General features: G+C 47.5%; 38 protein-coding genes and 1 tRNA gene. 17 read left to right on the plus strand and 22 right to left on the minus strand.

The window, feature by feature from the left end:
• Nucleotides 1–1,261: DEAD/DEAH box helicase (locus tag QNJ26_14675; GenBank protein MDJ0986784.1), on the plus strand; the 1,261-nt coding region annotated here is incomplete at its 5' end.
• A gap of 200 nt (nucleotides 1,262–1,461) precedes the next feature.
• Here the strand turns inward: QNJ26_14675 and QNJ26_14680 are convergent.
• The 14 genes from QNJ26_14680 to lptC all read right to left on the minus strand — a co-directional run bounded on the left by QNJ26_14680 (nucleotide 1,462) and on the right by lptC (nucleotide 11,504).
• Nucleotides 1,462–1,722, minus strand: a complete 261-nt coding sequence (locus QNJ26_14680; protein MDJ0986785.1) for a hypothetical protein — start codon at nucleotides 1,720–1,722, stop codon at nucleotides 1,462–1,464.
• A 163-nt stretch (nucleotides 1,723–1,885) separates the two neighbouring features.
• A tRNA-Leu gene (locus QNJ26_14685) sits at nucleotides 1,886–1,972 on the minus strand.
• A 33-nt stretch (nucleotides 1,973–2,005) separates the two neighbouring features.
• Entirely contained in the window at nucleotides 2,006–2,413 is a 408-nt protein-coding gene (secG, locus tag QNJ26_14690) for a preprotein translocase subunit SecG (protein MDJ0986786.1), read from the minus strand.
• A 183-nt stretch (nucleotides 2,414–2,596) separates the two neighbouring features.
• Entirely contained in the window at nucleotides 2,597–3,355 is a 759-nt protein-coding gene (gene tpiA, locus QNJ26_14695) for a triose-phosphate isomerase (protein MDJ0986787.1), read from the minus strand.
• Nucleotides 3,356–3,665: 310 nt separating this feature from the next.
• On the minus strand, nucleotides 3,666–4,670 hold the full coding sequence (gene gap / locus QNJ26_14700; GenBank protein MDJ0986788.1) for a type I glyceraldehyde-3-phosphate dehydrogenase: 1,005 nt from the start codon (nucleotides 4,668–4,670) through the stop codon (nucleotides 3,666–3,668).
• Nucleotides 4,667–5,137 (minus strand): ribosomal protein S18-alanine N-acetyltransferase, encoded by a 471-nt coding sequence (rimI, locus tag QNJ26_14705; GenBank protein ID MDJ0986789.1) that lies wholly within the window; start codon nucleotides 5,135–5,137, stop codon nucleotides 4,667–4,669. The genes gap and rimI overlap by 4 nt, the downstream gene beginning before the upstream one ends.
• 3 nt (nucleotides 5,138–5,140) lie before the next feature.
• On the minus strand, nucleotides 5,141–5,554 hold the full coding sequence (locus QNJ26_14710) for a PTS fructose transporter subunit IIA (protein ID MDJ0986790.1): 414 nt from the start codon (nucleotides 5,552–5,554) through the stop codon (nucleotides 5,141–5,143).
• A 239-nt stretch (nucleotides 5,555–5,793) separates the two neighbouring features.
• Nucleotides 5,794–6,666 (minus strand): RNase adapter RapZ, encoded by an 873-nt coding sequence (rapZ, locus tag QNJ26_14715; GenBank protein ID MDJ0986791.1) that lies wholly within the window; start codon nucleotides 6,664–6,666, stop codon nucleotides 5,794–5,796.
• Between the two features lie 127 nt (nucleotides 6,667–6,793).
• Nucleotides 6,794–7,252 (minus strand): PTS sugar transporter subunit IIA, encoded by a 459-nt coding sequence (locus tag QNJ26_14720; GenBank protein MDJ0986792.1) that lies wholly within the window; start codon nucleotides 7,250–7,252, stop codon nucleotides 6,794–6,796.
• A gap of 223 nt (nucleotides 7,253–7,475) precedes the next feature.
• On the minus strand, nucleotides 7,476–8,009 hold the full coding sequence (gene raiA, locus QNJ26_14725; protein ID MDJ0986793.1) for a ribosome-associated translation inhibitor RaiA: 534 nt from the start codon (nucleotides 8,007–8,009) through the stop codon (nucleotides 7,476–7,478).
• 12 nt (nucleotides 8,010–8,021) lie between these two features.
• Nucleotides 8,022–9,458: an RNA polymerase factor sigma-54 gene (gene rpoN / locus QNJ26_14730; GenBank protein ID MDJ0986794.1), complete on the minus strand. Its 1,437-nt coding sequence runs from the start codon at nucleotides 9,456–9,458 to the stop codon at nucleotides 8,022–8,024.
• A 1-nt stretch (nucleotide 9,459) separates the two neighbouring features.
• Nucleotides 9,460–10,182, minus strand: coding sequence for an LPS export ABC transporter ATP-binding protein (gene lptB, locus QNJ26_14735; protein ID MDJ0986795.1), 723 nt, complete (start codon nucleotides 10,180–10,182; stop codon nucleotides 9,460–9,462).
• Between the two features lie 193 nt (nucleotides 10,183–10,375).
• On the minus strand, nucleotides 10,376–10,942 hold the full coding sequence (locus QNJ26_14740) for an LptA/OstA family protein (GenBank protein ID MDJ0986796.1): 567 nt from the start codon (nucleotides 10,940–10,942) through the stop codon (nucleotides 10,376–10,378).
• Nucleotides 10,923–11,504, minus strand: coding sequence for an LPS export ABC transporter periplasmic protein LptC (gene lptC / locus QNJ26_14745; protein ID MDJ0986797.1), 582 nt, complete (start codon nucleotides 11,502–11,504; stop codon nucleotides 10,923–10,925). The genes QNJ26_14740 and lptC overlap by 20 nt, the downstream gene beginning before the upstream one ends.
• A 217-nt stretch (nucleotides 11,505–11,721) precedes the next feature.
• Between lptC and QNJ26_14750 the strand changes: the two genes are divergently transcribed.
• From QNJ26_14750 to alaS, 4 genes are all read left to right on the plus strand, one after another.
• A complete protein-coding gene (locus tag QNJ26_14750; protein MDJ0986798.1) occupies nucleotides 11,722–13,107 on the plus strand; it encodes a M23 family metallopeptidase in 1,386 nt (461 codons plus the stop codon).
• A gap of 173 nt (nucleotides 13,108–13,280) precedes the next feature.
• Entirely contained in the window at nucleotides 13,281–13,847 is a 567-nt protein-coding gene (thpR, locus tag QNJ26_14755) for an RNA 2',3'-cyclic phosphodiesterase (GenBank protein MDJ0986799.1), read from the plus strand.
• Nucleotides 13,848–14,034: 187 nt separating this feature from the next.
• Nucleotides 14,035–15,084 (plus strand): recombinase RecA, encoded by a 1,050-nt coding sequence (recA, locus tag QNJ26_14760; protein ID MDJ0986800.1) that lies wholly within the window; start codon nucleotides 14,035–14,037, stop codon nucleotides 15,082–15,084.
• Between the two features lie 21 nt (nucleotides 15,085–15,105).
• Nucleotides 15,106–17,733 carry an alanine--tRNA ligase gene (alaS, locus tag QNJ26_14765; protein ID MDJ0986801.1) on the plus strand — a complete coding sequence of 876 codons (2,628 nt, stop codon included), beginning with the start codon at nucleotides 15,106–15,108 and terminating at the stop codon, nucleotides 17,731–17,733.
• A 232-nt stretch (nucleotides 17,734–17,965) separates the two neighbouring features.
• Here the strand turns inward: alaS and QNJ26_14770 are convergent, their stop codons facing one another.
• From QNJ26_14770 to QNJ26_14785, 4 genes are all read right to left on the minus strand, one after another.
• Nucleotides 17,966–20,233 carry a hypothetical protein gene (locus QNJ26_14770; protein MDJ0986802.1) on the minus strand — a complete coding sequence of 756 codons (2,268 nt, stop codon included), beginning with the start codon at nucleotides 20,231–20,233 and terminating at the stop codon, nucleotides 17,966–17,968.
• A gap of 194 nt (nucleotides 20,234–20,427) precedes the next feature.
• Nucleotides 20,428–21,261: a dihydrodipicolinate reductase gene (gene dapB / locus QNJ26_14775; GenBank protein ID MDJ0986803.1), complete on the minus strand. Its 834-nt coding sequence runs from the start codon at nucleotides 21,259–21,261 to the stop codon at nucleotides 20,428–20,430.
• 26 nt (nucleotides 21,262–21,287) lie between these two features.
• Nucleotides 21,288–23,009 (minus strand): sugar phosphate nucleotidyltransferase, encoded by a 1,722-nt coding sequence (locus QNJ26_14780; GenBank protein MDJ0986804.1) that lies wholly within the window; start codon nucleotides 23,007–23,009, stop codon nucleotides 21,288–21,290.
• A gap of 4 nt (nucleotides 23,010–23,013) precedes the next feature.
• On the minus strand, nucleotides 23,014–25,632 hold the full coding sequence (locus QNJ26_14785) for a 1-acyl-sn-glycerol-3-phosphate acyltransferase (GenBank protein MDJ0986805.1): 2,619 nt from the start codon (nucleotides 25,630–25,632) through the stop codon (nucleotides 23,014–23,016).
• 503 nt (nucleotides 25,633–26,135) lie between these two features.
• Here QNJ26_14785 and QNJ26_14790 point away from each other — a divergent pair.
• Nucleotides 26,136–26,420 carry a hypothetical protein gene (locus tag QNJ26_14790; GenBank protein ID MDJ0986806.1) on the plus strand — a complete coding sequence of 95 codons (285 nt, stop codon included), beginning with the start codon at nucleotides 26,136–26,138 and terminating at the stop codon, nucleotides 26,418–26,420.
• Nucleotides 26,421–26,476: 56 nt separating this feature from the next.
• Here QNJ26_14790 and QNJ26_14795 read toward each other — a convergent pair whose 3' ends face one another.
• Nucleotides 26,477–27,121 (minus strand): ribonuclease H, encoded by a 645-nt coding sequence (locus QNJ26_14795; GenBank protein ID MDJ0986807.1) that lies wholly within the window; start codon nucleotides 27,119–27,121, stop codon nucleotides 26,477–26,479.
• Between the two features lie 172 nt (nucleotides 27,122–27,293).
• Nucleotides 27,294–28,463: a DUF1343 domain-containing protein gene (locus QNJ26_14800; protein MDJ0986808.1), complete on the minus strand. Its 1,170-nt coding sequence runs from the start codon at nucleotides 28,461–28,463 to the stop codon at nucleotides 27,294–27,296.
• A gap of 334 nt (nucleotides 28,464–28,797) precedes the next feature.
• Here QNJ26_14800 and QNJ26_14805 point away from each other — a divergent pair, with 334 nt between their 5' ends.
• The 8 genes from QNJ26_14805 (at nucleotide 28,798) to QNJ26_14840 (ending at nucleotide 36,551) form a co-directional block, all read left to right on the plus strand.
• Nucleotides 28,798–29,511 (plus strand): cobalamin biosynthesis protein CbiA, encoded by a 714-nt coding sequence (locus QNJ26_14805; GenBank protein ID MDJ0986809.1) that lies wholly within the window; start codon nucleotides 28,798–28,800, stop codon nucleotides 29,509–29,511.
• 94 nt (nucleotides 29,512–29,605) lie between these two features.
• On the plus strand, nucleotides 29,606–29,836 hold the full coding sequence (locus QNJ26_14810) for a 4Fe-4S binding protein (GenBank protein MDJ0986810.1): 231 nt from the start codon (nucleotides 29,606–29,608) through the stop codon (nucleotides 29,834–29,836).
• A 27-nt stretch (nucleotides 29,837–29,863) separates the two neighbouring features.
• On the plus strand, nucleotides 29,864–30,934 hold the full coding sequence (gene vorB / locus QNJ26_14815) for a 3-methyl-2-oxobutanoate dehydrogenase subunit VorB (protein ID MDJ0986811.1): 1,071 nt from the start codon (nucleotides 29,864–29,866) through the stop codon (nucleotides 30,932–30,934).
• A 111-nt stretch (nucleotides 30,935–31,045) separates the two neighbouring features.
• Nucleotides 31,046–31,798 (plus strand): thiamine pyrophosphate-dependent enzyme, encoded by a 753-nt coding sequence (locus QNJ26_14820; GenBank protein MDJ0986812.1) that lies wholly within the window; start codon nucleotides 31,046–31,048, stop codon nucleotides 31,796–31,798.
• 156 nt (nucleotides 31,799–31,954) lie between these two features.
• Entirely contained in the window at nucleotides 31,955–32,494 is a 540-nt protein-coding gene (locus tag QNJ26_14825) for a 2-oxoacid:acceptor oxidoreductase family protein (GenBank protein MDJ0986813.1), read from the plus strand.
• Nucleotides 32,495–32,659: 165 nt separating this feature from the next.
• Nucleotides 32,660–33,754: a histidinol-phosphate transaminase gene (gene hisC / locus QNJ26_14830; GenBank protein MDJ0986814.1), complete on the plus strand. Its 1,095-nt coding sequence runs from the start codon at nucleotides 32,660–32,662 to the stop codon at nucleotides 33,752–33,754.
• Between the two features lie 120 nt (nucleotides 33,755–33,874).
• Nucleotides 33,875–34,543, plus strand: a complete 669-nt coding sequence (cmk, locus tag QNJ26_14835; protein MDJ0986815.1) for a (d)CMP kinase — start codon at nucleotides 33,875–33,877, stop codon at nucleotides 34,541–34,543.
• 163 nt (nucleotides 34,544–34,706) lie between these two features.
• Entirely contained in the window at nucleotides 34,707–36,551 is a 1,845-nt protein-coding gene (locus tag QNJ26_14840) for a 30S ribosomal protein S1 (GenBank protein ID MDJ0986816.1), read from the plus strand.
• A gap of 58 nt (nucleotides 36,552–36,609) precedes the next feature.
• Here QNJ26_14840 and QNJ26_14845 read toward each other — a convergent pair whose 3' ends face one another.
• Nucleotides 36,610–37,218: an L-threonylcarbamoyladenylate synthase gene (locus tag QNJ26_14845; GenBank protein MDJ0986817.1), complete on the minus strand. Its 609-nt coding sequence runs from the start codon at nucleotides 37,216–37,218 to the stop codon at nucleotides 36,610–36,612.
• A gap of 320 nt (nucleotides 37,219–37,538) precedes the next feature.
• On the opposite strand from QNJ26_14845, the gene guaB reads away from it, so the two are divergent.
• From guaB to QNJ26_14860, 3 genes are all read left to right on the plus strand, one after another.
• Nucleotides 37,539–39,002: an IMP dehydrogenase gene (gene guaB, locus QNJ26_14850; GenBank protein ID MDJ0986818.1), complete on the plus strand. Its 1,464-nt coding sequence runs from the start codon at nucleotides 37,539–37,541 to the stop codon at nucleotides 39,000–39,002.
• Between the two features lie 426 nt (nucleotides 39,003–39,428).
• Nucleotides 39,429–42,953 (plus strand): DNA polymerase III subunit alpha, encoded by a 3,525-nt coding sequence (locus QNJ26_14855; GenBank protein MDJ0986819.1) that lies wholly within the window; start codon nucleotides 39,429–39,431, stop codon nucleotides 42,951–42,953.
• Nucleotides 42,954–43,137: 184 nt separating this feature from the next.
• Nucleotides 43,138–44,511 (plus strand): mannose-1-phosphate guanylyltransferase/mannose-6-phosphate isomerase, encoded by a 1,374-nt coding sequence (locus QNJ26_14860; GenBank protein MDJ0986820.1) that lies wholly within the window; start codon nucleotides 43,138–43,140, stop codon nucleotides 44,509–44,511.
• A gap of 3 nt (nucleotides 44,512–44,514) precedes the next feature.
• On the opposite strand, the gene QNJ26_14865 is transcribed toward QNJ26_14860, so the two are convergent.
• Nucleotides 44,515–44,926 (minus strand): hypothetical protein (locus tag QNJ26_14865; protein ID MDJ0986821.1); only part of this gene is annotated, 412 nt, incomplete at its 5' end.

Below are 44,926 nucleotides of genomic sequence, written 5' to 3' on the forward strand. Positions count from 1 at the left end.
TATTGTTCATTGTTGCGAAGATTTCCCAAAACATATTGGTCTGCCGAGGGGGTGTCTTGAAGACACGACTGCTTTGCTCGATTCTTTGGGAATCCGCCCAAAAATAGTTGACGAGAGGTTCGAAGGCGAGCGAGTAAAAGCTGAATTTAAGGGTAGGCTAAGGTCAGAACAGCAAAAAGCAGCTGGTGCTCTTCTGGAGTACGATACCGGTGTGTTGGCAGCATCGACCGCATTTGGGAAAACTGTAGTCGCAGCTTATTTAATTGCAAAGCGATATGTAAACACTTTGATCCTGGTTCATTTAAAAGAGCTTCTGCATCAGTGGATCGCACGATTGAATTCTTTTCTCGATGTCTCTGCGAGTGATATTGGGCAAATCGGCGGCGGAAAACGTAAGCCAACCGGCATAATAGATGTCGCAACAATTCAGAGCTTAGGACGAAAGGGAGTGGTAGATGATATTGTGGCTAAATACGGCTATCTAATTGTGGACGAATGCCATCATATTTCCGCCAGAAGCTTTGAAATCGTTGCCCGACAGTGCAAAGCGAAATACGTTACTGGACTTTCAGCGACAGTTACCAGAAAAGATGGTCACCATCCAATTATTTTTATGAATTGTGGACCGGTTAGGTACAAAGTAGATGATAAGAAACAGGCGTCAGAAAGACCTTTTGCCCATAAAGTTATTGTCAGAGAAACGAGCTTTAGGATGCCTGCTTCATTTGAGGCAGATCGGTATACTGCTATCCACGAAATTTATAGAGCCTTATTACAAAGCGATGAGCGCAATCAAGTCATCGTCTCCGATGTAATGAACGCCATTAAAAAAAATCGTTTCCCAGTTATCCTGACCGAACGTGTTGAGCATCTTGAAACTCTAAAAGGCCTACTTGAAAACAAAATTACAAATCTAATAGTCATGAAAGGTGGAATGGGTAAAAAGCAGCGGCAGAAAGCATTAAACGCACTTAATTCTCTTCCCGATGATGCTGAAAAAGCGGTCCTTGCTACAGGTCGGTACTTAGGGGAAGGATTCGATGACGAAAGGCTTGATACTTTATTTTTGACTCTGCCAATTTCCTGGAGAGGTACTCTAAATCAATATGCCGGTCGATTGCACAGAATCCACGACACCAAAAAAAAAGTGGTGATTTACGATTACGCGGATCTGGAAGTACCGGTCTTGGTAAGGATGTACGATAGGCGACTGAGAGGTTATCGATCAATAGGATATGAAATCGAAGACGATCTCGCTTGATGCGGGTTGCTAATCCGTGTAGGTTGTACGAAAACAAATGCCAGTTTGCATATTTTTGCATATAAAAGAGAAACAGCTCCTGTAACTTACTGAAACCGTTTCTCTTTTTTTAATGGTATGCCGAAGGCCGGACTTGAACCTGCACCAACCCGCTATTGGCGCGGGTTTGCGGTCACTGTGGACGAGTAGTGGACGAATGTTCAATTTTCTGATTTAATTCCTTTTGACTTATCTTCTTCATCAAAAATGATATCTAAAAGATACATTAAGGATTCACCGTTATCACCATCGCCACCTCGTTTCCAACAGAAATAATCGTCGTTCCAAACAAAATCAACGTTCATTATTTTCTCCATCAGAGCTTCGCTTTTAGGATGATGGTCGATTCCATTTTCCCAACGCTTCTCAATGTCATATTCAACACCTTCAACTTTTGGGTATTTTTCTTTTTCTAAAATCATCTCCTTTCTCCGAAATAGTTAACTATTTATGTGGACATAAAGTGGACGTTTTTACCTCACCAAAAAAAATCCTCTAACCACCTGAAATTTTTACCAAATAAAAACAGGCACCCACGTCATTCCTGAACCTTGACGTAAGTACCTGTTTTTGCGTGTAAAACTATGGTGCCGAAGGCCGGACTTGAACCGGCACGGGCGTAGCCCACTACCCCCTCAAGATAGCGTGTCTACCAAGTTCCACCACTTCGGCTCGTGAATCAACGAATGAAGTTTATAGCACAGTTTATTCTGATTGCGCCGGTTTGGCCGGTGCCTCGCTCTGCTGCGGAGCGGTCTGCTCTTGAGCTGCCGGTGCAGACGGGGCCGGAGTCGAACTTTCCTGGGGTGCCGTCTCGCTCGGGGCCGCTGGTGCCGTCTGCTCTACCGGAGCGGGTATTTGGGGCATGATCGAGTCGGCCGTGCGATGGCTGGACATGTATGCCAGTACCAGGGATGTCAGCATAAACACAATGGCCGCTACGGTGGTGGCCTTACTTAAAAAGGTTGAGGCCCCAGTACTGCCAAACAGGGTTTGACTTCCGCCGCCGCCAAAGGCAGCACCCATATCAGCGCCCTTTCCGGTTTGAAGCAACACAATCATAATCAGGGCAATACATACGGCTACATGAACGATGACGAGTATTATTGACATTTTTTTATTTGTCCCTACAAAAAAATCTAACGCTGAATGGCATTAGTGTATATTAACCTAAAATACATATTTTTTAAAGGTTGAGCCCTTTACCCCGTTACCGGTAGATTTATTGCAATCGGATTTTTTTTCCAATTTTAACGGGCTCAACGGGCTTAACCGGCACAACCGGCCAACCAAATATTATTTAAATTTGACAATCTGGCTGAACGATTCGGCGTCAAGACTGGCGCCGCCCACCAGGGCGCCGTCAATGTCCGGCATTTCCATCAGACCGGCAATGTTATCCGGCTTGACACTGCCGCCATACAAAATCCGCATGGATTCAGACAGCCCATTGCCGTAAAGTTTTTCCACCAATGAGCGGATGAACTGATGCACATCCTGGGCCTGGTCATCGGTTGCTGTTTTGCCGGTTCCGATGGCCCAAACCGGTTCATAGGCAATGACCAGCGTATCCAGGTCTTCTGAAACCAACCCTTCTAACCCTTTTTGAACCTGTTTGTCAAGCACGGAAAAGGTTTGTTCGGCCTCACGCTCTTTTTCGGTTTCTCCCACACAAAAGACCGGAATCAGCTCTGCCTCAATAGCCGCCCGTATTTTTTTGTTAACGGTCTGATCAGTCTCAGCGAAATACTGCCTGCGCTCGGAATGGCCGATGATACAATAGGTGCATCCCACAGCTTTTAGCATGGAAGCTGATATTTCGCCGGTATAGGCGCCCTCGGTTTCCCAGAATAGATTTTGTGCACCGAGCGCCACCGGTCCCTTGTAGGTGACAGCACTCACCGCGGCAAGGGCGGTGTAGGTTGGGGCAATCATGATGTCGACATCAGCCACTGAACCCACGCGCAGATCCAGTTCCTGCGCGGTTTCAGCGGCTTCTTTCGGCGTTTTATACATTTTCCAGTTTCCCGCTATCAGCGGTCTTCGTTTCGCCATCTTTAGTTACCTTTCTTTATTCAAACTTTCCGGCTATATCAAATGAAGTTCCATATTTTAGCATTTATCGGATTCAGGTGTCAGGTGTCAGGTTTCAGGGCACATCAGACAGCAGGCAGAACGCCGTTGCTGAGAATAGTAAATGAAACGATTTTAATCTCTGCTTTCTATGAGCCACAGAGGGCAGTCCTATTTTAGGTTGCTTCTGGTAGATTCTCATTGTCTAACAATTTTTTGCTGACACCTGACACCTGAAACCTTTAATAGCAGTTAAACCCCTTGTGTGAATTCTATGTTAGGTTTAAAAATTTTACAAATCGGTGCCTATCATAGCAGCCAGATCCACCATCCGGTGAGAGTAGCCCGCCTCATTATCATACCAGGACAGCACTTTGATCATGTTGCCGACAACATAGGTTGTGGGGGCATCGACGACAGATGAAAACGGGGAGCCGTTGTAATCAACTGAAACCAGCGGCTCTTCGCTGTATCCCAGGATTCCGGCCAAGGATCCTTCTGAAGCGCTTTTAAGGGCCGCATTTACCTCTGATTTTGTCGTATCCGGTTTTTCAACTGCGGCCACGAAATCCACCAGGGAGACATTGGGTGTTGGCACGCGGATGGCCAAACCGTTGAGTTTGCCGTCAAGTTCCGGCATCACCAGGGCGACCGCTTTGGCCGCTCCGGTGGTGGTGGGCACCATTGAAAGGGCAGCAGCCCGCGCACGGCGCAAATCCTTGTGCGGAAAATCCAGCAGTCGTTGATCACCGGTGTAAGCGTGAATGGTCGTCATCAGGCCGGATTTTAAACCAAAATTTTCCAGGATCACTTTTGCCACCGGCGCCAGACAATTGGTCGTGCATGACGCGTTTGAAATGATATGATGCCGGCGCGGATCATATTGATTTGAGTTGACACCCATAACAAGGGTGATATCCGGATCACTGGCGGGCGCGGAAATGATGACTTTACGGGCCCCGGCCGTCAGATGCCCGGACGCGCCTTCACGATCGCGAAACAACCCGGTGCATTCAGCAACGATATCAACACCCAGCTTTTCCCAGCCAATTTTGGAGGGCTCTTTGATGGATCGGATCGCAATGGATTTGTCATCTATCTGCAGGCGGTCATCCTGGGCAGTGACATCCACATCAAACCTGCCGTGAACGGAATCGTATTTTAGCAAATGGCCCATGGTGGCAGCATCTGCCAGATCATTAATGGCAACCACCTGTACTTCAGGATGGTTCCAGACGGCGCGGAGCACGAGGCGTCCGATGCGACCGAACCCATTGATACCCATTTTTACGGTCATGGTGTCACCTTTAAATGTTTTACCATTACCAGCGCATCTTCGCCGGTTTCAGGATAATAATTGGGTCTTGTGCCCAGCGACTGAAAACCTGCTCTGCGATACAGGGCAATCGCGGATGTATTGCTGGGGCGAACCTCAATATAAACTGCGTCAAGCCGTTTCTGTTGGGCAAGTGTAAAACATTGCCGTAGCATGCGGGTGGCCACCCCCTTGGTTTGAAAACTAACAGCGACTGCAATCCGCATGATATGCATTTCGTTCAAGATAACGCGTACAAACACATACGCGATGACATCACTGCTTTTTTGATTTACCTTTTTTCGGACGACATAGCCAAATGCATCTTTATGGACTAATTCAGCTACAAATGATTTTCGCTGCCAGGGCCGCTTAAATGCCGCGCGGTCGATGGTCAGAATGGTATCTAGATCCTGTGGCGTTACCGGATCCAGCTGCCAATCTGGCATATCCTAACTCCGCTTGTTTCCTTTTAATATACCGCTTGCCAGGGAAATACTTTTCTTGCCGAATTTTTCCAGTTTGACCGCCAGTTTGCCCAATTTCATTTTGTCACGGATATTGGCCGCTTGAATTAAAATTGGAAGATTAACACCGGATATCACTTCAATTTTTCCTTCTTCCAGGAAAGAATAACTCAAATTCGATGGGGTCCCGCCGAACATATCCGTTAGAATCAGGACACCATCTTTGGATTTGACCTTTTTGATGCCTTTGGCAATTTTATTCCGCAAGACCTCGGTGCTTTCGGTCAGATCAATTGATACCGACACCAGGGCTTCCGGTTTGCTGCCGATGATAAACTCGGCTGCCTCGATGAGCGCATCTCCTAATTGACTGTGCGTTACGATTACGATTCCGATCATGGTGCTCCTTCAGTAATGCATGGAATAAGCTAAAGATTCAGGCTCACGCAAACCCGCCCGCCTCGCCTTGCGGCCTCGCATGGCGGGCGTGGGTGCAAAGACGCCAAGTTTCTTATCGTTTAGATCACAAATCTTACTGGGCTTAGCTCGCTGTCGCTGCAGCTATAGCGCGGCAAGCAGTTCAGTGTGATGATACAATTTTTTTGCTTTTAGCTCATTCAATTTTAAAAAAGCTCAAACTATGATGTTTGATGAATATCGCGATGAACAATTTCTATTTGATCTTTAGTTTTTCGAATATGATCAAAAAGGGCGCCTGCGATGGTCACCGAGCGGTGGCGGCCGCCGGTGCAACCGACACCTAATGTCAGGTAGGATTTGCCCTCTTTTTCATACATGGGTATCAGATAATCAAGCAATTCCATATATTTATCTAAAAAGGCCTGGGTATCCGGATGGTTTAATACAAATTTTTTAATTTTAGAATGTGTGCCATCCAAAGGTTTTAACTCCGAATCGAAGTATGGGTTGACCAGAAAACGGACATCTACAATCAGGTCAGCATCGTAGGGGATCCCATACTTAAAACCAAAAGAGACCACTTGAATCCGCATCGCTACTTTTGCTCTGCTCTTGCGGACGATTTCCATGATACTGGCTTTGAGTTCATGGACCGTATAATTGGAAGTGTCAATGATTTTATCGGACACAGTCCTTAAATTCCCCAGTTGCTGCTTTTCTGCCCGAATACCTTCCAGCAGGCTTTTGCCTTGCTGTGATAACGGATGTTGTCTGCGGGTAGCACTGTAACGCTGTACCAGGACATCTTCTTCAGCTTCGAGAAAAAGGAATTCAAAGACGTAGCCTTCCTTTTTTAAGGACTCAAAAACAGGACCGTATTCGGAGAGAAATCCCTTTTCCCGCAGATCCATCACAAAGGCGACACCGGCGATTCCGGTATCACTTTCAATGGGTAATTCGAGAAACTTGGGAAGGAGAGCGACCGGCATGTTATCAACGCAGTAAAAGCCGGCATCCTCAAATGCTGCCATGGCCGTGCTTTTACCGGAACCCGATAGGCCGGTTATTATTATAATATTTAGCTGTTTCACATTATAAACTTAGAAGCTGCGCTTCAATCGGAATATTGAAATACTGGAATGGCCAACTCCACCGAAGTAGGTGCTGCTACGGAGGCCGGGTTGGAATTACGGGTTCAGGAAACAAGATCGATGCAGCTTAAAACTCTTCATCCTCTTGCTTGATGATGTCGAATATTTCATCCCGGTCGGCCGCATTCATCAAGCGCTCCTTGAAATGGTCATTTTTCAGAATTCTTGAAATTCGCGCCAAAAGTTTCAAGTGAAGTCCGGTAGAGTCCTCGGGCGTTATCAGGACGAAAAAGATGTGGGTCGGTTCTCCATCGATGGATTCAAAATCAATGCCCTTGCGGCTTAAACCAAACCCCAACACCAGTGACTCCAGATCTTTGATTTTACCATGCGGAATGCCTATCCCACCGCCAATGCCGGTGCTGCCAAGTCGTTCTCTTTCCATGAGGACGCGTACCAGGTCATCAGCGTTCAAACCGGTGCTGCCGGCCAGCGGAACGACCAGCTCTTCAAGAATTCCTTTTTTATTCTGCGATTTAAGGTCATCTAAAATCGCTTCTTTTGACATGACATCAAGGATTTTCATATAGCACTCGCTGTATCTATGGCAAGCAACATACCACTTACATCCGGTCCAGCGGTTTGCACGTTTTACTGCCGGATGAACCGAAAATGGTGTTCTGACAATTAAACCCGCAAGCTTGTTTTTACGCGTTATTGAATAGGATTTATCTAAAAAGAGAATCGGGTAGCGCGTTATACCACCTTTGAGCCAATGCGGCAATCAAAACCCGCTACCCGTTATGAGGTCAGTTGCTTGGTTGAATTAACCCATAATGGCCGTCTTTGCGTCGATACAGGACGTTGACCTGGTCTGAACGCGCATTGGTAAAGACCAAAAAGTTATCATCGAGCAAGTCCAGCTGCAAAGCAGCCTCTTCGACATCCATAGGTTTATATTCGATGTGTTTGATTCGGATGTGGCTTTCCGTTTCATCTTCGGAAGCACTCATTTCATCCTCTAACATTTCTTTGTTTCTAGATTTGGCGTTACTGCGACGCTCTCTTATTTTTTCTTTACTTTTCTTTATTTGTTTCTCCATTTTATCCAAGACCATATCAATGGCCGAGTACATATCAACGGTTTCTTCTTTGCCATTTATTGTTAGGCGATCTCCAATAATATTGATTTCAGCCATATGGCGAAATTTCTCAACCGAAAGCACCACATTGGCTTCGGCTGGATTATCGAGCAAGCGATCAAAACGATCGAGCTTATCCTGAACATATGATTTTAAGGTATCGGAAGAATCGAGGTTTTTAAATGTTACCGAAGTCTGCATACGAAACCCCCCCTAAATTTGTTTGCGTTTGTTGGATGGCAAAACTTTGAGCATTTCACGATATTTGGCTACGGTACGCCGTGCGATGTGAATCTCATGGTCTTGTTTTAAAAGCTGTGAAATTTTATCATCACTGTAGGGCTTTTTGGGATCTTCACTTGCGATAATTTGTCTGATTTTCTCCTGAACACTGGCGGAGGCAATGTCGCCTCCATTTGCCCGCCTGATGGAACTATTAAAAAAGTATTTTAGCTCAAAAATACCCTGCGGCGTGTAAGCGTATTTATTGGTGGTAACACGGCTGATTGTGGATTCGTGCATGCTGATATCCTGGGCCACATCTCTGAGCACCATTGGCTTCAGGTGAGCGATGCCTTTTTCAAAAAACGTTCGTTGAAATTTTAAGATGCTCTCCATAACTTTATAGATCGTTTTCTGACGCTGATGGATGCTCTTAATCAACCAGGCTGCCGACCGAATTTTGTCCTGGATGTAATCTTCGGCCTCACCAGAGATTTTTTTACCGCGACTGATGGTTTTTTTATAGAATGAATTAACGCGTAATTTGGGCATCCCGTCATCATTGAGCATAATCACAAAATCGTCATCCAGCTTATAGACGTAGATGTCCGGATTGATGTATTGAGGTGTTTCCTCGCTAAATTGGCGACCGGGTTTGGGTTCGAAGGCCTTAATAATGTTGACCGTCGAAACCACTTCATCCATGCTTATTTTGAGCGCTTTGCAAATACCTTTATAATTCTTTCTTTCCAGATCTTGCAGGTGGTTGCTGATAATATCGCACACAATGGTATTCTCGAACCCAAAATGCTTGGCCTGGATCAGCAGGCACTCTTTGAGATCCCGCGCGCACACACCAATAGGATCAAATGATTGCATCTGGACAAGGGTGCGTTCAACCGCCTCAACAGTGGTGTTGCACATAATGGCCAATTCCTCGTCAGAGCAGTCTAAAAAGCCGTCTGCGTTCAGATTGCCCACGATTTGACTGGCGATGGCCTCTTCTTCGCGGTTGGGTTTGATCATCAGAAACTGCCATAACAAATGATCGCGCAAGGATTTTTTGGGAGCAATAAAGGCTTCAAAGCGCGGCGTGTCTCTATCTTCACCTTCATAGTTTACACGGCCTGGTGTGTTGTATTCCCCTAAATAGTTGCTCCAATCAATGTCGTCATGGATTTTTTCATCAATGGTGACTTCTTCTGTTTGTGAAGATTCATCGGATGCTTTTTCAGACTGTTCGGGCAGGTTGTCATCTGCGGCACTTTCCTGAATTTCTTCGAGGGCCGGATTTTCTTCCAGTTCCTGACGGATGGTGTCGAGCAGTTCCAGACGTGACAGCTGCAGCAGTTTGATGGCCATCTGCAGCTGAGGTGTCATGATCAGCTGCTGGGTTAATTTGAGTTGTTGTCGTAATTCAAGTGCCATTTTATAATTTAAACTCGTCTCCCAAGTATACGCGGCATGCGGCTTCACTGTTTGCAATTTTCTGGGGGTCGCCGGATTCGATGACCTGCCCGTCGCATAGTATGTAAGCCCTGTCGCAGACACCCAGTGTTTCTCTGACATTATGGTCGGAGATGAGGATGCCGATACCGCGTCGTTTTAAGTGCTCGATAATACTCTTTATATCTTTGACTGCCAGGGGATCCACACCGGCAAATGGTTCGTCCAGAAGTATGAATGAAGGATTTATTGCAAGCGATCGCGTTATTTCGAGCCGCCTTTTCTCGCCACCTGACAGCAGGCTAGCCCTTTGATCGCTCAGATGTTTGATGCCCAACTCTTCAAGAAGCATATCAGCCCGTTCAGCCCGCTCAGAATTAGAAATGGGTAGAATTTCAAGAATCGCCATTACATTTTGCTTTACAGACAGCTTTCTGAAGATAGATGTTTCTTGAGGAAGATACCCGACACCCTTGCGTGATCGGATATGCATAGGGTAATCAGTTATATCTTCATCGTCAAGCAACACATTACCACCATCCGGTTTGACCAAACCCACGGTCATATAAAAAGTAGTGGTCTTGCCCGCTCCATTGGGACCTAGCAGGCCGACAACATCGCCGCTACCAATATCCATGCTGACGGAATTAACCACCTGACGCCCGCCATAGGTCTTAACCAGATTTTGAAGATACAATGTTGTCATTTTATTTGATACAAGCCCTGCATGCAGCCTTATCGCCACGAAACCTTTGTGTCAATACGCTGCCCGCGGCGCTGGATCAATTCAACTATCCCATTTTAGATGAGTTGCACGAAAATTGCAAGCATTACCACCGGTCCGAATAGTGCTGTTTTTGCGACGATTTGATTTTTGCTGGTTTTCGTTTTGTTTAGAATTATTTAGGATAAAATATTGCTTTGACCCTCTGTTCTCCCTTGCTTTCAACCTTTAGCGTGCCGTCGGAGCGCTGCAGCGTGATTTTCGATCCGGTAATGGTCTGACCGCCGCGGGTTAAACGTGATGGCTGTCCGAATAAAACGAGAACCTTTGATTTTATTGTATATTCCGCTGAATCTGCCTCTGCAGTCATATCTTCATAAACAATTTTAACACGCCCGCTGGCCAGCATTTTGCGAATGGCTGTGGTTTTGGTGGTGCTGTCTTTGTGGCCAACAGCATCCTGCTCATAGACGATCTTGAGGCGCTCTGAAGTGACCATCGCCCCAGCCTGCAGCGCTTTAACGTTTCCGATAAAATCTATTTCAGCCGCTTCAATTTTCGCAATCAGCTTATCAGCGGTAATTCGAATGCTTTTTGCTGCTGAATGTTGGACTCCTTGATCGGTGTTTTGGCTGGCCGCCGGGATTGTTGGTATCAGGATAACTGCGGCCACGATGGCCAATATCGGCAAGGCGTTCATCGAGCGGATTTTTGGACCGAAGCTAAAGCGCAAAATCTTCATCAATTTGAGTGGCAACCCGTCCTTCCAGCGTAAGTTTTTTGGTGTCAATGTCAAAGCGTAATGATTCGGCAGCCAATTTGGCCGATGCGCCGGAAATCGTTACCGGGGTTTTCGAATACAGCAGGCGTTGGTTGTGGTCATAGCTTAATTTTTCAGTCAACAGCTTGTATTCCTTGTTGTCCAACACGACGTTGCCGGTAACTTCAATGTTGCTTGAGTCGGTTTCAAGTATACCTTGATCGGCTAACAGAAGTATTTCACTCTTATCTTTGAGGAAAAAGGTAACTTTTACATCCTTGAGTATTAATTGCCGGGTTTTATCGATAAAGTGGCCTGAGCTTGCTTCCAGGCTCCATTCTTTTTTTCCGTCACGTGTTGCCGTCTGGTGTATCTTATTTACCGACAAGGTTGCTTCGGGCTCAGCGGATTCTGCTACCGGCTCCATGACGTAAGGATCTGACTGAGAGATGATATAAATGGCAATAACCGTGCCCAGGATAATCACAATGGTGGCGGCTAGTATAATCTTAATAAGTGTGGGCTTTTTATATACGGATGCCATGAGTTAACCAAACAGCCGGGTATTGGCGCGCTGCGCAATGCGCCCTGTGCACAATTGCCATCTTAACGGCCTGAAAATACCTGTAATCAAAAAAGATGGAGCCAAAATTATCTTGCACACCGACAAAAGTCAAGAAACGAAAAGAGGCCTTGATTCTACATGGTCGACCTGTTATTAAGACTAGTTCCTCTATCGTATCATAATGGAGTGTAACCTTTTGAAAGAAAAAACGAAAAACAAAAAACGCGGTATTCTGATCATTGCCGGCCTCATCATTTTGTTGCCGGTTATCTGGTTTGTGCTGGTTCTGTACGAAGGTCAACCCCCCGAAGTTGTTTTTGAGCTTGTCTCACCCTACATCGGTAAGTCTCAGGATTTTTCCATATCCGTTGCCGATTCTAAAAGCGGTTTGAGGAAAGTTTGGCTCGCCATGATTAAAGACGGCAAAGAGGTGGTTCTGGTTGACACTAAGTTTCCCTCTGCCGGAATTCTGAGCGGCGGAACGCTGAAAACCAAAACGTTGCGCGTTCCTTTTGAGCCAGCAAAACATCAATTATCCGACGGCAAAGCCATCCTGCGTTTGGCGGTATGGGATTATTCGTGGCGGGGATGGTGGAAAGGCAACCGGGTCTATACTGAAAAGAACTTGATCATTGATACGCAGCCGCCGGAAATTGAAGTCCTCAGCACAGTCCATAATTTGACCCAGGGGGGCTCCGGACTTGTGATTTTCCGCACTTCGGAAGATTCTATTCGAAGCGGTGTTCAAGTGGGGGACAATTTTTTCCCTGCGCATGCCGGTTATTATACAGATGACCGCATTCAAATGGCTTTTATTGGATTGGGCTATCAGCAGGGCCCGGAGACGCGCATCTTTGTCAAAGCCTTTGATGAGGCCGGCAATAGCGCCGAGGCCGGAATAAACACCTATATTCGCAAAAAAAAATTTAAAAAAGACAACATCCGCATCTCGGATCGTTTTCTAAACCGTAAAATGCCCGAATTCAAGACCGGCGCAGCCCTGTCACCCACCGGCTCGCCGGTGGACAAATTTATCCAAATTAATCGTGAATTGCGCCAGGCCAACTACAAGCAACTTACCGAATTGGTGCAAACGACTGCTGCGGTCAAGCACTGGCAAGGGGCGTTTAAACGCATGGCCGGATCAGCAAATCAAGCGGGGTTTGCCGACCATCGTGTCTATACGTACAATGGTAAAACGATTGACCGTCAGGTTCACCTGGGAATCGATTTGGCTTCGGTATCGCATGCACCGGTTCCGGCGGCCAATAGCGGCGTAGTCATATTTAGCGGTGATCTGGGTATTTACGGTAAAACCGTACTGATCGATCACGGCTTCGGTCTATTTAGTATGTATGCCCACCTGAATGCCAGCGATGTGCGCAAAGAGCAGCGGGTGTCCAAGGGCGATACGCTTGGCCGCACAGGCAGCACCGGGTTAGCCGGAGGAGATCATCTGCATTTCAGTATATTGGTCCACAACATATTTGTTAATCCGATCGAATGGTGGGATGGGGCCTGGATAAAAAACAATGTGATGTCCAAGATCGAGGCTGTGCCGTCGATTCCCAAAAAGCCATAATCAGCTTGGGATCGGGATTAAAAGAGCCTCACGCAAACCCGCCCGCCTCGCCTTGCGGCTTCGCATGGCGGGCGTGGGACGCAAAGGCGCAAAGAAAAAAGATTATTTTATAGCGATATTTATTTTGCAAAATTGTTGATCTTTAAATCCAGCGTTCGATATTCATTTTTGATATGCCTGAAACGTTTCGTGCATTTGTTGCGATTGATTTGCCTGAAAGCGTTCGTTCCACCCTGAGAACGGTTCAGCAAGAGCTTAAATCAGGCAAATTTCGCATTAAATGGGTACGGCCGGAAAGCATTCACCTAACACTGAAATTTTTGGGTGATATCGATGTGGCTCGGATCGATGCCATTGCTGACGCAATGACATTGGCGGTAAAGAATAGCACGCGTCTGGTTTTGGCGCCGCGCGGTTTGGGTGTGTTTCCAAATGCGCGACGACCGCGGGTTATTTGGGTTGGTCTTGGGGGACAACTGGATCTACTCAAGAACCTGCAGCAAGCGCTTGAGGCGCAATTGGCCGAATTGGGTTTGCCAAAGGAATCGCGCCCGTTTAAAGGTCATTTGACGCTGGGCCGTGTTAAAGGAAAAATTGCTGTCGCACGCTTGCAGGCAGCGCTGGCTGACTGCGAAAATTTTGAATTCGATAGTTTTGAGGTCAACCAGATCATTCTGTTCAAAAGCCAGTTGCAGTCGAGCGGAGCAGTCTATACGAAGGTCAAGCAGGTCAACTTTTAGCAATATGTGGCCAATCATTTATGCCACCAAGCCCCACATACCCATAGATCCATATAGACGGTTTTCGTTTTTTGTTCGGGTGCCTCAGTGGCAATATGATCCGGCTTGGCCGGGTTAAATATTTAGCGACATATTTTAAACCAATTGTAATTGATTGCAATTTGCATCAAGCCAGGAGGAAAGCTTTATGACGATTTCACCGGATAAGGAAAAAGCATTGGAAACAGCCATGTCCCAGGTTGAGCGGCAGTTTGGCAAGGGATCAATCATGAAACTGGGGAGCCGTCCGGTTATAGACGTGCCGGTTATCTCGACCAGTTCACTTGCCCTGGATAAAGCCCTGGGAATCGGCGGCTTGCCCCGGGGAAGGGTGATTGAAATTTATGGACCCGAAGCCTCCGGCAAAACCACTTTGGCGTTGCACGCCGTCGCAGAGGCGCAGAAAAACGACGGCATTGCCGCTTTTATCGACGCCGAACATGCGCTTGACACGGTCTATGCTAAAAAACTCGGCGTCAACTGCGATGATCTTCTTGTGGCCCAGCCGGATACTGGTGAGCAGGCACTTGAAATAGCCGATATGCTGGTCAGAAGCGGCGCCATCGATATCGTCGTGATTGACTCTGTGGCCGCTCTGGTGCCGCGCGCTGAAATCGAGGGCGAAATGGGCGACTCCCATATGGGGTTGCAGGCTCGGTTGATGTCGCAGGCAATGCGCAAGTTGACGGGGACGATCAGCAAAACCATGACATCCATTATTTTTATTAACCAGATTCGGATGAAAATAGGCGTGATGTTTGGCAATCCAGAGACCACAACCGGCGGCAACGCCCTCAAATTCTATTCCTCTGTTCGGCTGGACATTCGGCGAATTGGAGCGATCAAGGACGGACAGGAAGTGATCGGGAACCGCACGCGGGTTCGAGTGGTTAAAAATAAGATGGCGCCGCCATTTACGGATGCCGAATTTGATATTGTATACGGGGAGGGCATATCAAAATACGGTGATTTGATTGACGTCGGGGTTGAAGCCGGCATCATCGAAAAAAGCGGCTCCTGGTACTCGCATGGCGGTGAACGTATCGGGCAGGGCCGGGAAAACGTTAAACGATTTTTAAAGGAAAACCCTGATTTATTCGAGAGCATGTATTCCAAAGCCAGAGAAACGCTGGAGCTCTCAGAAGCTGAAAGTGGCGAAAAGCCAGAGGAAGAAACAAAGAAAGTCAAAAATAAGTAAAGACCACCATCGGAGATATCCATGACCGGCAACGAAATACGCGCTCAATTTTTAAGCTATTTTGAAAAGCACCATCATCGAATTGTACGCAGTTCTTCATTGGTGCCCCAGGATGATCCCACCCTGCTGTTTATCAACGCAGGGATGGTGCAATTTAAACGTGTTTTTCTGGGCGAAGACAAAAGAGATTATGTACGGGCAACCACGTCTCAAAAATGCGTTCGCGCTGGCGGAAAGCATAATGATCTGGAAAATGTCGGGTATACCGCCCGACATCACACCTTTTTTGAGATGCTGGGCAATTTTTCTTTTGGAGACTATTTTAAAGAAGGCGCCATTGACTTTGCTTGGGATCTGTTAACCAATGGCTATGGCCTGCCGGCCGATAAGCTTTATGGCTCCATTTATCTGGATGATGATGAGGCTTACGAGCTGTGGCGCAAAAACATCGGTCTGCCGGATGAACGAATTGTCAGATTTGGGGAAGAAGACAATTTTTGGTCAATGGGCGATACCGGTCCCTGCGGCCCCTGTTCTGAGATTTTGCTGGACCGCGGTGAGCAATACGGCTGCGACAAACCCGATTGTGCGGTGGGCTGTGAGTGCGATCGCTATCTTGAGATCTGGAATCTGGTGTTTATGCAATTTAATCGGGATGCGTCCGGCAAAATGACCCCGCTGCCCAAGCCCAGCATCGACACGGGAATGGGGCTTGAGCGGATCGTTTCGATTATCCAGGATGTGCCCACTAATTTTGACACCGACCTGATTCGACCCATTATTGCAGAAGCCGAACGTCTGTCTGAAAAACCATTCGGCGAATCCCGCGAAACGGATGTGGCCATGAAAGTTATCGCAGATCACAGCCGGGCGGCGGCCTTTCTGATCGGCGACGGTATTATGCCGGCCAATGAAGGACGCGGGTATGTGCTGCGACGTATTTTGCGCCGAGCCATTCGCTATGGTCGCAACATCGGTCTGAAACGACCGTTTTTGCATAAAACGGCTGGGGTGGTATTTGATGTAATGAAACCGGCCTATCCAGAGCTGGCCGACGCAGCGGCTTTTATCACCAATATTATTGAAAATGAAGAGGTTCGGTTTTTAGAAACCTTGGACACCGGTTTGAGACTGTTAAACGACACCCTTTCGGAGATCAAGGCCAAAGGCAACACTCAGGTGCCCGGTGATGTTATTTTTAAACTCTATGACACGTATGGCTTTCCGGTCGATATTGTGCGCGATGTGGTTCGCGATGAGAACATGAGCTTGGATATGGATGGGTTTGACAGCTTCATGGACGAGCAACGCGCGCGATCCCGTTCGGTCGCGACTTTTACCTCCCTCGGTGAAGCTTATAAAAATCTATCGGCCAAAGGGTTCAAACCGCAATTCCACGGTTACGATACACTTAATGCCGAATCCAAGGTCAAACTGTTGGTGCAAGACGGCCAGGATAAAAATGAAGCTGCTGCCGGCCAGGAAATTGAGTTGGTTAGTGAGGAAACGCCCTTTTACGCAGAGGCCGGCGGTCAGGTTGGCGATACCGGCACGATCAGCGCCAAAAATTTTGAAATGTCAGTGACCGATACGGTCAAGGATCCCGCCGGAATCGTGATTCACAGGGGTAAGGTGCTATCCGGAAAAATAAAAACCGGCCAAAAAATTACCTTGCAGGTTGATGGGGCCAAACGCGCGGCAACCGCTTTGAACCACACGGCCACTCACATTCTGCATGCCGTTTTGCGCGAGGTTCTCGGTGAGCATGTCAAGCAGGCCGGTTCGCTGGTGGCACCGGATCGATTGCGATTTGATTTTACCCACTTTTCCCTGGTGGATCGCACCACCCTGGCTCAAATCGAAACGCTTGTGAATCGTCGTATCCGCGAAAATGTCCCCACGCATACCGATGAAATGGAAGCTGAAGACGCTTTCAAATCCGGCGCCACCGCACTTTTTGAAGAAAAGTACGGCGATCGTGTGCGGGTGGTCTCTTTGTCAGATTTCAGCAAAGAACTTTGCGGTGGTACCCATACTACCAAAACCGGCGATATCGGACTTTTTAAAATTGTCAGCGAATCCAGCATCGCCTCTGGGGTCAGGCGCATCGAAGCGCTCACCGGAGACGGCGCGCTTGAATACGTCCAAAAGACATCCGAGCTGTTGGAAGATAGCGCGCAGCTGGTCAAAGAAAAACCAGATGCCCTGCCATCAAAACTCAAAAAGTTCCTGGCGGACCAAAAAGCGCTTGAAAAAGAGGTTGACCGGCTCAAAGCCCAAATCGCGTCTGACTCTGCTGATGTTGGCGGCGGGGCCGTTCAAAAGATCAACGATACAAATGTTTTAATTCAGCAGGTGTCTGCGGAAAATCCGGCTGCGCTCAGGGATTTAACTGACCGGCTCAAAGACAAGATTAAATCCGGTATTGTGGTGATGGGAAGCGCTAATGGTCCCAAAGCCTTTCTGATTGTGGGGGTCACGAAAGACCTTACCGATCGGTTTCATGCCGGTAACATAATCAAGCAAATTGCACCGATTGTGGGGGGTGGCGGTGGCGGGCGTCCGGATCTGGCGCAGGCGGGCGGCACGCAACCCGCAAAACTGGATCAGGCGCTTAAGGAAGCCCACAATATCATTTCAAAAAGTTAGAAGCTATCTTAATAATGCATCCAATCCGCCGGAGGCGGACCCTTGGACGTGATCTACTATTTTAAGATAGCTTCTAAATTAAGCTGAATTTATTCTTTGACAGCATGCATGGACTGAAAGGCTCGCATAGTATTATTATGCAGACCTAAAAAACTCTTGGCGTCTTTGCGGCCCACGCCCGCCATGCGAGCAAGGCGAGGCGGGCGGGTTTGCGTGAGGCCATTCATTTAATTTATTTACTTTTAACCGGACCCGCTTCTACACTATCCTTTAACTCGTCGATCAGATTCATAACATGCCTCACGAGTGCATGATAGCGCAGATCATCGTGTAACGCCCTGAACTGATCCTGTCGTATTTTGACCTCAGCCAGCAGCGGAAAATCCGATTGGTCTGCCAAACGCGCAAAGCCCCGAATGATAACGGCCAGGTGCAGCAGCAGCGGCTCTAAATGACGGGTGCTTTCTTTCAGGTGATAAATTTGTGAGGCCGGATTGCCGTATACGTTAAGGGCGTTGCGCAGAACCTCGTATGGGATTTTACCGCCGACTAGCGCCAAAAAAATATGGATCTCTCTTTCCAACGCAATCAAAAAGCGAGCGGGCAAAAGCGGCCCGGTGGCAAGATCAGGTGCCAGCGTCTCTATTAATTTTTTGCGAACGGAGATCATTTTTTCTAAGACCGCTTGTTGTTCCGCATCAATTTTCCAGACGCCATAATTAACCGCGTTCGCATCCAACCCCCCTTTGACCCGCAGCACTTCTTCCGGTGTCATTTCAATGTCCATGTCGCTATCTTTGATATAACTGCGCAGAAACTGGTTGACGAGCATGATGGCATTTCGATCTGCGTATACCACATTGGCGGGATCCTGGATAAAATGTGCCAGAAGCAATTTGATGGCCTGAATCGGTTGCCGGGTTTCTCTGATCAACAGCTGGATAGAATAAAGCAGGGGCAGACGATTGCTGCGCCGCGAGGTTTCTTTTAAAAACTCCCACAGAATTTCAAATACCTTTTTTTTGTATACGGCAAACTTTGGCACTTTGTTCTCAAAAGCGGCTCTCAGAAAGTTACCTTGGCTATCAAAGCAGCTTTTGAACAAACGGATTATGTCAGCAGTATCCTTTGGCGAGATGCTAAAATCCGAAGCGATCTTCGCAAAATCGGATTCGATATAGTCTTTTTCCGGGGCGAGTCGGATTCTGCTTTGTCTGCGTGCACCAGAGCCCCTTTTGGATTCATCGATGATTTTTAAAAGACCTTTATCGATCCGGCTAACGGTTTTTTCTGCCCCTTCAGACCAGAATTTTAATTCCTCTTTTTTAACGACAAAATCTTCCAGGATCTCGTCGGGAACCTGATCCATTCTGGCTTGAATTCTTCTCAATACCTCTGAGGTTACATTATGATTGCTCGGGGTATTTTGCATACTGTTTAGCAAATCGGTGACCAGAGTGAGCCGTCGGCCCAGCCCCTGAGAATTGATTCGCCTGTAATCCATGCCGTAGATGCTTTGCATCATCTGCGATGCGGTTTGGGGTGATTTGCCGAATTTTCCCTTCACAAAACGGGCAACGCCATCTTTCAAGGCAGATGGGTCGGCTTTTGATTGAGCAGGTTTTTTTTGGTGGTGGCCGTCGCTGGCCGCTTCATTGATCTTCGCTTGCGGCCAAAAGACCAGATCGACGTGAACCTCAAGCGGCGGCCGCGTCAAACGTTGCCGCAGGCTTTTAATTTTGAAAATAGATTCAAAGATGGTTATCGGTGTCTGTGATGATCCGGTTTTGGCAATTGCCTGATCACACAGTTTGGTCATCGCATTTTGATCTAAATCGTTAACAGCCGCCAGCATGGTTAGGTTGGGATCCGGCAGATGATGTTCATTGCATACGGGTAAGACAGAATAGGGATTATTGCTTTGCGTGATGACAATAGCTGATTTCTGTTCAACGGCGGTTTTGAATCCACAGATTGCCTCAAGCGATACGTGCAGTGCTGCCATTGCTTCGGGAGATTCACCCGGAAGTTTTACCGTCAGTTTTTTGAAACCCTGATCCGCCAAGGTTTGAAAAGACGTCTTCAGACGCCCCTCCAAATGCTTAAGACGGATTCCCATGCGGCTTATTAAGGATACCACCGTAGCTCTATCGACGATAATTTGACCAAATTGAATCATGTAACTCGCTGTTTTGGCCAATCCGAGACCGCCGTTGCCTCGGTGGCTAATATATACAAAACCATCATGAATGGTCATTTGGTCGAGTTCATCCAGGATTCGGCTCAATTGCCTGAAGGTATCCTTATACCCTTTCGCATCTTTGCCCGTAGAGTTGATTTCAAAAGCGGTATGGATCAAATAGATCAGTTCCACCAGCAGAATCCGCCAGCGATCCAGTTTGCCATCTTCATGTTTTGGTTTTGGGGTTGATTTCAGCTCCGGTGGTCGGTTGCCAATCGTTCGCAGCTCTTGCAGCAGTTTTTGGGCAGATTTATCCATTGGCATTCATAAGGTGGCAGTATGTGTTTTCTTTTTAATTTTGGTTACTTATATAAGCATAGGGTAATATCGACCAGCTGTCAATCCTGATGAATACCAGAGAGAAGAACACAAACGCAGACTGAATGCAGAAAGGCGCTTTAAGATCGTAATGGACGAGCTCAGTTTGCCGATTCGCTGTTTGAAAACATATGTTAGGATCGATTCTGCAGTACATCGATCATTGTGTAAACGATTCCGGAGGCGCCGACACTTACCCGGGCCGCCAGGTATTGGACGGCGTCCAGGGTGCCGCGGGCGTAAACATCACGGCCATTGACATTGTGTTTAAATTCAAAGCGGACGGTTTGATCGGCGGATGTCAGGCGGTAAGTATGCCAGCCATGACCGCTCAGATAATCTTGCGGAATTCCCCATTGGGATGCTTGAATTTCGGGATTTCGCTCTTTGGCAATCTGGTCCTCTGTAAAGTCCAATCCCATTTGATTGAAATAACGAACCATGGCCTTGGCAGTGCCGCTGGTGTCTGCTTTTCCTTTTTGGTGGCTTTCTTTTACTTCCAGCGTATAGCCGTCAAATAGACCTGGGAAATTTTGCGCGACATAATCCATCATGGCCTGAAACCCGATAATTTGTTTGGCCATATTTGGCGCAATCACAGCTGGGATTGCCGATGACCGCACGATTTTTTCCAGCTGCTCGCGATCGCCACCGGTAGTGCCCATGACAAACGGCAGCTGATACTGGCAATAGAATTCGGCATTGGTATTGACTGCTGATGGATGCGTGTAATCAACGCTGATGAAAGGGCCTTCGGCATCAACCATCGCCTCAATTTCGGCGGCGCGAATGTCTGGTTGCAGTAAACGAATCGAAATCGATTCAACTGTGTGCTCAGTTGCTTGGATTTCAGGGCCTGTCAGAGAAAATGGCACCAAAGCGAAGCGCTCATCCGCTAAAATATGCCGGGCCACATTGACGGCCATGTTGCCGGGGATACCGTTGACCATTACTTTAATGCGACTCATTTTATCCTCCTTTTGATGCTCTTATCTCATCTATCTTTGCTTTTTTCAATACTGGCTATCGCGTCATTGATTGAATCCATCAGATCGCACAATTTGGGCAAGGTCTTGTAGTGGTCCTTTTTAAGGTTGATTGTTAGCGACTGAACCGCTGCCGGGATGTAGGTTTCAAATTGAGGCTTTTGTTTGATGCGAGTCAAAAATCCAAATGCCCCCAACATTTGAAGGTTGCGCGTCAGGCAGCAAAACCGATAGCACTGGCGAAATTTGGCAGTCGTTACAGCCATCTTTCCGACCAGTTGGCCTTCACAGTGTGTGAGCAGCCGGGATTGAATATTCGGTGGCAGATCGACATAGGGATCGATCAGCAGCGATGCCAAATCATATTGCAGCGGCCCCAAGCGAGCGCCCTGAAAATCAATAAAATAGATGTTGGAATTTTTAATCATGATGTTTCGTGACTGGAAATCCCGATGCATCAGGCCTTGCACAGCGTGCTGCAACGCATTTTCAGCTATAAATTCAAATTCGTTTTCAAAATCAGCATAACGATATGCTAATCCCAGGTAGCTATTTAGAAATGCGTCCACGAAATAGCGACATTCAGCTTGCAGTATCAGCGATTTGTCATAGCGGGGTGTCTGGTAGCACCAGGTCGTGTCAAACTGGTCGACGCCACTTTGGGAAAATTTGACCAGCAGATCGATCACGGATTGATACAGGCGGGTAGTGCTCTGGAAATTATTGGACTGCTGTACGACCGTCTGAAGATCGATATTTCCCAGATCCTCGATAAACACGTAACCGGAAAAAGTATCCGCGTCGTAAATTTGCGGCACCGGCAGGCCCTTGTTGAAAAGGTGCCGGCCGATGTAATAAAACGCATCTGCTGCATCCAGACCATTGTTTTGCTTGATGCCGTGATCGGCCAGAATCACTGGTTTTTGATCCATCTCCAAACGAAACCATTGCCGGTCAGATCCGTCCCCTTTAAGCCGCCGCCGATGAGGCGTTTTAAACGCTGCATCCGGATAGACGCGCTGATACACCCGGGGTGCCATACGGTCATAAACGGCCGCCTTATAGCGTTCAGCAGTGCCGATATCTTTCCAATACATGTCTTGGGCGATATAGGTTTTGATTTTTTCTCCTGCAGCAATCATTTGGCTGTAGGCGTCAATACTGCTTGCCGGCATTGCATCGGATATATAGTCAAGCACATCCGGGTTTAGCACTTGAATGCCGGTAAACGTCAGGGCCTGTTTGTCCGGGTGATGGGATTTATCGGAGGTATGATGAAATCCGGTGATAAAACCGGCGGAATCGCTGGTCACGCTGTTAAATTCAGGATCGTCGGCTAATACCAGAGTTGCCGGATAGGAATGCTGACAGTGGAATTCGTAGACAATCTTAAAATCAATGCTGCAGACGATATCGGCATTCACCACCATAAAGGGCTGTTCGTTCCAAAAGTCCCTTACATTTTTGATGGCCCCGCCCGTTCCTAAGATTTGCGGTTCATAACGGGTTTGAATTGGAATGCTGTAGAATTGACGGGCGACAAACCCTTCGATGTGCTCATGCAGATGATGGGTATTGATCATTATCGCTGTGCAACCCGCTTCGATCAGGTTGGCAATGGTGATATCCAGCAGTGTTCTGCCCGCAACTGTAAAAAGCGGTTTGGGCGTGTGCTCCGTGTAAGGGCGCAGCCGAGTTCCCAGTCCTGCTGCCAGGATCAGTGCTTTCATATGCCTAATTTTGAAGTGCTTTTAAGGACTTTTGAATGATGTCGGTGTAGAATTCAATTTTTTCAGAATTGTCGGATCCCTTTATGCCTTTGCTGGTATAAAAATCGACGGCATTTTGGAAGCTGACCCTGGAGAGTGCTTCCGGAAGCGAAATTTCATGCCGTTTGTACATGCGGTTTCCATTGGTTAGAATTTTCTTGAGACGATCCTTGGCTTTAATTGATTTCTGGGAATTGTTCTGCAGAAAAGATAAAACAATCCAGTATGATTCTAAATATGTTTTTAAAAAAATAGAAAAAAGTCTGAGTTTGCGGAAGCCTGAAGAAGTCACATTATAGGTATCCGGTATGGTCTGATGGGGCATTAAGATGGCATCGTCGATAAAAGCTTTAATACTTTTACGCACCTTAAATTCAGGTGATTGGTCTAAATCGTAAGCAAATTCGAATTTAAAGAAATTTTGCAGCAAGCGGTAATCTGCGTGCAAATCGGCTGCTGAGAATTGAAACGCATCCTTTTCCAGTATGGTCAGGGCGGTAAAAGCCGCTGGAATAAAAAAGGCGATACAATTGTTTTTGTAATATTCCAAAGATGGCCTTTTGGCAGCGTTGATCAAATAATTTCGTTCGGAATAGGGTATATTCTTGTCTTTTGAAACCGGTTCGATAAATTTACTTTGAACAAATGCATCTATGGCATGCTCAACGGCGTGCACCTGGTCAAGGATGAGTGTGTCCGCCAGTTTGGCGTCCTGGGTGGCCAGATGCTTTATGTAGGTTTCGACAATCGACATGATCTGATCGTATGAAAACCGTTCCCTGGAGCAATTTAAAATGGCACCCGCGACCAACCCGTAAGCTGTGACGACCGCAGACCGATTGATAGCATTGATGATGCGGTAACCAAGATTGCGACAGAGGGCATTTTGTTCCTTTGGTTTCATTTCGATCAATGGTGTGCCCATCTTACCCAGCAGTTCATTCATGGACAGCGGATCACTAAATTGAATATAGATTTTACCGTATCGCTTTGCTAGAAATTTTCTGGCTTTGAGAACGCCTTTGAGCGTCTCCGGCTCCTTTTTCCCGCCTTCTAATTCCTGCAAATATGATTTTTCCTCCAGGACCCTGTCGTACCCGATATAAATCGGTACAATGATCATATCATCGCAGGCACCGTTTTTAAAAGCGTTGAGCAAGATTGACAGCAGGCCCAATTTCGGCATCAATAATTTGCCGGTCCGGCTGCGGCCGCCTTCAATGAATTGTTCGACGTTATGTCCTTCCTCGAGGAGCTTATGAATATATTCAGCAAAGACTTTTGAATACAATACGGCGCCACGAAAGCTGCGGCGAATGAAAAAAGCACCGCCGCTGCGAAACAACGTCCCCATAGGCCAAAAAGACAGATTTTTACCCGCGGCAACCAAGGGGACCGGCATATTATTATGATACAGCAGGTAGGACAAGATCAGATAATCGATATGGCTTTTGTGACAGGGAACCAGAACCAACGGCCCTTTCAGGGCCAGCCGTTTAACTTTACTTAGGGCATTGTTGTTTACAGATACGCCGTCAAACATGGTCCGAATAATCCATCCGACGATGGCTGAAAATAATTTGATGTAAGCCGGATTATAGCCGGCGGCAATTTCGTCGATGTAGGAATCCGCTTTTTTACGGACCTCATGAATCGGAATATTGCGGTTTTTCGAATAGGTATCCATGAACGCCTGAAACCGCTGACCAGTCAATATACTTTCTTTTAACTCGAGACTGGTTTTGAGCATTGGTCCGGTAATGCTTTGACGGTGACGATTAAGCTGTACCAGCAAATTACGCCGCAGCATCAACGATTGATATTCTATCGGCTGGCTTCGAATTGACTCCTGTTGCAGGTAATGCTTAAGAATCACCGGTTCAGATATCTCAACGAATACCTTGCCGGGATTTTTAAACAACGCTAACAGGCGTCGGATTCGACCCGGCTTATCTTCAGACCCGAAAAAAATATCGGTCAAGGTAGGTATCGATCGATGCGGGTTTTTACTGAAAAACATCAGCTGCGGAATGATGTATATGGGGCGCTCGGTTGTTTTCTGCAATTCGATCAAGTATTGAATCGGGTCGGTCTTGGCTTTGACAAAGCGTCGATAAAACCCTCTCTTGCCGACCAACGATAGCATGCCGGCTTTGTTTTTGAGCAGGGCCTGACCAATAAAACCGCTTTTATAGGGGCTTGGAAACTTACGCCGGTGAACAAAGAAATCCAGGTGGGCCATTGCGATCTTTAACAGGCGCGAAAGCGGCTGCCAAAAATAAACTTGATAATCAAAACCAATCTGCGGATACGGCAGTTTATTCTTCTGATAGCGGGTGTAATAAAAGAGGTATTCAAAATAGCTTTTGAATTTGGTGACATATACGACAACCGCATCGTCTTCCAGTTGCTGCAACACAGCGGTCTGATCTTTATCGGTTTTAATGCCTGAATAAAACAGTTTCAGAAGGAGTGAAGCCACCCTCCCAAGGGAATCGGGCAGATAGCAGCTGAAATGATTGTGCGTGCCATCGAGCACTCTGCTTTTCCAATTGCTCGATTTTCGACCGTGCTTTGCTGCCATCGATTTGCCCTTTTTCCGTTGGTACCGGCTGCGGCACTTGGTTCTTGGTTGAAGGTAACGTTGAGCTAATCGGGGTGAAGACCGATTTGTTTTACTTGGATATCGGAGGATTGAATGTTGGAGTTTTGTAAGTATTCACAATTTTTTGCTTTTACGCGGACAATAACAATTAAAATTAACAAAATAAAGGACGGTTTGCAATATTTTATTGATGGGTGTGCCTATCCGAATCATAAAATAAGCTTGTGAAAATAAACGAGTTATGTTACCTATAAAATACAAAATTCCTGTATTTTTCTCAAACATAATCACCCAATCGCTGCTGCTTTGCTTTTGAGAATGCGCGTTGTATACCTTCTCTGAAAGCATTTTTTTGCAAGTACGGCTAATTTTTATTTGACGCTCTAAGCGAATCATATTAATAATATAATTTTATTCGTTAATAGGCCATTTCATTTTTGGAACCGATTTTTAGTTTTATGTGAAAGGAGGGAAATTCGGATATGAAAACTTTAATTGGTGGCGCAATCGCAGCGGCACTGGGCCTAGTTGGTCTTGTAGTTTGGTGGGGACAATTTTTGATGGTTCTGGCGGGGATCATCCCTGCGATGCTATTGCTGGGTGGCGCTCTGGCTATCTACCTTGGTTTTGATGAACTTAAAGATTCGTGGAACCCGGATGAAACAGCCGAATCTCCCCCCGAAAGTGGCGATGGTGAAGAAGTTGAAAAATACAAAAAAGAGATCGATGATCTCAAAGAAGAGATCAAAACCCTAAAGAAGGATTAGGGACATTTGGGTTAAACTGTTATCAGAGCCCGGCGTCTGAAGATACCGGGCTCTGTTTATGTTGATTGATCGCTATTTTTGATTGCAGATGTTGCCAGAAAGTCTGCACGCTCATTTTCTGCATGGCCGGCGTGACCTTTAACCTTGATAATACTCACATCTTTGAACTTCTTTATTGTTTTTTTAATTGATTCTACCAATTCTCTGTTGGCTTTGACTTTCCAACCCAACGCCAAAACACCGTATGCGTAGCGGCTATCTGTAAAGATCCGTACAGGAAGCGCCGTGCGTTTCAACGCATTGAGACCCACCTGAATCGCCTTGAGTTCGGCAATATTATTGGTTGCTACGCCGATATATTCAGAAATTTCTTTTTCATGATGCCCAAAGCGCAAGAGAACACCAATCCCTGAAGGACCCGGGTTGCCGGCGGATGCACCGTCGGTGAAAATTTGGATTCCTTCCGGATCAACTTTTTCTGTTGTCTGTGGTTTTTTCAAAGACGGTTGTGTTTCTATCGGTTTGCTGTCCAGCGGTTTAACATTGTCCTTGCGGACCCAGTATTCATGGGTCTGATTTAGCTGATATTTGATCAGGACTTTGCCGTTTTCCTCAAGAGGGTCTCCGGATGGATCTACGGCAAGCCATACCTTGTTTTTTTTAAAACGCATGCGCTTCCATTCAGTCTTTTCTTCAACCACTTTCTTTCTCCACCTGATCGGTGCTTGCCTAATAAAGGTGCCGGCATTCCAGCACAAGGTTCAAGGTTCAACGTTCAAAGGTTTTGAGGTTAAATGCTGAGCCTCTGGCTGCACACCATCGGACGCGTGCAATGCCAACCCTGAACCCCGAACCTTTCAACCCAGAACCTCATCATCGATAGAGGTGAAACCGCCGGCTGATTTCAGCAAACTCATTGAGCCCGTCCTGCCAGGAATCGACCAGGCTATCAATTGATTCCATGTTTTCAAGTCGTTGGCGGATTTGACGGTCGCCGATGATCAAATCGATGGGCAGCTGCCGGGTCTCATATTCATACGGCGGCTGCTTCCATTCGAAGGCGTTTTTATGATGACAGATGATGGCTTGCAGCAAGCGCAAGCTGGTCACGTAAGGCTGATAGCGATCCGGACGGGTGACATGAATCTGAAAACCCTGACAAGGTTGGGACTGCCATTTGTTGGCTGTGGGTTCAAATACAACCGGCCTGAGAGCAATGCCCGGCATCGAATCGCCGCCAATGGCAGCAACGATTTTGATGGCATCTAAATACGGGGCACCAAAAAGCTCAAAGGGTTGCGTGGTTCCACGGCCCTCTGACACATTGGTCCCCTCCCAGAGCACCTGCCCCGGGTAAACCATGGCCGAGACAGGGCTGGGCAAATTAGGGGAGGGTGCCACCCAGGGTAGACCCGTCTGATCAAAATACATCGATCGCCGCCAGCCCTTCATTGGTATAATCTCAAGGTCACAGCCGATCCCAAAGTGTCCATTGAAAAGCTTTGCCAACTCCCCAATGGTCAGTGCATGTCGCATGGGCAGTGCATAACGGCCTACAAATGAACGGACAGCCGGATCGAGGCAATTGCCTTCAACCGTTTGACCATTGATTGGATTGGGACGATCGAGAACCACCACCTTCAACTGCCGTGCTTTGGCGGTCTCAAGGCAATAGGAAAGGGTGTATATAAAAGTATAAACTCGGGTGCCGACATCCTGCAGATCAACCAGGAGCACATCGATGGGTTGCAACATTTCTTTAGTGGGGATGCGTGTTTTTCCGTAAAGGCTATAAACCGGCAGGTTCAAAACTGGATCGACGCCATCCGCCGATTCGATCATGTTATCCTGTTTTTCAGCATAAAATCCATGTTGGGGCGAATACAGCGCTTTGAGTTTATTCGGAAAGTGCTGCTCGATGAGCATGCGGGCGTGATTAAATTTGCGATCAACTGAAGCCGGATTGCACAAAAGCCCCAGTCGGGCGCTCGCCACCCACTTAGGCGCTGATTCTATAAACGTTTCCAGTCCAGTTTGTACGATTGCCAAAAAGCGCTCCCTTTTTGTTGTCTGTTATTTGTTAATAGATATTAGAAATGAAATCGATTGTCTATTATATATTGGGCGTTGAGTTGTATCAATAAACTAATAACAAATAACCAATAACCAATAACCAATCAAGTGAAAAAGCTTGACATTACAGGGAATAATTCTTACAAAGTCAGGCTATTTTCGATTTCGTTGTTTGGGCCGATGTGTTGATCTGTAGCGATAGTTATCGTTCTTAAGCAAAAGCTGGCCCGAATTTTAATTTACGTTTAACGAATATCTTCGAATCGGGTCTTTTGCGCTGGATTCGGTGAGTGAGCGATTAACGGTGAAAATTGAACTTAACGGCGTCGTCATTATTGTCGGCAACTACGGCAGCGGTAAGACCGAAGTCGCGATAAATTTGGCGGTATATCATAAGCGCGCCGGGGTGGATGTTAGGATTGCAGATCTTGATGTGGTCAATCCCTATTTTCGAACGCGTGAGGCTATAGAGGCGCTCAGCAATATGGGCATCGATGTGGTTTTGCCACCGGAACAATATCTGCAGGCGGATTTGCCGATTCTCAGCCCCGAGGTCGCCGGAAGAATTCGCCAACCCGGTCAACTGATGCTGCTGGATGTTGGCGGTGATGATGTGGGGGCTACCATTCTGGCGTCACTTGAGAATGAATTCAGAGGGAAATCGCCCCGGGTTTTGCAAGTGATCAATCCATTAAGGCCGTTTACCGAAACCCACGAAGGCTGTTTGAAAATCCGGGATGCGATTGAGACAGCTTCCAAGCTGACCGTCAATGGCCTTATTGGCAATGCGAATCTGATCGATGACACTGCACCCGATGATATTTACGACGGCTACCATTTCGTTAATGATTTATCCAAGCGCAGCGGGCTGCCGCTGGAACTAATTACCGTCAACCGGGCGTTATGGGCGTCTATCGATATGCATCAATTTACATGTCCGGTTTTGCCGATTGACCGGCAACTGGTACCGCCCTGGCAAAAGCCGGTTGAATTCGGTCAGCCGGAAGCGCCCGGATGAAGGTTGCCAATTGTTAAAGGTAGCGCTATGATGCCTGCTGAAGTTTATGCGATGATGTCCTGAAGTTTTAAAATTCAGTGGAGGATTGGTTTTTATGGCCTATGAACATTCTGTCAATAATGATCGATGCAAGGGCTGCGGATTGTGCGTAACCGTATGCCCTAAAAATGTGCTTGAGATTTCCGACAAGGTAAACGCCAAAGGCTATTTTCCGGCATTTCAGGCGCGGCCTGAAGATTGCATTTTTTGCGCTCTGTGCTGCACCATGTGTCCGGACGTCGCCATTACCATCAGAGAAATAGAGGAGGCAGCTCTTAAAAAATAAGGGCAAAAATGCGGAGGAACAAATATTATGGGAAAAGTGTTAATGAAAGGCAATGAGGCCATTGGAGAGGCCGCTATCCGGGCCGGCTGTATGAATTACTTTGCCTATCCAATCACACCTCAATCTGAAGTTGCTGAATATCTTTCGCGCCGTTTGCCCGAGGAGGGCGGCACATTTTTGCAGGGTGAAAGCGAGGTGGCGGTATCCTACATGATTTTTGGAGCTGCTGCCTGCGGCGAGCGCGTTTTCACGACGTCTTCCAGCCCCGGTGTTAGCCTTATGAGTGAAGGCATCAGCTACATCACAGCTGCTCAGTGTCCGGCGGTCTTTGTCAATATCATGCGCGGTGGTCCGGGATTGGGCGGCATTTTGCCTTCCCAAGCCGATTACAACCAATCGGTTAAAGGCGGTGGGCATGGTGATTACAAACTGCTTGTCATGGCGCCGGCCAGCGTCCAGGAAGCAGTCGAAATGATGATGAGCGCATTTGCCCTGGCTGAAAAATATCGCAACCCGGTAATGATTCTGGGAGACGGCCTCATCGGCCAGATGATGGAACCGGTCGAATTTCCCGACGCGCTGAAAGCCAAACCGTCCAACAAAGATGATTGGGCCACCAACGGAATGGCTACTCGCAACAGCAATGAGCGCAACCTTGTAAAAACCCTCTATCTGGATCCAGAGGAGCTCAATGCGCACAATTTGATGCTACGCGCAAAATACGAGCAAATGGAGCAGGAAGAAATACGCTATGAAGCGTACAATGTCGATGAAGATTACCATCTGCTGGTTGTCAGTTACGGCACCATGAGTCGTGTTTGTCGTACCGCAATTGATAATTTGAAAGAACAGGGTATTGAAATCGGTATGATTCGACCCCAGACGCTTTTTCCATTTCCCAAAACTGCCATTTACGACGCAGCCGGTAAGAAAAGCTGCCGAGCGGTGCTGTGCGTTGAAATGTGCATGGGGCAAATGGTGGAAGATGTCGAGCGCAGTGTTTCCGGTCAGCGGCCGGTGCATTGGTACGGCAAATGTGGCGGTGAGGTTCCCACACCCGAGGAGGTAATGGAGGAGATTCGTAAATTGGCCGAGTAGTTAAATGGTCAATTGGTTGAAAAAATCAAAGTTTAACCATCGGTCCTTTTTCGATAAAACTAATTAACCAGTTCACCATACAGCCGATTGACTGAAAATAGGAGATAATCAATGGGAAAAACATTTCAGAAACCCGAGGCCCTGGCCGAGACGATTACCCACTATTGCCCGGGGTGCACCCATGGAGTTGCTCACCGGCTTGTGGCAGAAGTCATCGACGAGCTCGGTGTTCGCGGCAAGACCGTTGGTATCGCTCCGGTGGGCTGCGCTGTGTTGATGTATAATTATTTCACCTTTGATTTTCAGGAAGCGGCTCATGGGCGCGCACCAGCGATGGCAACCGGTATCAAGCGCGTGCGACCGGATCTGGTTGTTTTTACCTATCAGGGAGACGGTGATTTGGCGAGTATCGGAATGAGTGAGATTGTGCATGCCGCCAATCGCGGCGAAAAATTTACGGTGATCTTTATCAACAACGCAGTTTATGGGATGACCGGCGGTCAGATGGCCCCGACCACAATGCCTGATCAGCGGACAACGACCTCACCCTTTGGTCGCAAAGTTTTGGATACCGGCATGCCGGTAAAGATGGCCGAAATGCTGGCGGCGCTTCAAACGCCAGCCTTCATTACCCGCCAGACACTGTTGAATCCCAAATATATCAACAAAGCCAAAAAAGCGATTAAACAGGCGTTTACATATCAAATTGAAAACACCTGTTTTAGTTTTGTCGAATTGGTGAGCACCTGCCCGACCAACTGGGGCATGACCCCGCTGGATGCCATTAAATGGGCTGAAGAGATGATGCTTCCGTATTATGCGCTGGGTGTGTTTAAAACGCCTGAAGAAAGCGACGCGGCCTAAAGGCGAAATCGTTGGCATCATATGAAAGCCGGGGGAAAAATAGCGAACCGTAAGCAGCTCGCAAGACATGAGATGTGTGGCACAGCAAAAAAGAGTGCTAGCGCGTGCCGATAATTTTCAACTTGCTCACGGCTGCTTGCTAAAAGTGGAGGTACCATGCAAAATGAAGTTCAATTTGCCGGGTTCGGCGGCCAGGGCATTATGCTAATGGGCCAGATTCTGGCTGAAGCCGCCATGCAGCAGGGCTATGAAGTCGTTTGGATTCCGTCCTATGGTCCCGAAATGCGAGGCGGCACTGCCTATTGTACGGTAGTCACCAGTGATCGACCGATTGGATCACCGATCATTCGGTATCCCAAGCATCTGGTGGCGATGAATCGGCCTTCGCTTGAAAAGTTTGCTCCGGCTGTGAAAGCCGGTGGTACAATTTTCATTAACAGCTCCATGATATCCATTGAGGCCGGCAGGGATGATGTGAATGTTATCAAGGTTCCGATTATAGAAATCGCCAAAGAGCTGGGAAATGTCAAAACCGCCAATATCGTCGCCCTGGCGGCATTTGTCAGTCGCAGTCAGGTGGTCGATTTTGACCTGTTGCGGGATTCGGTAAAAGCCAAATTTGCCAGAAAAGAAAAACTGATACCGCTTAACATGAAGGCGCTTGACGCGGGCAAAGAAGCTGCCATGGTAACTTAATCATGCGCAAAAATTAAGAATTAATACGAAAGCGCGAAATGGCGAAAATACGAAAAATAAAAACATTTCGTGCTTTTTCATTTTCGTGATTTCGTGGTGATTCTTTAAATGATACTTTAAACTCCAAATTGTATAAGTTTCTTGACTCTTGGATTAATCACTAAAATGAAGCTTAACATTCCCGATTACATATATAAGATCAAACCTTACGTACCCGGTAAACCGATCGAGGCTGTACAGCGAGAATATGGCATTGAAAAATCGATTAAACTGGCCTCAAATGAAAACCCTCTGGGGCCTTCTCCTATGGCTGTTGAGGCGATCCAGCGGGCCCTGAAAGATTTGAATCGCTATCCAGATGCCGGTGGTCTGGATTTGACGCGGGCGATCGCTGAAAAGCATCATATCGATCCTGGACATATTGTACTGGGAAACGGATCTGATGATATTATCGCGTTGTTGGCGAGCGTGTTGTTACGACCCTCCGATGAGGTGATTTTACCGCAGCCGTCTTTCCTATTTTACGAAATTGCGCTTCGCAGCATGGGCGCACGGCCGGTGTGGGTACCGTTGCAGTCGTTTAACACCGATTTGGCGGGGATGCTGGAAAAAGTCAGTTCCAAAACCCGAATCATTTTTTTGAATGTTCCCCACAATCCCGCCGGTAGCATCATCACCCGATCCGATTTTGAAAATTTTATTGCTAAAATACCACCGCAGGTTGTTACCGTGCTGGATGAAGCCTATATTGAGTTTGTCAAAGATACCGACTGTGCCAACAGTTTTCACTATGTCAACAGCGACAAAGCCATTGTCGGCATGCGCACGTTTTCAAAGGCGTATGGGCTGGCAGGGCTTCGCGTGGGATATGGCGTCATGCCCCTGGATTTGGCCGAAATCCTCCATCGGGTCAGACAGCCGTTTAACGTCAATATGCTCGCTCAGGCGGCCGCAACAGCAGCCTTGCGAGATGACGATTTCCTACATAAGACCCTTGAACTGGTGCATACGGAACTCGACTTTATTTATAAGGCCCTTGACGATCTTAACGTGCCCTATATTCGGTCCCAAGCGAACTTTCTTATGATCAATGTCAGCGGCAGCGGCCAAACGGCGGATGAAGTCTTCAAAAAACTGCTGCCGCTGGGTGTTATCGTGCGACCGATGACATCCTACCAATACCCGCAGCACATACGGGTCAATGTTGGAAAGCACGAAGAAAATGTTCGATTTTTAGAGGCGCTCCAACAGGTGCTTTAAGGTTCAGAGGTTCAACGTTTATAGGTTCAGAGGTTGGATAACAGCATTAAGGATAGGCAGTAATTCACCCTCATAACTCTGTAACCCTGAACCCAGAACTCTGAACGCAGAACCGGTGTCATGAAGAAGCTTTTAATTACAATAGATGGCCCGGCTGGTGCCGGAAAAACAAGTGTTAGCCGCGCTTTGGCGGAACGGCTGGGATATCAGTATATTGATACCGGTGCGCTTTATCGGGGCGTTGCCTATGAAGTCAGAAATCAGGATATTGATCCTGAAAATGAATCTGAACTAGCGGCGCTCTGCAACCGGCTGCAGCTTGCTTTTAAAAAAAAGTCGAGTCAACTGCGGCTTTATTCCGATGATGTTGATATTTCCGATCAGATTCGGACACCCGAGATCAGTATGCTGGCATCAGCCGTATCAGCAAAATCAGTGGTCCGGGAGTACCTTCTGGACGTTCAAAGGGCGATCGGCCGTCAGAAAGCGGCGGTTTTTGAAGGCCGCGACATGGGAACCGTTGTCTTTCCGGCCGCGGATGTGAAATTTTTTCTGGATGCGTCTTCTCAGACACGCGCCCAGCGACGATATGACGAGCTTAAATCCGAAAGCAGCCAAACGCTAAAACAGGTTGAGAAAGACATGCAGCATCGGGATAACAATGATCGCTCACGCAGCTTAGCGCCGCTCAAGCCGGCTGATGATGCAATCTTAATTGATTCCACAGACTTAACCTTACGGGAAGTTGTGGACACAATGATGGCGCACATTGCCCGATTAACGGGATAGATCATTTGCAAGATGCAATCGTCGGCCAACATGGGTGAAACGGTTGTCAATTCATTAAAAATTTAAATTAAGGATTGCTTTTTTTCTTTATTCTGTTAGACATATGGGGTTGTACCGTCGTTAGAGCGGTACCATAAAATAGGTTTAGGGGGATTAATTTTTCATGACTGACGAAACGAACAAGGATGAAACCCAAAATGAAGAGCAAGCTGAGTTAACCGCTGACGGCGCAGATGAACAACCGGATACCGGTGATCAACCACAAGCGCAAGCGCAAAATGAAGACGAATCATTGAAGGGCGCATCCGAAGACAACTCAACAGAGCCGGTGGAAAGCATGGCAAGCGTGATGGACATGTACGAAGAAAGCTTCAAACGTTTTGCCGAAGGTGAAGTGGTCACCGGTCGCATTATCTCGATTGACAAAGATCATGTTCTGATCGATATCGGTTACAAATCTGAAGGTCAGGTAAGGATCGAAGAATTTTTAGATGAGAAAGGCGAAGTCACCGCAAAGATCGGCGATTCCATCGAAGTTATGGTTGAATGGTGGGACGATGAGGATGAGCGCGTCCTGCTGTCTAAAGATAAGGCCGCCAATATAAAAGTCTGGGAAGCAATCAAAACATCTTACGACGAAGAAGGCACCGTCAAAGGCACGATTACCAACCGTGTTAAAGGCGGATTTTCCGTCGACATTGGTGTTCCGGCCTTTTTGCCCGGTTCTCAGGCGGACCTGCGACCGATTCGAAATCTGGATGAGATGGTTGGCAAGGAATTTGATTTTAAAATTCTAAAATACAACCGTAAGCGCAGCAATATTGTTCTGTCGCGACGGGCCATATTGGAAAAAGAGCTGGAGAAAAAGCGCTCGGCAACACTGGCAACTATTGCCGAAGGCAAAGTCGTTGAGGGCACCGTTAAAAATATCACTGAATATGGCGTGTTTGTGGATCTGGGCGGCCTGGACGGCCTGCTTCACATAACCGATATTTCTTGGGGTCGGGTGAAACATCCCTCCGAGCTTTTTTCAATTGGTGACCCCATAACGGTTAAAATTCTCAATCTCGACCTGGATAATGAAAGGGTCTCATTGGGGATGAAACAACTCAATGAAGACCCATGGATGACCGCTGCCGAAAAATATGCAGTCAGCTCGCGCGTGACCGGAAAAGTGGTAAGCCTCACAGATTACGGTGCATTTGTCGAACTTGAAGAAGGCATCGAAGGCCTGATTCATGTTTCCGAGATGTCATGGACCCGTAAAATCAGGCATCCGTCCAAAGTTGTTTCCGTCGGAGAATTGGTGGAAGCTGTTGTGTTGGATATTAAACCCGATAGCCGTCGGATTTCCTTGGGCATGAAACAGGTTGTACCCAATCCTTGGGATGTAATCAGTGAAAAATACCCGATCGGCACAACCATTGAAGGTAAAATTAAGAACATTACCGATTTCGGCTTGTTCATCGGTATCGATGAAGGTATTGATGGATTGGTTCATATCTCGGATATTTCCTGGACCAAAAGAATCAAGCATCCCTCGGAACTGTTTCAAAAAGGGGATGTTGTCCAGGCCATCGTGCTGGATATCGAAAAAGACAACGAGCGGTTTTCTCTGGGCATAAAACAGTTGCAGGCTGATCCCTGGGCGAGCGTTGCCGAAAGGTATGAGGTCGGTAAAGAGATCACCGGAACTATCACCAACCTGACGGATTTCGGTATATTTGTTGAGCTTGAAGAAGGCATCGAAGGGCTGGTTCATGTATCGGAAATCAGCAAGGAAAAGATAAAAACGCCTATGGAAAAGTTTAAAATTGGTGATGTCATCACTGCGCGGGTGATGAATATCAACAGCGATGAGAGGCGCATCGGTCTGTCGATTAAACGGATGGAAATCGAAGACGAGCAAAACCTGCTCAGCGAATATGTTAACAATATGGGACCGGCCACTTCCAGCTTTGGCGAGATTTTGCGCGAAAATTTGCAGGAAAAGCTGAACGAAGACTAAGAAGCTATTTCTAAAATACATCTAAAAAACCTCTGCCCACGAATGGGCAGAGGTTTTTTTATTCAAAAATACTGGTATCACCCGCCCCCCTGCGAATCACCTCCGGATCGTCATCGATCAAAGAAATGACGCTGGATGGCAACCCCGGTGCGATATCACCATCGATGACCAAATCAATTCGATTTTTAAAAACATCATGAATCAGCGAGGCGTCATTTACAATGCTGCCGTCTGGCATCGTGGCGCTGGTGGTAATAATCGGATTGCCCAGCCCTTTAACCAGCTCGAGACATATTTTATGATCCGGCACCCGAATGCCGGCTGTTTTGCGTTTGGTCAGCATAATCTTGGGGACCAGCTTGGAGCCCTCAAGTATGAACGTATACGGGCCCGGTAGCAAGCGTCTCATGGTCTTGTAGGCATAGTTGGATACTTTGGCATAATGGCTGATGTTTTTAAGATCCGAGCAAATAAAACTAAACGGCTTATTTTTATCTCTTTGTTTCAGCTGATAGATTCTTTCGATGGCCTTTTTGTTGAGGATGTCACAGCCAATGCCGTAAATGGTGTCGGTTGGATATACGACAATACCGCCTTTTGTTAATATGTCGACCGCCTTTTCTACGAGTCGACTTTGGGGATTGAGGGGATTGATTTTAATTAGCATGTATTTTCGGCTTGGTCTGTCTTTAGTTGTATTCGTTTTTGTAAAGCTATCTTAAGAATCAGGTGGTCACGTAATCAGGTTGTTCCCGCCAAAGGTGGGATTGAGGCGGTTGGGTCGGTAGTAAATGCGTATGTCACTTATCTTTTTAAGCGGCCAACGGGCTAACCGATAACGGGCTCAACCTATTTATTTTGAATGCATACAGGAGATTGCTTTTATTATGCCATAGGGTGGATTGTCAAGGCAGCAAATAAAAGGATTGCTAAAGCCGATGGGTTTTGCTATTCGGATGCCTTAATTAAATATAACGGAGGAAACGCATGCCCAAAATACCGCCAGAAGAGGCCTATTCCTTTGATGACGTTTTGCTTATTCCAAATTATTCCGACGTGTTACCCAAGGATGTCAATGTCAGCACACGCCTGACGCGAAACATTAATCTCAATATGCCCATTGTCAGTGCGGCCATGGACACTGTAACCGAAGCGGATACAGCCATTAGCATCGCCCGTGAAGGCGGCATGGGTTTCATTCACCGCAATATGAGCCTCCAGAGTCAGGCCATGGAGGTTGATAAAGTCAAAAAATCTGAAAGTGGGATGATTGTCGATCCCGTCACCATCAATCCCGAACAAAAAGTCGGGGAAGTGCTCAATTTGATGGAAACCTATCGTATCTCTGGGGTTCCGGTGACCAAGGGCGACCAGTTGATGGGGATTGTAACCAACCGGGATCTGCGGTTTGAGACCGATCTTGAAAAGCAAGTGTCTGATGTGATGACCAAAGATGACCTGGTCACCGTTTCAGAAGGCATTGGCCTGGAGGAATCCAAAAAGCTGCTGCACCAGCATCGTATCGAAAAGCTGCTGGTTGTTGACGCCAATGGGCGCTTGACCGGCCTGATCACCACTAAGGATATCGAAAAATTAAAAAAATATCCCAATGCCTGCAAGGACAGAATGGGTCGACTGCGTGTCGGCGCTGCGGTGGGGGTGGGGCCGGACATGCAAGAGCGCACAGCTGCTCTTCTGGATGCCGGCGCTGATGTGATCCTCATAGACACGTCGCACGGACATACTGAAAATGTGCTGGGCGCCGTTAAAACAATCAAAAGCAACCATCCAGACATCGAACTGATTGCCGGAAATGTGGGTACGGGCAAAGGCGCAGAGGATTTGATCAAAGCAGGGGTAGATGGTGTCAAGATCGGTATCGGCCCGGGTTCGATCTGCACAACACGAATCGTGGCCGGTATCGGTGTGCCCCAATTCACCGCCATTCAGAATTGTCGGGCCATAGGCGCCAAAAGCGGCGTGCCCTTGATTGCTGATGGCGGTATCCGTTTTTCCGGTGATATTACCAAGGCAATTGGCGCTGGTGCGCATGCGATAATGATCGGTGGCCTTTTTGCCGGTACGGAGGAAACCCCAGGGGAGCAAATCTTTTTTCAGGGGCGCAGCTATAAAGTCTACCGCGGCATGGGCTCCATTGAAGCCATGAAAAAAGGGAGCAAGGATCGCTATTACCAATCTGAAAAAGAGGAAGATGATAAGCTGGTCCCGGAAGGTATTGTCGGCCGCGTACCGTATCGGGGGTCACTGTCGGCCACCATTTTTCAACTGGTGGGTGGATTAAAGGCGGGCATGGGCTATGTTGGCTGCCGTACGCTTGATGAGCTGCGCGAAAAAGCCCGGTTTGTCAAAGTCAGCGCAGCGGGAATGCGTGAAAGTCATGTTCACGATGTGATCATAACCAAGGAGGCGCCCAACTACTCGCTAGATTAGAACCTTGATGCCGGACCTGCAATGGCATCCTAAATTTGATTCGGTCATGTCATTTTTTCCTGGCGATATGAATTTTAAGGTGCCGGTGCCCCGATATTTGGGATGCAACTGACTTTCTATACGAGCTCGAAAACAGGAGTGCCGGTTATCCCAAATATCGGGGCATTGTAATATTTTGGGGTACATCTTCTGCATATCGCCTTCAAAAAATAACATGACCTTTCAGTAACTTATGCGCATTACCATCTGATAGCAATTCATTTCGATTCAGACAGAGAAAGAGCTGAATTTGAACTAAATAGAGCGTCGCAAAAAAATTTCAACTGTGATATATATAAGAACGTCTTGCCCATTCGCCCTCACAATATTTTGATCTATGTTGAGCTTGAGTTTTCAATCCACAATCAATCTTGAAACGAGACCTTCATGACTGAGACCATACCCGATTTTGTTCATCTGCATGTCCATACCCAGTACAGCCTGTTGGACGGTGCCATTCGTATTGATGACCTTTTGCGGCGTGCGGCCGAATTTGAGATGCAAGCGGTCAGTGTCACCGATCATGGCACCATGTTCGGTGCCGTTGAATTTTTTCAAAAGGCCAGCGCGGCAGGCATAAAGCCGATTATCGGCTGTGAGATCTATGTGGCTCCCAGAACGCGTTTTGATAAAACACCGCTGGACAACAAAGATTTGTCACATCTAATTTTATTGGCCAAGGATGAAGAGGGCTATCGCAACCTGTGTAAATTGGCGACCACAGCGCAACTTGATGGATTCTATTACAGACCGCGTATTGATAAGCAGATCCTCAAAGAATGCAGTCGGGGCTTGATCGGACTGACGGCTTGCTTGCATGGTGAGATCCCACGTCGAATCAAGCAGGGAAACATTGATCAGGCTGAAAAAGCGGCTCGTGAATATCTTCGCATTTTTGGGGAGAACAATTTTTATCTGGAAGTGCAAAACAACGGCATCATCGAGCAGGACCTGGTCAATAAAACACTGCTGGATATTGGCCAGCGTCTGTCGATTCCCCTGGTGGCCAGCAATGATTGCCATTACCTTGATAAAACAGACGTCAGAGCCCATGATGTTTTGCTATGTATTCAAACCGGCAAAACGGTTGAAGATAACGAACGTTTCAAGTTTCGCACTGATCAGCTTTATTTCAAATCAAAGGCTGAAATGCATGCGGCCTTCAAAGATTATCCGGGGGCGCTGAGCAATACCGTCGATATTGCTGCACGCTGTAACATCGGCTTTGATTTTAAAACCTACCATTTCCCACGGTTTGCGGATGCATCGGGCAAAGACAGTGACACGCTGTTTACCCAACAGGTTCAGCAGGGCTTTGAACTGCGCATGCAACGCCTCAAAGAAAAGAACCCTCAGATTGATGAGAAGATCTATATCGAGCGGCTGGCATATGAAATGTCGGTCATCCAGGATATGGGATTTTCGGGATATTTTTTAATCGTGGCTGATTTTATTCGTCATGCCAAAGAAAACAACATACCGGTAGGTCCTGGTCGGGGCTCGGCCGCCGGCAGTTTGGTTGCCTATAGCCTGGGAATTACCGACCTGGACCCCATCGCCCACGGTCTGATATTTGAGCGCTTTTTAAACCCGGCGCGCAAAAGCATGCCCGATATTGATGTCGATTTCTGCATCGATGGCAGAGAAGATGTGTATCGATATGTTGTCGGCAAATATGGCGGCGGGGATTATGTTGCCCAGATCATTACCTTCGGTAAACTGAAAACCCGCGCCGTTATTCGGGATGTTGGGCGGGCACTGAACATCCCTCTGGCTGAGGTGGATGCCATCGCTAAAATGGTGCCCGATATCCTAAATATTAGTCTAGACGAGGCCCTTGAACGCGAGCCGCGTTTGCTTGAATTGGCGCGCCAGAAGCCTGAAATCGATGAGCTCATCAATATCTGTCGCGTGCTTGAGGGGCTCCCGCGACATGCATCGACCCATGCGGCCGGCGTTGTGATTGCCGATCAGCCGCTAGTCAATTACATGCCGCTTTATCGCGGGAAAAAGGGTGAAGTGGTGACCCAGTACGACATGAAGATTGTTGAAAAAATCGGACTGGTAAAGTTTGATTTTTTGGGTCTGCGAAACCTGACGGTGATCGCCAACACCGTTGCGCTGATCGCCAGTCAGGGTCGTACGCCGCCGGATTTAGAGCAAATTGAATTAACCGATGCCGATACCTATCGCCTGCTTTCAGCCGGTGATACCACTGGCGTATTTCAGCTTGAGAGCTCGGGCATGAAGGATTTGCTGGTTCGCTTGAGACCCGAAACATTTGACGATGTCATCGCACTGGTGGCGCTTTACCGACCGGGCCCGATGGAAAGCGGTATGATAGATGACTATGTTGCCCGCAAACACGGCCGCAAGAAAGTGGAATATTTGTTGTCGCAGTTGGAACCGATCTTACAAGAAACTTACGGTGTGATCGTCTATCAGGAGCAGGTCATGAAAATTGCAAATGATCTTGCCAATTATTCCATGGCCGAAGCCGATGATTTGCGCAAGGCAATGGGAAAGAAAATCCCGGAAATCATGGCCGAGCACCGCGAACGCTTTGTAAATGGCGCTAGCGATAACAAGATTGCCGCCGAGCAAGCGGCGCCGATATTTAGTTTGATGGAAAAATTTGGCGGGTATGGATTTAACAAATCGCACAGTGCCGCCTATGCGCTGATTGCCTATCAAACGGCCTATCTTAAAACGCATTATCCGGTGGAATTCATGGCCTCCCTGCTGACCAGTGAGATGCATTCCACTGATGGTGTGGTCAAATATATTGTCGAGTGCCGCAATCACGATATTACCGTATTGCCGCCGGATATCAATTACAGTCAGAAGGCTTTTACCGTCGATAACGATAAAATTCGCTTCGGTCTGGTGGCGGTCAAGAATGTGGGTGAAGCCGCCATCGAGGCAATCATCGAATCCCGTGAAGAAGGGGCCTTCGCGTCGCTTTTTGATTTTTGTGAGCGGGTGGACTTAAAAAAAGTAAACAAACGTGTCATCGAGTCCTTGATCAAATGCGGCGCTTTTGATTCCACCGGTGCCAACCGCTCGCAAATGATGGCGGCTTTGGAGGATGCTCTGGATTATGGTCAGCGGGTGCAAAAGGAGCGGCTGGATCCACAGATCGGGCTGTTTGACGGTGCCGTCAATCCGCAGGTCATCAATGCACCGGGTCTGCCCGATATTGAAGAGTGGTCGGAAAATCAGCGTCTGGCATTTGAAAAGGAATCCCTCGGGTTTTACGTCAGCGGACATCCGTTAAAGCACTATTCAGATTTGCTCGATAAATTTACCAATGCCAATGCGATTTCGATCAAGGAATTAAAAAACGGCAACGCGGTTCGAATTGGCGGACTGATTCGCAGCATCAAGATTATCAAAACCAAAAGAGGTGATTTGATGGCCTTTGTCACCATTGAAGACCTGCATGGGGCAGTAGAGGCCACGATTTTTTCACGCGTGTACACCCGCATCAGTGATCTGCTGGTTGAGGACAATGCCATCTTTATTCAGGGACAGATTCAAAAGGATGAGCAAGCCGTAAAAATACTGGCTGAAAAAGTAGTGGCCATGGAAAAAGCAGAAGAAACATGGACCGCCAGCGTCCATTTTAACCTGGAAATTGCGCGCACCGATCGCGAAGCACTTATCAAACTGCATGACATTTTTACCAAGCACGCGGGCAACTGTAAGGCCTACCTGCATTTACGCAACACCGACAACTCCGACGCCATTATCGCGCTGCCCAACTCGATGAAGATAAGGGCCGGAAGCGCATTGGAGCGGGAAGTCAATGAATTGCTGGGGTACAATGCTGTCGAAACCCTGTGTATGGCAGCCAAAACCGAACCCAGACCCAATAACTACCGCGCGGGCTGGTTCAATAAGCGCCAGTGATGTCTCCTTAAATAATACTCACGCAAAGCGGCAGAGCTCGCAAAGAAAAAGGATCTAAACAATTAAGAACTCTTGGCGTCTTTGCGCCTTTGCGAGAGACTTAAGGTATTATTACATTGTAGATGCTTTTTTGTTTGATTATCCAACGGTGATCACACCTTATAATTCAAAGATAGAGGAAACAATGACAGACAATGACCTTCCTGTGTATCCAGTTTTGCTGGCCGGCGGCACCGGCACGCGGCTATGGCCCATCTCCCGGGAACTATACCCCAAACAGCTGGTGAAGTTTGTCGGTGAAGATTCATTGCTGCAAAACACCATCAGGCGCCTGCCACCGCTGCTCGACACCGAACATGTCAGAGTCGTCTGTGGGCAGCGACATTTTTATCACACGGCTCAGCAAATCGAGAAGCTGGGGCTCAAATCCGGAAACAAACTGATCGGCGAGCCCAGCGGCCGCAATACGGCCCCGGCGATCTTGCTGGCGTTGCTGCATATTTTGGCAACTGAAGAAGATGCGGTTTTATGTATCTTTCCAGCCGATCATGTCATTCAAAATCAAGATGCATTCCATGACCGGCTAAAAGCTGCCATTGCACTGGCTGGTGATGGGTTTATCGTTACGTTTGGCATTCAGCCCCATTATCCTGAAACCGGATATGGCTATGTCGAGGGAGGGGAAAAGGCATCCCACGGCGCCTATGTGCTCAAACGATTTGTTGAGAAACCCGATCTCGCCACTGCCAAAAAATACATCAAGACCGGCAAATTTTTCTGGAACAGCGGCATGTTCGCTTTCAGAGCTTCAATTATTCTGGCTGAGTTTAAAACCCATCAACCCGAACTGCTTGAGCAGATGCAAGCGATTTTTGCGGTTGATAAAACCATCCCCCAAAAAGCGTATGATCAGCTGGCAGATATCTCCATTGATTATGCCATAATGGAAAAGACGGCCAAAGGTGTTGTGCTGCCTTCTGATTTTGGCTGGAGTGATATTGGTTCCTGGAAATCTCTGTATGATTTTCTGGAAAAAGATGCCGATAACAATGTCATCGACGGGGATGTCATGGTGCAAAATACCCGCAACAGTTTGATTCTCAGCCACAACCGCCTGATCGCTGCCAATCACTTGCAAGATATGGCTGTGGTGGAGACGTCCGATTCGGTTTTTGTTTCCGATCTTGAAAACAGCCGGGAGGTGAAATCCTTTGTCGCTCGCTTAAAAGACCAGGAGCGAGATGAATATCAGCGCCATCGCAGCGTCAATCACCCGTGGGGCGTATTTAAACTGCTGGAGCAGCAGGAACGATACATGGTGGCTGAATTGACGGTTGATCGCGGGGCCTCACTTGAATTGCCGGTCGATCCCGGCGCGATTTGTCACCTGCTCGTTTTAAGCGGCCGTGCTATTATCAACACCGCCTCTGGCAAGAAAGAGCTGAGTTCTGGAGAAGCTTTCAGCACCAATGAAACCCAAAAGATCACCATTGAAAATATCACCAAAGCTGAACTTCAATTGCTTCACATCAAGCTGGCAACTGCGGCAGGCGACTAACGCTCAGGTCGCCACCGCTCCAATAAGTGCAAAAAGCGCGATTAAGACAAAAAAAAACCATTGGAACAATTTGAAAACGCCATTGGGAATATCCGATTTGACGGCCAGCATGATTTGCCAGATGGCAAAGGCGACATAATTGAGCACGATGAAAATAACGACTGCTGCCGATCCATCACCCGTCCAGATGCCCGAACCGATAATGAGCAATGCTGCTGTCGACAGGATCAAATAGGCAGATACATAATGGAAGACGCAATGCATTACTTTTTGGGAGATTGGATCAAATGTCGCCGCCAGCATCGGTTTAAGAAATTGCTTGCTGCCCACCGCGAAATGTCCGATAACGGTGGCCAGCGCAAACACCCCGGCAATCAAAATATAACCGTTCATGTCAATCCCCCCTTCCTCTTCT

The sequence above is a fragment of the Desulfobacterales bacterium genome (genome assembly GCA_030066985.1).
Taxonomy (GTDB): Bacteria; Desulfobacterota; Desulfobacteria; order Desulfobacterales; family JAHEIW01; genus JAHEIW01.

Excerpts from the sequence above, each read along its gene's own strand:
- lptB (MDJ0986795.1), bottom strand. The coding sequence starts at position 10,182 with ATGACAACATTGTATCTTCAAAATCTGGTTAAGACCTATGGCGGGCGT.
- QNJ26_14720 (MDJ0986792.1), bottom strand. The coding sequence starts at position 7,252 with ATGAAAATCCTTGATGTCATGTCAAAAGAAGCGATTTTAGATGACCTT.
- QNJ26_14770 (MDJ0986802.1), bottom strand. The coding sequence starts at position 20,233 with ATGGATAAATCTGCCCAAAAACTGCTGCAAGAGCTGCGAACGATTGGC.
- QNJ26_14840 (MDJ0986816.1), top strand. The coding sequence starts at position 34,707 with ATGACTGACGAAACGAACAAGGATGAAACCCAAAATGAAGAGCAAGCT.
- QNJ26_14710 (MDJ0986790.1), bottom strand. The coding sequence starts at position 5,554 with ATGATCGGAATCGTAATCGTAACGCACAGTCAATTAGGAGATGCGCTC.
- QNJ26_14845 (MDJ0986817.1), bottom strand. The coding sequence starts at position 37,218 with ATGCTAATTAAAATCAATCCCCTCAATCCCCAAAGTCGACTCGTAGAA.
- secG (MDJ0986786.1), bottom strand. The coding sequence starts at position 2,413 with ATGTCAATAATACTCGTCATCGTTCATGTAGCCGTATGTATTGCCCTG.
- thpR (MDJ0986799.1), top strand. The coding sequence starts at position 13,281 with ATGCCTGAAACGTTTCGTGCATTTGTTGCGATTGATTTGCCTGAAAGC.
- QNJ26_14810 (MDJ0986810.1), top strand. The coding sequence starts at position 29,606 with ATGGCCTATGAACATTCTGTCAATAATGATCGATGCAAGGGCTGCGGA.
- gap (MDJ0986788.1), bottom strand. The coding sequence starts at position 4,670 with ATGACCGTAAAAATGGGTATCAATGGGTTCGGTCGCATCGGACGCCTC.
- recA (MDJ0986800.1), top strand. The coding sequence starts at position 14,035 with ATGACGATTTCACCGGATAAGGAAAAAGCATTGGAAACAGCCATGTCC.
- QNJ26_14855 (MDJ0986819.1), top strand. The coding sequence starts at position 39,429 with ATGACTGAGACCATACCCGATTTTGTTCATCTGCATGTCCATACCCAG.
- rimI (MDJ0986789.1), bottom strand. The coding sequence starts at position 5,137 with ATGCCAGATTGGCAGCTGGATCCGGTAACGCCACAGGATCTAGATACC.
- lptC (MDJ0986797.1), bottom strand. The coding sequence starts at position 11,504 with ATGGCATCCGTATATAAAAAGCCCACACTTATTAAGATTATACTAGCC.
- QNJ26_14825 (MDJ0986813.1), top strand. The coding sequence starts at position 31,955 with ATGCAAAATGAAGTTCAATTTGCCGGGTTCGGCGGCCAGGGCATTATG.
- QNJ26_14820 (MDJ0986812.1), top strand. The coding sequence starts at position 31,046 with ATGGGAAAAACATTTCAGAAACCCGAGGCCCTGGCCGAGACGATTACC.
- QNJ26_14680 (MDJ0986785.1), bottom strand. The coding sequence starts at position 1,722 with ATGATTTTAGAAAAAGAAAAATACCCAAAAGTTGAAGGTGTTGAATAT.
- cmk (MDJ0986815.1), top strand. The coding sequence starts at position 33,875 with ATGAAGAAGCTTTTAATTACAATAGATGGCCCGGCTGGTGCCGGAAAA.
- alaS (MDJ0986801.1), top strand. The coding sequence starts at position 15,106 with ATGACCGGCAACGAAATACGCGCTCAATTTTTAAGCTATTTTGAAAAG.
- dapB (MDJ0986803.1), bottom strand. The coding sequence starts at position 21,261 with ATGAGTCGCATTAAAGTAATGGTCAACGGTATCCCCGGCAACATGGCC.
- QNJ26_14790 (MDJ0986806.1), top strand. The coding sequence starts at position 26,136 with ATGAAAACTTTAATTGGTGGCGCAATCGCAGCGGCACTGGGCCTAGTT.
- QNJ26_14740 (MDJ0986796.1), bottom strand. The coding sequence starts at position 10,942 with ATGAAGATTTTGCGCTTTAGCTTCGGTCCAAAAATCCGCTCGATGAAC.
- QNJ26_14785 (MDJ0986805.1), bottom strand. The coding sequence starts at position 25,632 with ATGGCAGCAAAGCACGGTCGAAAATCGAGCAATTGGAAAAGCAGAGTG.
- tpiA (MDJ0986787.1), bottom strand. The coding sequence starts at position 3,355 with ATGGCGAAACGAAGACCGCTGATAGCGGGAAACTGGAAAATGTATAAA.
- rpoN (MDJ0986794.1), bottom strand. The coding sequence starts at position 9,458 with ATGGCACTTGAATTACGACAACAACTCAAATTAACCCAGCAGCTGATC.
- QNJ26_14780 (MDJ0986804.1), bottom strand. The coding sequence starts at position 23,009 with ATGAAAGCACTGATCCTGGCAGCAGGACTGGGAACTCGGCTGCGCCCT.
- guaB (MDJ0986818.1), top strand. The coding sequence starts at position 37,539 with ATGCCCAAAATACCGCCAGAAGAGGCCTATTCCTTTGATGACGTTTTG.
- vorB (MDJ0986811.1), top strand. The coding sequence starts at position 29,864 with ATGGGAAAAGTGTTAATGAAAGGCAATGAGGCCATTGGAGAGGCCGCT.
- raiA (MDJ0986793.1), bottom strand. The coding sequence starts at position 8,009 with ATGCAGACTTCGGTAACATTTAAAAACCTCGATTCTTCCGATACCTTA.
- hisC (MDJ0986814.1), top strand. The coding sequence starts at position 32,660 with ATGAAGCTTAACATTCCCGATTACATATATAAGATCAAACCTTACGTA.
- QNJ26_14860 (MDJ0986820.1), top strand. The coding sequence starts at position 43,138 with ATGACAGACAATGACCTTCCTGTGTATCCAGTTTTGCTGGCCGGCGGC.